Source organism: Bradyrhizobium sp. 22, assembly GCF_000482425.1.
Classification (GTDB): Bacteria; Pseudomonadota; Alphaproteobacteria; order Rhizobiales; family Xanthobacteraceae; genus Bradyrhizobium; species Bradyrhizobium japonicum_B.
The window spans coordinates 4,413,116-4,465,466 of record NZ_KI519399.1; the positions used below are offsets into that span (position 1 = coordinate 4,413,116).

The 52,351-nt window shown below is 65.0% G+C and carries 67 protein-coding genes (1 of these 67 only partly in view); 10 read left to right on the forward strand and 57 right to left on the reverse strand.

All coding sequences use genetic code 11. From position 1 onward, the window contains the following. From K410_RS0122505 to K410_RS0122535, 7 genes are all read right to left on the reverse strand, one after another. A protein-coding gene (locus K410_RS0122505) for an NUDIX hydrolase (RefSeq protein ID WP_028136974.1) crosses the window boundary here: on the reverse strand, nt 1–703 show its 5' portion. Its footprint begins 113 nt before the window's first position; only the first 703 of its 816 coding nucleotides appear in the window; its start codon is at nt 701–703; its stop codon lies beyond the left edge, outside the window. Nucleotides 704–707: 4 nt separating this feature from the next. Beyond that, nucleotides 708–1,661, reverse strand: a complete 954-nt coding sequence (locus tag K410_RS0122510) for a dihydrodipicolinate synthase family protein (RefSeq protein ID WP_028136975.1) — start codon at nt 1,659–1,661, stop codon at nt 708–710. A gap of 109 nt (nt 1,662–1,770) precedes the next feature. After that, nucleotides 1,771–2,649 carry an SDR family oxidoreductase gene (locus K410_RS0122515; protein ID WP_028136976.1) on the reverse strand — a complete coding sequence of 293 codons (879 nt, stop codon included), beginning with the start codon at nt 2,647–2,649 and terminating at the stop codon, nt 1,771–1,773. A gap of 162 nt (nt 2,650–2,811) precedes the next feature. Then, complete coding sequence (locus tag K410_RS0122520) at nt 2,812–3,672, reverse strand: MaoC family dehydratase (RefSeq protein ID WP_028136977.1); 861 nt, start codon at nt 3,670–3,672, stop codon at nt 2,812–2,814. Nucleotides 3,673–3,874: 202 nt separating this feature from the next. Beyond that, nucleotides 3,875–4,264 (reverse strand): Zn-ribbon domain-containing OB-fold protein, encoded by a 390-nt coding sequence (locus K410_RS0122525; RefSeq protein ID WP_028136978.1) that lies wholly within the window; start codon nt 4,262–4,264, stop codon nt 3,875–3,877. Beyond that, nucleotides 4,264–5,421, reverse strand: a complete 1,158-nt coding sequence (locus tag K410_RS0122530) for a thiolase family protein (protein ID WP_028136979.1) — start codon at nt 5,419–5,421, stop codon at nt 4,264–4,266. Before K410_RS0122530 ends, K410_RS0122525 begins: the two co-directional genes overlap by 1 nt. 931 nt (nt 5,422–6,352) lie before the next feature. Beyond that, nucleotides 6,353–9,844 carry an indolepyruvate ferredoxin oxidoreductase family protein gene (locus K410_RS0122535; RefSeq protein WP_028136980.1) on the reverse strand — a complete coding sequence of 1,164 codons (3,492 nt, stop codon included), beginning with the start codon at nt 9,842–9,844 and terminating at the stop codon, nt 6,353–6,355. Nucleotides 9,845–10,126: 282 nt separating this feature from the next. On the opposite strand from K410_RS0122535, the gene K410_RS0122540 reads away from it, so the two are divergent. Continuing rightward, complete coding sequence (locus K410_RS0122540) at nt 10,127–11,362, forward strand: c-type cytochrome (protein WP_028136981.1); 1,236 nt, start codon at nt 10,127–10,129, stop codon at nt 11,360–11,362. 48 nt (nt 11,363–11,410) lie between these two features. On the opposite strand, the gene K410_RS0122545 is transcribed toward K410_RS0122540, so the two are convergent. Next, nucleotides 11,411–12,055 carry a trimeric intracellular cation channel family protein gene (locus K410_RS0122545; protein ID WP_028136982.1) on the reverse strand — a complete coding sequence of 215 codons (645 nt, stop codon included), beginning with the start codon at nt 12,053–12,055 and terminating at the stop codon, nt 11,411–11,413. Nucleotides 12,056–12,222: 167 nt separating this feature from the next. Here K410_RS0122545 and K410_RS0122550 point away from each other — a divergent pair, with 167 nt between their 5' ends. Beyond that, nucleotides 12,223–12,615 (forward strand): hypothetical protein, encoded by a 393-nt coding sequence (locus K410_RS0122550; protein WP_028136983.1) that lies wholly within the window; start codon nt 12,223–12,225, stop codon nt 12,613–12,615. A gap of 57 nt (nt 12,616–12,672) precedes the next feature. Here the strand turns inward: K410_RS0122550 and K410_RS0122555 are convergent, their stop codons facing one another. From K410_RS0122555 to K410_RS0122565, 3 genes are read right to left on the reverse strand one after another with little or no spacing between them, the layout of a single operon-like run. Continuing rightward, nucleotides 12,673–13,482: an isocitrate lyase/PEP mutase family protein gene (locus K410_RS0122555; protein WP_028136984.1), complete on the reverse strand. Its 810-nt coding sequence runs from the start codon at nt 13,480–13,482 to the stop codon at nt 12,673–12,675. Nucleotides 13,483–13,533: 51 nt separating this feature from the next. Then, nucleotides 13,534–13,884: an antibiotic biosynthesis monooxygenase family protein gene (locus K410_RS0122560; RefSeq protein ID WP_028136985.1), complete on the reverse strand. Its 351-nt coding sequence runs from the start codon at nt 13,882–13,884 to the stop codon at nt 13,534–13,536. Nucleotides 13,885–13,907: 23 nt separating this feature from the next. Next, nucleotides 13,908–14,216 (reverse strand): NIPSNAP family protein, encoded by a 309-nt coding sequence (locus K410_RS0122565; protein ID WP_028136986.1) that lies wholly within the window; start codon nt 14,214–14,216, stop codon nt 13,908–13,910. A gap of 71 nt (nt 14,217–14,287) precedes the next feature. On the opposite strand from K410_RS0122565, the gene K410_RS0122570 reads away from it, so the two are divergent. Beyond that, nucleotides 14,288–14,986: a winged helix-turn-helix domain-containing protein gene (locus K410_RS0122570; protein ID WP_028136987.1), complete on the forward strand. Its 699-nt coding sequence runs from the start codon at nt 14,288–14,290 to the stop codon at nt 14,984–14,986. A 256-nt stretch (nt 14,987–15,242) separates the two neighbouring features. After that, the gene (locus K410_RS0122575) at nt 15,243–15,491 is read left to right on the forward strand and encodes a GCG_CRPN prefix-to-repeats domain-containing protein (RefSeq protein ID WP_028136988.1); all 249 of its coding nucleotides are present in this window, start codon (nt 15,243–15,245) and stop codon (nt 15,489–15,491) included. A gap of 155 nt (nt 15,492–15,646) precedes the next feature. Here the strand turns inward: K410_RS0122575 and K410_RS0122580 are convergent, their stop codons facing one another. After that, a complete protein-coding gene (locus tag K410_RS0122580) occupies nt 15,647–15,934 on the reverse strand; it encodes a twin-arginine translocation signal domain-containing protein (protein ID WP_028136989.1) in 288 nt (95 codons plus the stop codon). Between the two features lie 200 nt (nt 15,935–16,134). After that, the gene (locus tag K410_RS0122585; RefSeq protein ID WP_028136990.1) at nt 16,135–16,449 is read right to left on the reverse strand and encodes a hypothetical protein; all 315 of its coding nucleotides are present in this window, start codon (nt 16,447–16,449) and stop codon (nt 16,135–16,137) included. A gap of 132 nt (nt 16,450–16,581) precedes the next feature. Between K410_RS0122585 and K410_RS0122590 the strand changes: the two genes are divergently transcribed. Both K410_RS0122590 and K410_RS40505 read left to right on the forward strand, forming a co-directional pair. Continuing rightward, a complete protein-coding gene (locus K410_RS0122590; protein ID WP_028136991.1) occupies nt 16,582–17,235 on the forward strand; it encodes a glutathione S-transferase family protein in 654 nt (217 codons plus the stop codon). A gap of 75 nt (nt 17,236–17,310) precedes the next feature. Continuing rightward, nucleotides 17,311–17,463 carry a hypothetical protein gene (locus tag K410_RS40505; RefSeq protein WP_196236034.1) on the forward strand — a complete coding sequence of 51 codons (153 nt, stop codon included), beginning with the start codon at nt 17,311–17,313 and terminating at the stop codon, nt 17,461–17,463. Nucleotides 17,464–17,572: 109 nt separating this feature from the next. Here the strand turns inward: K410_RS40505 and K410_RS0122600 are convergent, their stop codons facing one another. From K410_RS0122600 to K410_RS0122610, 3 genes are all read right to left on the reverse strand, one after another. Beyond that, nucleotides 17,573–17,920, reverse strand: coding sequence for a hypothetical protein (locus tag K410_RS0122600; protein WP_028136992.1), 348 nt, complete (start codon nt 17,918–17,920; stop codon nt 17,573–17,575). Between the two features lie 14 nt (nt 17,921–17,934). Then, a complete protein-coding gene (locus K410_RS0122605) occupies nt 17,935–18,357 on the reverse strand; it encodes a hypothetical protein (RefSeq protein WP_155253547.1) in 423 nt (140 codons plus the stop codon). 138 nt (nt 18,358–18,495) lie between these two features. Next, a complete protein-coding gene (locus tag K410_RS0122610; protein ID WP_028136994.1) occupies nt 18,496–20,028 on the reverse strand; it encodes an acyl-CoA carboxylase subunit beta in 1,533 nt (510 codons plus the stop codon). A gap of 372 nt (nt 20,029–20,400) precedes the next feature. Here K410_RS0122610 and K410_RS0122615 point away from each other — a divergent pair, with 372 nt between their 5' ends. After that, on the forward strand, nt 20,401–20,994 hold the full coding sequence (locus tag K410_RS0122615; RefSeq protein WP_028136995.1) for a hypothetical protein: 594 nt from the start codon (nt 20,401–20,403) through the stop codon (nt 20,992–20,994). A gap of 306 nt (nt 20,995–21,300) precedes the next feature. On the opposite strand, the gene blaOXA is transcribed toward K410_RS0122615, so the two are convergent. From blaOXA to K410_RS0122670, 11 genes are all read right to left on the reverse strand, one after another. Then, nucleotides 21,301–22,119, reverse strand: a complete 819-nt coding sequence (gene blaOXA, locus K410_RS0122620) for a class D beta-lactamase (protein ID WP_080672237.1) — start codon at nt 22,117–22,119, stop codon at nt 21,301–21,303. A 67-nt stretch (nt 22,120–22,186) separates the two neighbouring features. After that, on the reverse strand, nt 22,187–22,450 hold the full coding sequence (locus tag K410_RS0122625) for an EscU/YscU/HrcU family type III secretion system export apparatus switch protein (RefSeq protein WP_028136997.1): 264 nt from the start codon (nt 22,448–22,450) through the stop codon (nt 22,187–22,189). Beyond that, a complete protein-coding gene (gene fliK, locus K410_RS0122630; protein ID WP_028136998.1) occupies nt 22,447–24,030 on the reverse strand; it encodes a flagellar hook-length control protein FliK in 1,584 nt (527 codons plus the stop codon). The genes K410_RS0122625 and fliK overlap by 4 nt, the downstream gene beginning before the upstream one ends. A gap of 68 nt (nt 24,031–24,098) precedes the next feature. Beyond that, nucleotides 24,099–24,893 carry an ATP12 family chaperone protein gene (locus tag K410_RS0122635; RefSeq protein ID WP_028136999.1) on the reverse strand — a complete coding sequence of 265 codons (795 nt, stop codon included), beginning with the start codon at nt 24,891–24,893 and terminating at the stop codon, nt 24,099–24,101. 73 nt (nt 24,894–24,966) lie between these two features. After that, nucleotides 24,967–25,275 (reverse strand): hypothetical protein, encoded by a 309-nt coding sequence (locus tag K410_RS0122640; RefSeq protein ID WP_349509803.1) that lies wholly within the window; start codon nt 25,273–25,275, stop codon nt 24,967–24,969. A gap of 31 nt (nt 25,276–25,306) precedes the next feature. Beyond that, nucleotides 25,307–26,545: an RluA family pseudouridine synthase gene (locus tag K410_RS0122645; RefSeq protein ID WP_028137001.1), complete on the reverse strand. Its 1,239-nt coding sequence runs from the start codon at nt 26,543–26,545 to the stop codon at nt 25,307–25,309. Continuing rightward, nucleotides 26,542–26,766, reverse strand: coding sequence for a hypothetical protein (locus tag K410_RS38585; RefSeq protein WP_080672193.1), 225 nt, complete (start codon nt 26,764–26,766; stop codon nt 26,542–26,544). The genes K410_RS0122645 and K410_RS38585 overlap by 4 nt, the downstream gene beginning before the upstream one ends. After that, complete coding sequence (locus tag K410_RS0122655; RefSeq protein ID WP_028137002.1) at nt 26,763–27,053, reverse strand: helix-turn-helix domain-containing protein; 291 nt, start codon at nt 27,051–27,053, stop codon at nt 26,763–26,765. The genes K410_RS38585 and K410_RS0122655 overlap by 4 nt, the downstream gene beginning before the upstream one ends. After that, on the reverse strand, nt 27,053–27,421 hold the full coding sequence (locus K410_RS37125; RefSeq protein WP_349509808.1) for a type II toxin-antitoxin system RelE/ParE family toxin: 369 nt from the start codon (nt 27,419–27,421) through the stop codon (nt 27,053–27,055). Before K410_RS37125 ends, K410_RS0122655 begins: the two co-directional genes overlap by 1 nt. Before the next feature lie 41 nt (nt 27,422–27,462). After that, nucleotides 27,463–28,797, reverse strand: a complete 1,335-nt coding sequence (locus K410_RS0122665) for a replication-associated recombination protein A (RefSeq protein WP_028137003.1) — start codon at nt 28,795–28,797, stop codon at nt 27,463–27,465. Beyond that, nucleotides 28,794–30,200 carry a DegQ family serine endoprotease gene (locus K410_RS0122670; RefSeq protein WP_028137004.1) on the reverse strand — a complete coding sequence of 469 codons (1,407 nt, stop codon included), beginning with the start codon at nt 30,198–30,200 and terminating at the stop codon, nt 28,794–28,796. Before K410_RS0122670 ends, K410_RS0122665 begins: the two co-directional genes overlap by 4 nt. Before the next feature lie 306 nt (nt 30,201–30,506). Here K410_RS0122670 and K410_RS0122680 point away from each other — a divergent pair, with 306 nt between their 5' ends. Next, the gene (locus K410_RS0122680) at nt 30,507–32,120 is read left to right on the forward strand and encodes an OprO/OprP family phosphate-selective porin (RefSeq protein WP_028137005.1); all 1,614 of its coding nucleotides are present in this window, start codon (nt 30,507–30,509) and stop codon (nt 32,118–32,120) included. Nucleotides 32,121–32,219: 99 nt separating this feature from the next. Here the strand turns inward: K410_RS0122680 and K410_RS0122685 are convergent, their stop codons facing one another. Continuing rightward, on the reverse strand, nt 32,220–32,597 hold the full coding sequence (locus K410_RS0122685) for a winged helix-turn-helix transcriptional regulator (RefSeq protein WP_028137006.1): 378 nt from the start codon (nt 32,595–32,597) through the stop codon (nt 32,220–32,222). 120 nt (nt 32,598–32,717) lie between these two features. Here K410_RS0122685 and K410_RS0122690 point away from each other — a divergent pair, with 120 nt between their 5' ends. Next, the gene (locus K410_RS0122690) at nt 32,718–33,731 is read left to right on the forward strand and encodes a zinc-binding alcohol dehydrogenase family protein (protein WP_028137007.1); all 1,014 of its coding nucleotides are present in this window, start codon (nt 32,718–32,720) and stop codon (nt 33,729–33,731) included. Between the two features lie 36 nt (nt 33,732–33,767). On the opposite strand, the gene K410_RS0122695 is transcribed toward K410_RS0122690, so the two are convergent. Both K410_RS0122695 and K410_RS0122700 read right to left on the reverse strand, forming a co-directional pair. Continuing rightward, the gene (locus K410_RS0122695) at nt 33,768–35,069 is read right to left on the reverse strand and encodes a chloride channel protein (RefSeq protein WP_028137008.1); all 1,302 of its coding nucleotides are present in this window, start codon (nt 35,067–35,069) and stop codon (nt 33,768–33,770) included. Between the two features lie 68 nt (nt 35,070–35,137). After that, nucleotides 35,138–35,926 carry an SDR family NAD(P)-dependent oxidoreductase gene (locus tag K410_RS0122700; protein WP_028137009.1) on the reverse strand — a complete coding sequence of 263 codons (789 nt, stop codon included), beginning with the start codon at nt 35,924–35,926 and terminating at the stop codon, nt 35,138–35,140. Nucleotides 35,927–36,127: 201 nt separating this feature from the next. On the opposite strand from K410_RS0122700, the gene K410_RS0122705 reads away from it, so the two are divergent. Beyond that, the gene (locus K410_RS0122705) at nt 36,128–37,105 is read left to right on the forward strand and encodes a Bug family tripartite tricarboxylate transporter substrate binding protein (RefSeq protein ID WP_028137010.1); all 978 of its coding nucleotides are present in this window, start codon (nt 36,128–36,130) and stop codon (nt 37,103–37,105) included. Between the two features lie 82 nt (nt 37,106–37,187). Here K410_RS0122705 and rplQ read toward each other — a convergent pair whose 3' ends face one another. The 27 genes from rplQ to rpsJ all read right to left on the reverse strand — a co-directional run bounded on the left by rplQ (nt 37,188) and on the right by rpsJ (nt 52,279). After that, nucleotides 37,188–37,604, reverse strand: a complete 417-nt coding sequence (gene rplQ / locus K410_RS0122710; RefSeq protein WP_025036979.1) for a 50S ribosomal protein L17 — start codon at nt 37,602–37,604, stop codon at nt 37,188–37,190. 143 nt (nt 37,605–37,747) lie between these two features. After that, nucleotides 37,748–38,779: a DNA-directed RNA polymerase subunit alpha gene (locus K410_RS0122715; protein WP_049820165.1), complete on the reverse strand. Its 1,032-nt coding sequence runs from the start codon at nt 38,777–38,779 to the stop codon at nt 37,748–37,750. Nucleotides 38,780–38,892: 113 nt separating this feature from the next. Beyond that, nucleotides 38,893–39,282, reverse strand: coding sequence for a 30S ribosomal protein S11 (rpsK, locus tag K410_RS0122720; protein WP_007603045.1), 390 nt, complete (start codon nt 39,280–39,282; stop codon nt 38,893–38,895). A 122-nt stretch (nt 39,283–39,404) separates the two neighbouring features. Next, entirely contained in the window at nt 39,405–39,773 is a 369-nt protein-coding gene (gene rpsM, locus K410_RS0122725) for a 30S ribosomal protein S13 (RefSeq protein ID WP_028137012.1), read from the reverse strand. Nucleotides 39,774–39,958: 185 nt separating this feature from the next. Then, a complete protein-coding gene (locus K410_RS0122730; RefSeq protein ID WP_028137013.1) occupies nt 39,959–40,861 on the reverse strand; it encodes an adenylate kinase in 903 nt (300 codons plus the stop codon). A 266-nt stretch (nt 40,862–41,127) separates the two neighbouring features. Next, a complete protein-coding gene (gene secY, locus K410_RS0122735) occupies nt 41,128–42,459 on the reverse strand; it encodes a preprotein translocase subunit SecY (RefSeq protein WP_028137014.1) in 1,332 nt (443 codons plus the stop codon). 152 nt (nt 42,460–42,611) lie between these two features. Continuing rightward, entirely contained in the window at nt 42,612–43,097 is a 486-nt protein-coding gene (gene rplO / locus K410_RS0122740) for a 50S ribosomal protein L15 (protein ID WP_028137015.1), read from the reverse strand. A gap of 76 nt (nt 43,098–43,173) precedes the next feature. After that, nucleotides 43,174–43,368, reverse strand: coding sequence for a 50S ribosomal protein L30 (gene rpmD / locus K410_RS0122745; protein ID WP_011088137.1), 195 nt, complete (start codon nt 43,366–43,368; stop codon nt 43,174–43,176). Between the two features lie 25 nt (nt 43,369–43,393). Continuing rightward, a complete protein-coding gene (gene rpsE, locus K410_RS0122750) occupies nt 43,394–43,990 on the reverse strand; it encodes a 30S ribosomal protein S5 (RefSeq protein WP_014494507.1) in 597 nt (198 codons plus the stop codon). A gap of 47 nt (nt 43,991–44,037) precedes the next feature. Further along, nucleotides 44,038–44,400 (reverse strand): 50S ribosomal protein L18, encoded by a 363-nt coding sequence (gene rplR / locus K410_RS0122755; RefSeq protein ID WP_007603036.1) that lies wholly within the window; start codon nt 44,398–44,400, stop codon nt 44,038–44,040. 11 nt (nt 44,401–44,411) lie between these two features. After that, nucleotides 44,412–44,945: a 50S ribosomal protein L6 gene (gene rplF, locus K410_RS0122760; RefSeq protein WP_028137016.1), complete on the reverse strand. Its 534-nt coding sequence runs from the start codon at nt 44,943–44,945 to the stop codon at nt 44,412–44,414. 16 nt (nt 44,946–44,961) lie between these two features. Further along, nucleotides 44,962–45,360 (reverse strand): 30S ribosomal protein S8, encoded by a 399-nt coding sequence (rpsH, locus tag K410_RS0122765; RefSeq protein WP_028137017.1) that lies wholly within the window; start codon nt 45,358–45,360, stop codon nt 44,962–44,964. A gap of 14 nt (nt 45,361–45,374) precedes the next feature. Further along, entirely contained in the window at nt 45,375–45,680 is a 306-nt protein-coding gene (gene rpsN / locus K410_RS0122770) for a 30S ribosomal protein S14 (RefSeq protein WP_028137018.1), read from the reverse strand. 46 nt (nt 45,681–45,726) lie between these two features. Next, a complete protein-coding gene (rplE, locus tag K410_RS0122775; protein WP_028137019.1) occupies nt 45,727–46,284 on the reverse strand; it encodes a 50S ribosomal protein L5 in 558 nt (185 codons plus the stop codon). Beyond that, nucleotides 46,277–46,591, reverse strand: coding sequence for a 50S ribosomal protein L24 (gene rplX, locus K410_RS0122780; protein WP_007603031.1), 315 nt, complete (start codon nt 46,589–46,591; stop codon nt 46,277–46,279). The genes rplE and rplX overlap by 8 nt, the downstream gene beginning before the upstream one ends. Continuing rightward, nucleotides 46,591–46,959 carry a 50S ribosomal protein L14 gene (gene rplN, locus K410_RS0122785; protein WP_007603030.1) on the reverse strand — a complete coding sequence of 123 codons (369 nt, stop codon included), beginning with the start codon at nt 46,957–46,959 and terminating at the stop codon, nt 46,591–46,593. Before rplN ends, rplX begins: the two co-directional genes overlap by 1 nt. Before the next feature lie 83 nt (nt 46,960–47,042). After that, on the reverse strand, nt 47,043–47,291 hold the full coding sequence (gene rpsQ / locus K410_RS0122790; protein WP_007603028.1) for a 30S ribosomal protein S17: 249 nt from the start codon (nt 47,289–47,291) through the stop codon (nt 47,043–47,045). A gap of 13 nt (nt 47,292–47,304) precedes the next feature. Then, nucleotides 47,305–47,511 carry a 50S ribosomal protein L29 gene (rpmC, locus tag K410_RS0122795; RefSeq protein WP_011088144.1) on the reverse strand — a complete coding sequence of 69 codons (207 nt, stop codon included), beginning with the start codon at nt 47,509–47,511 and terminating at the stop codon, nt 47,305–47,307. A 5-nt stretch (nt 47,512–47,516) separates the two neighbouring features. Next, the gene (gene rplP, locus K410_RS0122800; protein ID WP_008136349.1) at nt 47,517–47,930 is read right to left on the reverse strand and encodes a 50S ribosomal protein L16; all 414 of its coding nucleotides are present in this window, start codon (nt 47,928–47,930) and stop codon (nt 47,517–47,519) included. A gap of 30 nt (nt 47,931–47,960) precedes the next feature. Beyond that, a complete protein-coding gene (rpsC, locus tag K410_RS0122805) occupies nt 47,961–48,686 on the reverse strand; it encodes a 30S ribosomal protein S3 (protein WP_018647246.1) in 726 nt (241 codons plus the stop codon). Nucleotides 48,687–48,703: 17 nt separating this feature from the next. After that, complete coding sequence (gene rplV, locus K410_RS0122810; RefSeq protein ID WP_028137020.1) at nt 48,704–49,090, reverse strand: 50S ribosomal protein L22; 387 nt, start codon at nt 49,088–49,090, stop codon at nt 48,704–48,706. 10 nt (nt 49,091–49,100) lie between these two features. After that, entirely contained in the window at nt 49,101–49,379 is a 279-nt protein-coding gene (rpsS, locus tag K410_RS0122815) for a 30S ribosomal protein S19 (protein WP_008136357.1), read from the reverse strand. Between the two features lie 12 nt (nt 49,380–49,391). Then, on the reverse strand, nt 49,392–50,225 hold the full coding sequence (gene rplB / locus K410_RS0122820) for a 50S ribosomal protein L2 (protein WP_028137021.1): 834 nt from the start codon (nt 50,223–50,225) through the stop codon (nt 49,392–49,394). A gap of 12 nt (nt 50,226–50,237) precedes the next feature. Continuing rightward, a complete protein-coding gene (locus tag K410_RS0122825) occupies nt 50,238–50,540 on the reverse strand; it encodes a 50S ribosomal protein L23 (protein ID WP_028137022.1) in 303 nt (100 codons plus the stop codon). After that, nucleotides 50,537–51,157 carry a 50S ribosomal protein L4 gene (gene rplD, locus K410_RS0122830; protein WP_028137023.1) on the reverse strand — a complete coding sequence of 207 codons (621 nt, stop codon included), beginning with the start codon at nt 51,155–51,157 and terminating at the stop codon, nt 50,537–50,539. Before rplD ends, K410_RS0122825 begins: the two co-directional genes overlap by 4 nt. Before the next feature lies 1 nt (nt 51,158). Then, nucleotides 51,159–51,872: a 50S ribosomal protein L3 gene (gene rplC / locus K410_RS0122835; RefSeq protein WP_028137024.1), complete on the reverse strand. Its 714-nt coding sequence runs from the start codon at nt 51,870–51,872 to the stop codon at nt 51,159–51,161. A gap of 98 nt (nt 51,873–51,970) precedes the next feature. Then, the gene (gene rpsJ / locus K410_RS0122840) at nt 51,971–52,279 is read right to left on the reverse strand and encodes a 30S ribosomal protein S10 (protein WP_002712302.1); all 309 of its coding nucleotides are present in this window, start codon (nt 52,277–52,279) and stop codon (nt 51,971–51,973) included. Nucleotides 52,280–52,351: the final 72 nt, after the last annotated feature.

Genomic DNA, 52,351 nt, shown 5'->3' on the forward strand with positions numbered 1-52,351 from the left:
ACAGGCTGCGAGCGTGCTCCATCGCGGCCTGCACCGTCGGCTGCTTCGCCAGCCGGATCAGGTTGCGCGTGGTCGGGAACGGCAGCTTGAAGCGGCCGCTCTCGCCGCCCTCTACCGCCTCGCGCGGCGAGACCCAGATCGAATCCGTCGATTCCCGGCCGTCATGGGCGCCGAGCTGGTCCTGCGGTGCGGCTGCCAGGAAGAACCACGTGTCGAAACGCTTCGGCATGCCCTCCGGCGTGATCCAGTGCGCGTAAGGCACCAGCGTGTCGAGCGCGAGCTGAAGATTGTTGTCGGCGAGAATGTTCAGGAAGCTGATCTTGTGCTCGTTGAGCGGGATGCGGTGCGCGTCCGCGATCTCGCCGGCACGGCTGGCATCGACAGGGGCGCCCGTCTCCCTGCATCGCGCCAGCAGGATGCCGCTCTCCTCAAATGTCTCGCGGATCGCGGCAATACGGAAACCCCGGTCCGCCTCGCTCAGGCCTTCGCCGCCGGAATAGAGGTCCGCGCGGGCAACGATCTCCTTGTCGCCGGCATCGACGCTGCCGCCGGGAAACACCAGCGCGCCCGAGTTGAACTCGATCTGATGATGGCGAACCATCATGAAGACCTCGATCTCGCCGCGGCTGTTGCCGCCGGCCTCTGCGCCGTCGCGCAGCAGGAGGATCGTCGAGGCCGGGCGTGATGCTGATGTCTCGGCCATGCAACTAGCCTGCGGCGCTGGATTGCGGGCCGAGATTGGCGCGCTTGTCGAAACGGGCGACGCGCGACAAGAGGTAATCGACCTCGGCCTTCGCCGTCGCCGTGATCGTCGCGCCGGGCTTGCGCTGCGCGCTGGAGGCGATGATGCCGCGCTTCTGCAGCACGTATTTGCGCACGGTCAGGCCGACGCCGGGCTGCTGCTCGTAGCGGATCAGCGGCAGGTGCGCGTCGAACAGATCATGCGCGGCGTCGCGCTTGCCGGACTTCGAGAGATTGACGACGTCGATCAGAAGCTCCGGGAAGGCGTAGCCGGTCATGGCGCCGTCGGCGCCCCGCTCCATCTCGAAGTCCAGGAACGTGCCGCCATTGCCGCACAGGATCGACAGCGGCCGCAGCGAGCCGTCCTTCTGGAAGCCGCGTAGCGTCGTGATCTTCTCCAGGCCCGGCCAGTCCTCGTGCTTGAGCATCACGCAGTTCGGATTGTCCATGACGATCTTGCGGATCACGGACGGTGTGAACACCACCTGCAAGGTGAGCGGATAGTCCTGGAGCACCCAGGGCACGTCGGGGCCGATCGCCTCGGCCGCCTGCTTGAAATAACCGATGATCTGCTCGTCGGTGCGCAAGCTCGGCGGCGGCGCGATCATCACGCCGGCGGCGCCTGCGTCCATCGAGGCCTTGGCCAGCGAGCGCATGGTGGCAAAGCCCGGCGCGGAGACGCCGACGATCACCTGCATCTTCTTCGCGCGCTTGACGTAGCGCACCGCCACCTGCTCGGCCTCGGTGGCATCGAGCTTGGGAGCCTCGCCGAGGATGCCCAGCACCGTGACGCCGTCGCAGCCGACCTCCTCGTAGAAGTCGGTCAAGCGGTCGATCGAGCGCTCGTCGATGCGGCCGTCGTCGTGGAACGGCGTCGGCGCGATTGCGAAAGTGCCCTTGGCGTCGGCGGTGAGTTTCATCAGTCCTTGCATCCTCTTGTTCGTCATTCCGGGGCGATGCGTCAGCATCGAACCCGGAATCTCGAGGTCCCGGGTTCACGCTTCGCGTGCCCCGGGACGACAACAAAAGCTAAAACCGCCGCGCCCCCATCTTGATCTGCTCCTCGGAGAAGAAGATCTCCTTGGCGTGATCGACGATGTCCTGGGCATTCCAGCCCGAATGAGGCGGTTTCCAGCCTTCCATCTCCATCATCCGCATCTCGCGCACGCCGCGGGGCCCGGACACGCCCAGCACCTTGCCGGTCTGGTCGCCCGACAAATCGCTGACCATGTATAGCACGGCCGGCGCGATGCCGTCCGGCCCCAGCGCCGCCCCCGGGTTCTCCTTATAGCGGGGCAGGTCTGCGGTCATGCGGGTCAGGGCGCCCGGCGCCAGGGTCCAGATCCGGATGTTGTACTTGCGGCCCTCGATCGCCAGCACGTTGGAGAGCCCCCAGATGCCGCCCTTGGCCGCACCGTAATTGGTCTGGCCGAAATTGCCGATCAGCCCGGATGTCGAGGAGGTGTTGACGATGACGCCACCGCCATTTTCCCGCATCCAGCGAAACACCGGCAGGGTGCAACAAAAGGTGCCCTTCAGATGAACCTTGATGACCTTGTCCCAGTCGGCCTCGCTGGCCTTGTGAAAGGTCTGGTCGCGCAGGATGCCGGCATTGTTGACGAGGATGTCGGCCCGCCCGAAATGCTTGATGGCGTCGTCGAACACGGACTGGCCGCCCTCCATGGTGGAGATGTCGGCGCCGTTGGCGACCGCCTTGCCGCCCTCGGCCTTGATCGCGTCCACGACCTGCTGCGCCATGGACTTGTCGGCGCCGGAACCGTCACGGGGTCCGCCGAGATCGTTGACGATCACCGAGGCCCCTTCGCGTGCGAACAGTCTTGCGTAGGCCTCGCCGAGCCCCCCGCCCGCGCCGGTGATCAGCGCAACCTTGCCGTCGAGCAGTCCCATGGTGGCTTCTCCCTGTTTGTTCTTTCGTGTCCCGGACGCGATGCAGCGTGAAACGCTGCGTCGCAGAGCCGGGACCCAGTTCTTTCTTCGCCTGGGCTTTCTGGGCCCCGGCTCTGCAGCGCACCGCTACGCGCTGCGCTGCGTCCGGGGCACGAGATCGAGCTAACCCAGCACCGTCTTGCCGTTCTTGATCACGGTGACCCCGCGCGACTTCACCCTGGCTTCGAACGAGATCGTGTTGCCGTCCTTCCAGAGGTCCATGGTCACGGTCTCGCCGGGATAGACCGGGGAAGAGAACCGCGCGACGTGCTGGCGGAACGCGCTGGCGTCGTAGTCGGCATAGGTCTGGAGCACGCCGCGGCAGGTGATGCCGTAGGTGCACATGCCGTGCAGGATCGGTCGCGGGAAGCCGGCCTTCTTGGCGAATTCGGGATCGGAGTGCAGCGGGTTGCGATCGCCGCAGAGACGATAGACCAGCGCCTGGTCCGGGCGCGTCGTGATGTCGATGGTCTTGTCGGGCGCACGGGAGGGGATCTTGTGCGGATCGGGCTGCGTCAGGTTCGGCCCGCCGAAGCCGCCGTCACCGCGGGCAAAGCGTGAAGCGACCAGCGTCGCCAGCTTCTCGCCCTTTTCGTTCTTGAGCACGGTCTGGTGAACGATGACGACGCCCTTGTCCTTGCCCTTGTCGTAGACCTCGAGCACGGAGGAATCGGCAGTGATGTTGGCGGCAACCGGCAGCGGCTGGTGGAAGGTGATGTCGCGCTCGCCATCCACCACCATGACGCGGTTGAGATTCATCTCGCCCGGCCCCGAACCCCAGGCCGCGACGGAGGCGAAGGTCGGCACCACCTTGAGCGGCCGCGGCGTCAGCGTGCCCTCGTTGACGAAAGCGAGCTCGTTCTCGTCCATGGGATCGGCGCCGAGGCCGATGCCGTAGGCGTAGAGCATCACTTCGCGGTCGGTGTAGGCGTATTTCTGGCCGAGGTTTTTGAGGGCTTTGAGCTCTTCGTATCTGGCGGACATTTTTCGTTTCCTCTCCGGATTCTTATGCGCCGCTGCCAGTCGAAGTGCCCTCTCCCCTTGTGGGAGAGGGCTGCGAGAGCCGTGCGGCAAACTCGTTTGGGTGAGGGGTTGCTTCCGCATCGAACACTCTCTCCGCGGAGCGATACCCCTCATCCGGCGCTTCGCGCCACCTTCTCCCACAAGGGGAGAAGGAAGAAAGCAATCAGGCCGGCGTGAAGAACGGCAGCGGCGCGCCGTCGGTGGGCTTGAACACCACCTTCACCTTCTGGCCGATCTTCAGCTTCTCCAGATCGCAGTCGACGAAATTGGTCTGCACCGACGGCCCCTCCTTCAGCGTGACGTAGCCGATGGCGTAGGGACCGGTCGGCGACTTCCGCATCAGGCTCCAGGTGTAGATGGTGCCCTCGCCCGACGCCTGCTCCCACACCGTCTTGTCGGAGTAGCAGAACGGGCAGATCGAGCGCGGGAAGTAATGCGCTTCGCCGCAGGCGGTGCAGCGCTTGATCATGAACTTGCCCTCTTTCGCCGCCTCCCAGAACGCTGATGTCTCGGGGTTCGTGACCGGGGCCGGATACTTTTTCACTTCGCTCATCACACGCGCTCCAGAATGGCCGTCGAGGCGGCGTGGCGGACGCCCAGAAGGCCGCCGGTGCCGTGGGCGATTGCGAGATCGCAATTCTTGACCTGCACCTTCGGATGCGCCTCGCCGCGCAGCTGCCGCACGGCCTCGAGGATCTTGGTCATGCCGCCGCGGTTGACCGGATGGTTGCTGCAGAGGCCGCCGCCGTCGGTGTTGAACGGCAGCTTGCCGACGCCCGAGATCAGGTTGCCGTCGGCGACGAACTTGCCGCCCTCGCCCTTCTTGCAGAAACCGAGGTCTTCGAGCTGCATCAGCACCGTGATGGTGAAGCTGTCGTAGATCGAGGCGTATTTGATGTCCTTCGGCGTGATGCCGGCTTCCTCGAACGCACGCGGGCCGGACCAGATGCCGGCCGAATACGTGAGGTCGAGGTCCTTGCCGCCGCGCGGGCCCTTCATCGCTTCGCCATGGCCGATCAGGCGCACCAGCGGCTTCTTCAGGCTCCTGGCGATCTCGGGCGTCGTCACGATCATCGCGCCGCCGCCGTCGGAGACGACGCAGCAATCCATGCGATGCAGGGGATCGGAGATCATCGGCGAGTTCAGGACATCCTCGACCGTGACAACGTCTTTGAGCATCGCATGCGGATTGTACTGCGCGTGGTGCGAGGCCGCGACCTTGATCCAGGCAAGCTGCTCGGAGGTGGTGCCATAGTCGTGCATGTGGCGCATGGCACACATGCCATAGGCATTGTGGGTGGTGGCACCGTAAGCGGTCTCAAAATCGACCTCGGCGCCGGCGGCGCGCGGCGGCATCGCACCGGTGCGCGGCTTGCCGGCCAGCGTCACAAGCGCGATCGAGCACTTGCCCGCGGCAATCGCCTCGGCGGCATGGCCGAGATGGATGATGTAGGAGCAGCCGCCGGTCTCGGTGGAATCGATATGGCGGAGCTTCCTGGTGTTCAGTCCGAGATAATCGACCATCGGCCAGGCGCCGCCGGGCGCATCGCCCGCGCAGAAATAGCCGTCGATGTCGTCCTTGCTGATCCCCGCATCCTCGATCGCCCCCTTGGCGACCTCGGCGTGGAGCTGGGCGGTGGATTTGTCCGGCGCATGCCGGGTCGGGTGTTCGTAGATCCCGGCAATGTAGGCCTTGCCCTTGATGGTCAAACTCAGGTCTCCGCTCGCGTTTCTTCTTGCCCCGTTTTTCTGAACCGCGAGGGGCGGATTGGCAAGCGCGGAAATATTCCGCCCCGCGAGAGGGTAGCGAGTTGGGGCAAATGGGGGATGTTCTCGTGTCCCGGACGCGCTGCAACGCTTCAGCGTTGCTGCGCAGAGCCGGGACCCAGTGGCACGGCAGATACTGCGAGATGGGCCCCGGCTCTGCAGCGCATCACTACGTGCTGCGCAGCGTCCGGGGCACGAGGCCTACGTTGCAGGCACGCTCCCGCATTCTCGCGGCGCACCTCGCCCGAGTTTTGCGTCCGTCTCGCTCCCTCCGGAAACAGAGGGCGCAGGGAAGACCGGGTGCCAGCTTGGCACCCACGGTCCGCTGTGCGCGAATTGCGCGAAGAACAGATGCACAGCGGCATACAGGTGCGGCCAAACATCCGGCCTTCCCTGCGCAGTGGCTTTACGGCTTATGTCGCGCTCTCCCCGGGGAGCGTTGCACTATTGCCCCCGTCGCCTTGCGATTGCTCGCAAGACTTGACGCCAGCCTGCGGGCGTCAGGACCACACGATTTTGCCGTACGCGAGATCGCGCCCGTCGTGCACGAGACAATGCCTCGCGCGACGCAGCCCGCGTCCACCGCCGCTCACCCCGCGTTTCGTGACGATCGCGATACGCCCCTCCGAGGGGGATGAGGTAGCGGACAGATACGTCAATTCCGAATTTCGGTAAAGCGGAATGTTTTTGCGTCGGCGGATTGACCTGCCTATTGGTGTTTTGGCCGACGGGCAGCGCAACGGATGGTGTCGTAGGGTGGGTTAGCCGAAGGCGTAACCCACCGCGTTGCTCTGAGCGGAGGCAGAAGCGGTGGGTTACGCCTTGCGAACCGCGCTTCGCGCATTCGCAAGGCTAACCCACCCTACAGCACCGGCTACTCCGCCGCGATCTGCCTTGGCGCGGGCGGCGGGCTCGCCAGATCCGCGGCGAGCTGGGCGTAGCGCGCCTTGGCGTCGGCCACCGCCTTCTCCTTGACCGGGCCGTAGCCGCGGATGCGGTCGGGCAGCGAGAGCAGCTCGACCGCGGTGTCGATCGTGATCGGCGACAGCAGACCGAGCACGGTCGTGACGTCCTTCTCGTAGCCGGCGATCAGGTCGCGCTCGAGCTTGCGGTCGGCGCTGCGGCCGAAGATGTCGAACGGGGTGCCGCGCAGAAATTTGAACTTCGCCAGGATGCGGAAGACGTTCAGCATCCACGGGCCGAAGGCGCGCTTCTTCGGGCGGCCGAGCGCATCGACGCCGCTCGCCAGGATCGGCGGCGCGAGGTTGAAGCTGAACTTGAAATCGCCCTCGAACTGGTCGCGGAGCTGCTGCTCGAAGGCGCCATCGGTATAGAGGCGCGCGACTTCGTATTCGTCCTTGTAGGCGAGCAGCTTGGCATAGTTCACCGCGACCGCGCGCGTCAGCGCATCGCCGTAGCCACCCTGCTTGGCAGCATCGCGGACCTGGTCGACCAGCTTGCGATAACGTCTTGCCAGCCGGCCATTCTGGTAGGCGGTCAGGTGCTTGACGCGATGCTCGATCACCTCGTCGAGCGTCATCGCGTCCAGCGCCTTGGGCGCGACGACCTCATCCGTGCCCTTCAGCATGTCGGCCAGGCGCTTGGGATCGGCGACCGCAAGGCGGCCGAGGCGGAAGGCTTCCTTGTTCATCTTGATCGAGACGCCGTTGACCTCGATCGCCTGCTCGATCGCTTCCGCCGACAGTGGGAACAGGCCCTTCTGATAGGCATAGCCCATCATCATCATGTTGGTGGCGATGGCATCGCCGAGCAGCTGCTCGGCCGGCCTGGTGAAGTCGAAGAACACGGAGTCCTTGTGCAGCGCTGTCTCCAGCACCGCGTTCAGCTTGCGAGTCTGGAAGTTGAAGTCGCGGTTGAGGACGAAATCGGCGGTGGGAATGACGTGGCTGTTGATGATGCCGCGGGTGCGGCTGGAGTCGCACAACGAGATGGTGTCCTTGGCGACTGCGACCACTTCATCCGCCGCAAGCACCAGATCGGCCGTACCGGTGACGATGCGCGAGCAGGTCACCTCGGCCGGATGATCCGACAGGCGGACGTGGCTGAGCACCGCCCCGCCCTTCTGCGCAAGGCCCGACATGTCGAGGATCATCGAGGCCTTGCCCTCGATATGGGCGGCCATGCCGAGCAGCGCGCCGATGGTGAGCACGCCGGTGCCGCCGACGCCGCCGACCGCGATATTGTAGGGCTTGTCGAGCGTCGGGCGCGAGGCCGGCTCGGGCAATTCACCGATGTCGGCCAGCTCCGCCGGCGCGCGGTGGCGCGGCTTGCCGCCATCGACCGTGACGAAGGACGGGCAGAAGCCCTTCAGGCAGGAATAATCCTTGTTGCAGGACGACTGGTTGATGGCGCGTTTGCGGCCGAACTCGGTCTCCAGCGGCTCGACCGAGATGCAGTTCGACTGCACCGAGCAATCGCCGCAGCCTTCGCAGACGGCCGGGTTGATCATGACGCGGCGCGCCGGATCCTCCATCAGGCCGCGCTTGCGGCGGCGGCGCTTCTCGGCCGCGCAGGTCTGCACGAACACGATCGCCGAGGTGCCCTTGAACTCGCGGCACATCTTCATGACGCGGTCGAGCTCATCGCGGTGATATTTCTTCACGCCGGGTGCGATGGTGTCGGCCGGATAGGAATCCGGCGCCTCCGAGACCAGATAGATCTCGCGGATGCCCTCGGCATGGAGCTGGTGGGTGATCTGCTGCGGCGAGAGATCGCCGTCATGACGCTGGCCGCCGGTCATGGCGACGGCGTCGTTGTAGAGGATCTTGTAGGTGATGTTGGCCTTGGAGGCGACCGCTTGGCGGATCGCCAGAATGCCGGAGTGGAAGTAGGTGCCGTCGCCGAGATTGGCGAAGATGTGGTTCTCGTTGGTGAACGGCGCGATGCCGACCCAGGGCACGCCCTCCCCGCCCATATGCGTAAACGTCTCGGTCGAGCGGTCCATCCACAGCGCCATGAAGTGACAGCCGATGCCGGCCAGCGCGCGGCTGCCTTCGGGGACCTTCGTCGATGTGTTGTGGGGACAGCCGGAGCAGAAGTAAGGCGTGCGGGAGACGGGTGCGACCGCCTGCATCTGGGTCGCCTGGCGGCCGTTGAACCAGTCGGCCTTGACGCGGAGCATCTCCGCAATTTCCGGATTGAGGTTAAGTCGGAGCAGCCGCTCGGTAAGCGAGGTCGCAAGCGAGGCTACGCTGAGCTCGGCGGCGAAGGTCAGGAAGCGCTTGTCGTGCTCGTCCATCTTGCCGACGATGCGCGGGCGGACGTCGTCGCGCCAGTTGAACAGCTCCTGCTTGACCTGGTTTTCGACGATCTCGCGGCGCTCCTCGATGATGAAGATCTCTTCGAGCCCGACCGCAAACTGCCGCACGCCTTCCGGCTCCAGCGGCCAGGGCATGCCGATCTTGTAGAGACGGAGGCCGATCTTGGCAGCGACCTCCTCGGTGATCCCGAGCTCGCGCAGCGCCTGGCGGACGTCCTCATAGCTCTTGCCCGACGCCATGATGCCGAACCGGGCATTCGGCGAATCCATGGTGACGCGGTTGACCTTGTTGGCGCGCGCGAAGGCGATGGCGGCAAAGCCCTTGTAATCCTGCAGCCGGCGATCCTGCTCGAAGCGGTCGTCGGGCCAGCGCAGGTTGAGGCCGCCGGGCGGCAGCTCGAAATCGCTGGGGATGATGAACGGCTTCATCTCGTCGGTGAGATCGATCTCGGCGGTGGTCTCCACCGTCTCCGTGATCACCTTCATGCCGACCCAACAGCCCGAATAGCGCGACATCGCGATGCCGAGCAGGCCCATCTCGATCATCTCGTGGATGCTCGAGGGATAGAGATACGGCATCAGCGCCGACATGAAGGCGTGGTCTGACTGATGCGGGACGGTCGAGGATTTGGCGCCGTGGTCGTCACCGGCAAGGCAGAGCACGCCGCCGTTCTTGGCCGAGCCTGCGGCATTGCCATGACGGAACACGTCGCCGCAGCGATCGACGCCGGGGCCCTTGCCGTACCAGATGCCGACTACGCCGTCATACTTGGCGCCGGGCGAGAGGTTGAGCTGCTGCGAGCCCCAGACGGCGGTGGCCGCCAGATCCTCGTTCACGCCAGGCTGGAACTTGATGTTGTACTGTTCGAGATGCTTGCGCGCGGCGAAGAGCTGCTGGTCGTAGCCGCCGAGCGGCGAGCCGCGATAACCGGAGATGAAGCCCGCGGTATTGAGACCGTTGGCGCGGTCGCGCCGGATCTGCGCCATCGGTAAGCGCACCAGGGCCTGGATCCCCGTGGTGAAGACGTGCCCGGTCTCCTGGGTATATTTTTGATCGAGACTGATCGGACCCTGGTTGATGCCCATGCTGTCCTCTTTTGCCGCCCTGTTCAGGTCTTGCTCACTTAAGCCGTTGCCTTCCCGTTGTTTTCAGCTAGGGCGCGCCGACCAATTCCGCCACTCTATGTCGGATATTTCACGATCCGCACCACAAATCTGGACCAAAGCCAGCGCCGGGTAAAAATCGCAATTTCGTGGCCTGAAACATGCGTGCCGTTTTCAATTTGTGTCACCATACCCCCGGCGTCGTGAAACGAATGGACGCTCCCTCGTGCCGGATGCGGGCGTTTGGTCGCAGGAGTGGCTTCGATGCGGACGATTCTGACTGGCTCGGTTGTCGTCGGCCTGGCGTTGTGCAGTGCAGTTGGAGGCGCAGCCTACGCCGCCGGGCCGTCGCCGGAGCTGATCGCCTATGGCAAGACGCTGGTCGAGGCCGGCGGCTGCGCGGGCTGCCACACTGCCGATCCCGCAAGACCGTTCGCGGGCGGCAAGCGCATCGACACCCCCTTCGGCGCGATCTATGCCCCGAACCTGACCCCTGACCGCGACACCGGGATCGGCGCCTGGCAAGATGCCGATTTCACCCGCGCCCTGCGCTATGGCATCGCCCCTGACGGCTCGAACTATTACCCGGCCTTTCCCTATCCTTATTTCACGAAGATGACGAAGGACGACACGCTGGCGATCCGCGCCTATCTCGGCACGCTCGCGCCTGTCGTGAGCCGCAACAAGCCGCCGGAGCTGCGCTGGCCATTCGGCTATCGCGGCCTGATGCGGGTCTGGAACGCCATGTATTTTAGGCCCGGCCTGTTCGAGCCGGACCAGAGCAAGAGCGCGGCGTGGAACCGAGGCGGCTATCTCGTCACCGGGCTCGGCCATTGCGGCGCCTGCCATACACCGAAGACTTATTTTGGTGCGGACAGGGACGCGCAGGCGCTGGCCGGCAATGAGGTTGCGGGCTGGTTCGCTCCCCGGCTCGATGGCGCAGCGCGCACGGGATTGAAATCGTGGAGCGAGGCGGACATCGTGGAGTATCTGCAGAGCGGACGCAACGCCAGGAGCCATGCCGGCGGACCGATGGCGGACGTCGTCGTCAACTCGACCTCCAAGATGAGCGATGCCGATGTGCGCGCGATCGCGCTGTATCTGAAGAGCCTGCCGCCGGCGCGGCGCGAGACCATCGCGACGCCGCCGGGCGATGCCGAGATGAAAGCCGGCGAGGCGGTCTACGCCAAACTCTGCGTCGCCTGCCACGAAGCCGACGGCATGGGCGCCCCGCGCATCTATCCGCCGCTGCCGGGCAATGCGCTGCTGCAATCCAACAACCCCTCCTCCACCTTGCGCATCATCCTCGATGGCGCCCGCACCGTGACCACGCCGCGCGCGCCGAACAGCGGCGAGATGCCGGGCTATGCCGGGCAATTGTCCAACGAGGAGATCGCGGCCGTGACGAACTACATCCGCAATTCCTGGGGCAATGCGGGGTTGCTGGTGACGCCGGCGCGGGTGGCGAAGGCGAGGCAGCAGGGGGCGAATGGGGAGTAGCGAATAGCGAGTTGCCTAGATCCATTCGCTATTCGCGCGTGATCGCGCCTACTTCTTCTCATCCTCGGTGAACACGAATTTCGGCATCTCCCATCTGTAGCGCACCGCCAGCAGGCGGAAGCTGATGCCGAGCACGAAAGTCAGGATGGTCGAGAGCTCGGCGTTGAGCTTAAGGCCGAACGCGGTGGCGTAGACCAGGCCGGTCACCACCGACACGCTGGCGTAGAGCTCGGAGCGAAACAGCAGCGGCACGTCGTTGCAGAGCACGTCGCGCAACACGCCGCCGGCGCAGCCGGTCACCATGCCCGAGACGATGACGATCGGCAGCGAAGCGTCCATCTGCCAGGCGACGTCGCAGCCGGCCATGGTGAAGACGACGAGCCCGATGGCATCGAGCACGATGAAGGCGACCTTCAGCCGGTGCACGAGGCGCGCGAACAAGATGGTGAGGAACGCCGCCCCGCCGGCCAGCGCGAGATAGATCGGGTTCTGCACCCAGACCAGCGGATAATGTCCAAGGAAAAGATCGCGCAAGGTACCACCGCCGAGCGCGGTGATGCAGCCGAGGAAGCAGACGCCCAGCCAGTCCATGCTGCGGCGCCCGGCCGCAAGTGCAGCCGTCATCCCCTGGGCCGCGATGGCAACCAGCGAGAGGAAATGCAGCACGCTATCGGTCGGCGGCAGGCTCCACATCAGCTTGTTCCCTCGTCGCGGCCATGGAACTTGCAGTTCAGGTGCCGGGACTTAACAGGTTCCCGATTCCCGGAACGAGGGCAACATGCGACGAAAGCATAAGAAGCGCGGAACAGAATCTCGCATCCACGGGTTGTCCGGACGTCATAACCGAGGAGACCCAATCGATGGCTGACGACCGTTTTCCCAACGATCCGTACCGCCCGAACCTCGCCGACGATGAGTATCTTCGCACGGCGCGCCGGGATGCCGACCTTCAGGCCGATCCCCAGCTTGGCGAAGGCCCCGCCTCCAGCGGCAAGGTGGCCTTGTTCGCCGTGGCGATCGCACTGGTGCTGGGCGCCGTGTTCTACGGCTTGAACAATAGCAGCACGACCAATCAGGCCAGCAACCCGCCGGCCTCGCAGACGGCACAGACGCAGCCGGCCAATCCGGCCGCGCCTCCCGGCATGCGCGACGTGACGCCGCGCACCAACACCGAGCCAGGCGTGACCACGGGCGCGGCGCCGACCAGGCCGGCGCCGGATGCGCAGACGCCGCCGGCTGAGGGCGCGAAGTAACTTAGCAATAGCGCGAGAGAGCGGCGGGACGCATAAAGTCCCGCCGCTTTCGTTTGCTCAGCTGAACATCTTGTTGAGCTCGCCGCCGGGATAGCCGCTGCCGAGCTCGGTAAACGTCCCCTTCTCCGCCATCTCCTTCGCCGCGCGCATGAAGCCGCCCCAGGCGGCGCGGGCCAGCGAGCCGCCGACGCTGATCCGGCGCACGCCGAGATCCTCGGCCTCCTTCAGCGACAGGCCGGACGCGCCGATCAGGAGATTGAACGGCTTCGGTGCGACGGCCTTCACCACGGCGCTGATGTCCTGGCGGGTCTTCAGGCCCGGCGCATAAAGGCAGTCGGCGCCGGCGTCGGCATAGGCGGTCAGCCTGTCGATGACCAGCTTGAGATCGGTCACACCCCACAAATAGGCTTCGCAGCGGCCGACCAGCAGCGTGCCGCTGTCACCGATCGCCTTGCGCGAGGCCTTGATGCGTTCAACGGCGAGGGTGCGCTCATAGAGCGGCTTGGCTTGGTCGCCGGTGGAATCCTCGATCGACAGTCCGGCAACGCCGGTGCGCACGCAGCGTTCGACATTGTCTGCGACCCTGTCCGGCTCGACCGCGAAGCCGCCCTCGAAATCCGCGTTGACGGGAATGTCGACGGCTGAGCTCAATGCTGCCAGATGCTGACAGACATCCTCGACCGTGACGTGATTGTCGGCCTTGCCGATGGTCCAGGCGAAGCCCGCGCTCGACGAGGCGATGGCCTTGAAACCGAGATGCTGCAGTGCCTTGGCGCTGCCGACGTCGACCGGATTGGGCAGGATGAAGCAGCCGCTCTCGTGCATCTTCTTGAAGGCCGCGCGCTTGTCAGCAGTTGTCACATGCATGTTTCTCTCCCCTGTTTGCCGCGATGACATAAGCGCGCATTCACGCCGGCGCTAGTGCGCGTCGTGCACGGCGCGACTATCCTTCGGCGCCTGCTCGCGGTCGCTCATGCTGTAGTCCCGGATCACGCTGGCGATGCGCAGATGATAATCTGCGAAGATTTTTGCGCGGCCCTTGGCCTGGGTGCGGCGGTGCTCCATCGTGTTGCGCCATGCGGCGACGGCCGCCTCGTCGCGCCAGAACGATACCGACAGGATCTTGCCCTTCTCGGTCAGGCTCTCGAAACGCTCGACCGAGATGAAGCCGTCGATGGTTTGCAGCAGCGGCTTCAGGTCGGCTGCGAGGTCGAAATAATCCTGGCGGTGTTCCGGCTTGGGCCAGACCTCGAAAATCACGGCGATCATGGGCATCTCCTGCTGTTGGCAGGCTACAATACCACCTTGCGCAGGAAGGTGCGCTCTTCCGCGAGGATGAATTTCTCGGCCTCCGCGAAGTTGAAATTTGCGGTGCCGTCGACATCGGCGCGCAGCCGTTTGCGATAGGATTCGTACGCTGCAAGGCTCTCGAACGAAATCAGGGCGAACGCGATATTGTTGGTGCCCTCGTGCGGCATGAAGTAGCCGATCAACTCGCCGCCACATCTCGGGATGATGGTGAGCCAGCGCTTCGAATATTCGTCGAACTGCGCGCGCTTGAACGGATCGAGCTGGTAGCGGATGAAGACGGTGACGGGCATGATGGGTTCCTGTGCTTGAAGCAACACGCTATGCGCTTGCCCGGCCGCGATGCTTCGGCTACCATCGAAGCATGAAATCAGGCCCCGACATCGCGATGGTCGCCTCCCTTGTCGGCGATCCCGCCCGCGCCAACATGCTCACCGCATTGATGAATGGCCGCGCGCTGACCGCGAGCGAGCTGGCGCAGGAGGCCGGCATCACGCCGCAGACTGCGAGCTCGCATCTGGCCAAGCTCGAGGCCGGTGGTCTCATCGAGCCGGAGAAGCAGGGCCGCCACCGCTACTATCGCCTCACCGACGACGACGTCGCCGGCGTGCTCGAAGGCCTCGCCGGACTTGCGGCGCGGACCGGCCATATGCGGGTGCGCACCGGGCCAAAGGATCCGGCGCTGCGGCGCGCGCGGATCTGCTACGACCATCTCGCCGGCGATCTCGGCGTGCAGATGCTCGATTCCTTGCGCGAGCGGAATCTGGTCAGGCAGAAGAAGCAGGACATCGAGCTGACCGCCGAGGGCGAGCGCTTCCTTGCCAAGCATCTGCAGATCTCGTCCGACATGCTTGCGCACCCGCGGCGCCCGGTGTGCAAGGCCTGCCTCGATTGGAGCGAGCGGCGGCATCATCTCGCCGGCACGCTGGGGGCCGCCATGATGCAGCGCTTCGCCGAGCTGAAATGGGCGGCGCGCGATGCGACGCCCGGCAGCCGCGTCGTGAATTTCACCCGCACCGGCGAGAAGCAGTTTGCCGCGCTGTTCGGCAACGGCAAGGACTGACCCGCGCGCTCCATTGCGGACCGGAGCGCTGCAGCCGCACGGCAGTTCGGAGCTTTCCCGGCCGGCAGCGCCGTCCCTGTCGCGTCAGGCCGCATGCGGGGAACGTTCATGCCGCATTCAGGTCATGATTGGCAGGTTTGGATCGCGCCGTGCCGATATGTTGCAAGATTCGACATGTCGAACGCGTCTGCTGATTCATTGTGCGCCACTAGCGCCGCCCCCAAAGACTTGCCCCAAGAATGAGAAGGAAGATCAAATGAAATATCTGTTCGCCGCCGCCATACTGGCCAGCGCGGTCGCCGGTTTCGGCGAGGCGGCCAGCGCCGCCGAGGGCTGCGGCCGTGGGTTCTATCGCGGTCCCTATGGCAATTGCCGTCCGATGCGCGGCGCGGTCGTGGTGCGCCCGGCCCCCGTGTATGTCGCCCCACCGGTCGTCGTCGTGCCCCGCGCCCGCGTGTGCCCCTATGGCCTGCACTGGCACGCCGGCCGCTGCCGCCCGTACTGATCTCTTCCTCGCAAGATGGCCGCGCGGCGAAAGCCTGCGCGGCCATTGTCGTTTTCCGGGTGGTGCCGACGGTTCGCCGCGAAACTGAAGCGCCTCAAAATCGAAACGGGGACCGCGGCTGCGATCCCCGTCCAATTTCACTCTGTGCCGCGGGCTCACCAGTAATGGCGACGGTGCCAGCGCCGGTGATGCCGGCGCCAATGACGACGGCGCCAGCCCCAGTGGCGATGATGGCCACGCCAGTGCACCTGCTCGGGACTCAGTTCGCCGGCTTCCTCGCTGGTGGTGACGGCAGGATGAGCGTCGGGATTACCCTGCGGCATGCGCTTGGGATCGCCGACCGGCTGCGGTGACAGCGGCGCGGCCTGCGCAGCGGTCGCGGCGAACGCAGCCGCTCCGGCCGTCAGTCCCAATGCAAGTTTCAGAAAATTCCGGCGCTCCATGGCTTCTTCCTTCTTGGATCATCGTCCTTGTGATGCAGAAGGAGTGTCGCCGTGACGGCATGAACCGATGCTGAAAAGTGCGTTCAGGTTCGCAGCCACCAAGATGAAGATTTCGTAGCCTGGATGGAGCGCGGCGCAATCCAGGTTCGTGCGTCATACAAGACCCGGATTACGCTTGCGCTCCATCCGGGCTACAGACTTTACGTCGCGAATTCCTGTGCCAGCACCAGCGTCTCGCGCGAGCGCTTCACGTCGGGCCAGTCGCGATTGAAATCGGCGACCAGCTTTTGCAGCGCGTCGCCTTTCAGCATCGCGGCGAGCTTGGCCTCGTCATCGAACTGATACATCGCCTGGTGCAGCGAGGGATCATCGAGGCTCCAGAACCGCCACGCCTTGCTGACGCCGAACGCCTTCACCGCGTCGGGCAGGTGTTCCGCCTCGTACCACCGGTCGAAGGCGGCGCGCTTTTCAGCGTCGGGGACGATGGCGCGGACGACGAAGAACGCAGCGGGCATCGGGTTTTCCTCCTGTTTGTTTCAACCGAGACTAGCCGCTTGCGGCGCCCGCGACAAAAAGAGTTGGCACAGGTGTCGGAATGGGCGCCCTTCGCCCGTCCTCTGCTTAGAACCAGGACACGGAGACAGCACATGGCCGACCTCACCCTGACCACCTTCGACTGGGTTCCCGCAGCGCCGCGCGGCTTCGTGCGCGACTTCCGCGTGCGCTGGGCGCTCGAAGAGGCCGCCCTGCCCTATCGCGTCGCCAGCGTGCCGTTCGACGGTCGCGGGCCCGCGCATTTTGCCCACCAGCCGTTCGGCCAGGTGCCGTGGCTGACCGATGGCGACCTCTCGATCTTCGAGAGCGGCGCGATCCTGCTGCATCTCGGCGGGCTCAGCGACAAGCTGATGCCGGCAGGTCCCCGCGGCCGCATCGAGACGACGGAATGGGTGTTCGCGGCGCTCAATTCGGTGGAGATGGCGAGCCTGCCCTGGGGAATGTCGAAGTTCATGGGACATCCGACCGACACGGCGGCGTGGAAATTCGTGGACGACTTCCTCAAGCTTCGGCTGAAGCATCTCGAGCCCGTGCTTGCGGGGCGCGAATGGCTGGCCGGCTCCTTCTCCGTCGCCGACATCCTGATGGCGGACGTGCTGCGGGTCGTCAATGGTTTCGGCGGCCTGGCGGACAGCCCCGCCTTGCGCGCCTACGTCGCGCGCGCCACCGGCCGCCCGGCATTCGCCAAGGCGCACGCCGACCAGATGGCGCATTTCGCTGCGGCGGATAAGGCGCGCGGAACGTGATCCGCCTCACATAATCGATCCGGTGACCGGCGTAGAATTGCCGCCATCGGAACAAAACCATTCGACAGGTGCCACATGCTCCGCATCGAATATCTCAAGCGACAGATCGCCCGCGCCGAGCGGCTGGCCAAGGCCATCCTCGACCGCCAGACCGCCGAGCGGCTGCAAGCCTTCGCCGCCGAATGCCGCACGGAATTGTCGGAACTGACAGTCAAGCAGGCCGCGTGAGGCGTGGTGGGGAGATACGTAGGGCGGATTAGCGAAGCGTAATCCGCCACTGCTCCATCTGGTGACACATAACTTGGTGGATTACGCTTCGCTAATCCACCCTACCGCATCACACCAGCTTCAGCGGCGCATCGGCGACGACGCGGAGATCAATGCTCCCGATCAACGCCGCGCGCCGCGCCTCCGCAGCGCTAATAGCCTCCTCGGTCTGCCGCAACGTCGAGACGTTCGAGCCGAGCGAGACGATCCCGCCCAGCACCAGGGCGATCGAGCCGAGCGCTGCGGTCTGGCCGAAGCCGAACACACCCAGGATCGTCACCACCAGCAGCGCGCCCCCGCCACCGATCGCGATCTTGGACGCCAGGATGTACTTGCGGCAGCGCTCGGCGATCTCGGCGAGGCGCTCGATGCGATCCTCGATGTCGGAGATTTCGTCGGTGGGATCGTTCTCAGTCATCAGCACGCCACTGCCTAGGACACCGGCACAACGCATGCTGGGATAGGCCCGAGCGACATAGCGGGCTCGCGCGAAGAATCGCCAGAACTGACAGGTGCATCAGAATCCCTTTCAAGGCCGGGTAAGACCCTGACGCGAACAGCCACCCGGTCCCGCCTTCGATCGGTGATCGCTTCGTAGCGCAGACTATCCGGCCCGCTGTAACCGGATCGTGCCAAGTAGAAGATGCTTATGCCGCGGATCCAGCGTCCGATACAGGCTCGATCCCGTCCGCTGTCGCCCGCCACCTCGAAATCCTCAATGCGATAACAGACGATCCCATGTTCCGGTGACTTTATAAGCAGCAGCCGGGGAAGCTCGACCGGCGTGCACGTATTGTCCGCGTCGGCATAGCCTTCGATAACGGCCTCCTCCGACGTCCGGGCGGTGACGGTCATCTCGCTCTCTTGTGCGAAGCAGGAGATGTCCGTCGCCAGGACTGCGGACAAAACACCCAATATCAGGCCGCACGATCCGATGGCGCGCCGCCATGATCTCGATCGACGACGCCGAATTGCCATGACGTCTCCCGTCCCTCACAACGGCAAATTGTCGTGCTTCTTCGCCGGCGCTTCCACTTTCTTGTCCTTCAGCATCGCCAGCGCCCGCGCGATGCGCTTCCTTGTCGAGTGCGGCATGATGACGTCGTCGATGTAGCCGCGCTCGGCGGCGATGAAGGGGGATAGGAAGCGGTCTTCGTATTCCTTGGTTCGCGCGGCGATCTTGTCGGGGTCGCCGATGTCAGAGCGGAAGATGATCTCGACCGCGCCCTTGGCGCCCATCACCGCGATCTGGGCGGTCGGCCAGGCGTAGTTCATGTCGGCGCCGATCTCCTTGGAGGCCATGACGTCGAAGGCGCCGCCATAGGCCTTGCGGGTGATGACGGTGACGAGCGGCACGGTGCACTGCGAATAGGCGAACAAGAGCTTGGCGCCATGCTTGATCAAGCCGCCATATTCCTGCGCGGTGCCCGGCAGGAAGCCCGGCACGTCGACGAAGGTGACGATCGGGATGTTGAAAGCGTCGCAGAAGCGGACGAAGCGCGCGGCCTTGCGCGACGCGTCAGAGTCGAGCACGCCGGCCAGCACCATCGGTTGGTTGGCGACGAAGCCGACGGTGCGGCCTGCGATGCGGCCGAAGCCGGTGACGATGTTCTTGGCGAAGGCTTCCGCGATCTCGAAGAAGTCGCCCTCGTCCACGACCTTCAGGATCAGCTCCTTCATGTCGTAGGGCTTGTTCGGATTGTCGGGGATCAGCGTGTCCAGCGACATGTCGACCCGGCCGATGTCGTCGAAGCTCGGCCATTCCGGCACGCCGTCGGTGTTGTTCGACGGCAGGAAGTCGATCAGGCGGCGCATCTGCAAGAGCGTCTCGACGTCGTTCTCGAAGGCGCCGTCCGCGATCGAGGAGCGCGTGGCGTGCACCGAGGCGCCGCCGAGCTCTTCGGCGGTGACGACCTCGTTGGTCACGGTCTTCACCACGTCGGGTCCGGTGACGAACATGTAGCTGGTGTTCTTCACCATGAAGATGAAGTCGGTCATCGCCGGCGAATAGACGTCGCCGCCGGCGCAGGGGCCCATGATGACGGAGATCTGCGGGATCACGCCCGAGGCGAGCACGTTGCGGCGGAACACGTAGGAATAGCCGGCGAGCGCGGCGACGCCTTCCTGGATGCGGGCGCCGCCCGCATCATACAGGCCGATGATGGGCGCCCTCGCCTTCATCGCCATGTCCTGCAGCTTGGTGATCTTCAGCGCGTGGGTTTCCGACAGCGAGCCGCCGAACACGGTGAAATCCTTGGCAAAGACAAACGTCTTGCGGCCGTTGACGGTGCCCCAGCCGGTGACGACGCCGTCGCCGGGTACCTTGGTCTTCTCCATCCCGAACTCGGTGGAGCGGTGCTCGACGAACATGTCGAACTCCTCGAACGATCCCTTGTCGAGCAACAGCTCGATCCGCTCGCGCGCCGTCAGCTTGCCGCGGGCGTGCTGCGCCTCGATGCGCTTCTCCCCGCCGCCGAGCTTGGCGCCGGCGCGACGATCTTCAAGGGCGTCCAGGATGTGTTTCATTTGCTCCCGCCAGTTCTTAAGCCTTAAGCGATGCCGGGGGTTCTAACACGGCATTTTGCAAGCCGGAAAGCGCCTTTCCGCGTCGCAGGGCTGCCCTGAGGCAGCGGGAAAGCGCAAGGAATTCCAGAGTTTTGCCGGGTAGCCGAGGCTGGAGGCGGGAATGACCGGACGTGCCACGGTCGGGCTTCGCCATCTCGGCCGGGCCGGCTCGCAGACGAGCGCCTGATCCGGTCCGGTGCCCGCAGATTGGTGCCCTGGCCCGGTTGACCGGGGCTGCCGATTCAGGCTTGCTTCGCGCTTGCGATCAGGCGCCGAATGTTGCGTGAGCCCAGTCGGTACGGCGACGGTCACCACGCTCCCCAGGCATCACTCATGTCCGCGACGGTCGTTCCCCTGCCGCCGAGTTCATCGTCAGAGACCATCGGCTTCCTGCGGCGCATGGCCGGCATGGTGTCGGGGCGGAATGGCGAGATGCTGCTGCGCGCCGCGAGCCTGATCGAGCAGCTCGGTCAGCGGGCGGTGTCGGCCGAGCGATTGTATCACGAGCAGCAGATCGAGAGCACGCGCAACGCCGAGCTGCGCGAGGCCGCCGAGCTGACCTCCGACGCCATGGTCGGCCAGATCGAGGTGCTGCGGGCGCAGCTGGCCGAGGTCACCGCGGCAGCCGCAGCAGAGCGTGCCGCCTTCGATGCCGAGCGCGGCAGGCTGATCGGCCTGATGCAGGATGCCGAAGGCCATATCGTCAAGCTCGCGACCGAGCTGGACAGCTTGCGCGCTTCGGTCGACAGCTTCAACGAGACCGCGGTCTCGGTGCCGATCGAGGTGCTGCGGCTGGCGCGGACACAGTTCGATTATCTCTCCAGCGGCTTTGCCCGCAAGGGCGACGTGATCTCGCAGGCGATGAGCGAAATCGGCGGCTTTGCGATCGACCAGGCGCTGACGGCGAAGAAGACGGACGAGGGCTAGGCGAGCCACGGTGCCGTAGGGTGGGCAAAGCGACGCGTGCCCACGAATTGTAGCTTACGGCATGGAGATCGTGGGCACGGCGCCATGCGCCTTTGCCCAGCCTACGGCGGCTCACCCTGAGATGCACATGCGGCCCTGCGTTCGCGCGACATTACTCCGTCATTGCGAGCGCAGCGAAGCAATCCAGACTGCCTCGACGGAGAGTCTCTGGATTGCTTCGTCGCAAGGGCTCCCTCGCAATGACGTGGTGAGAGCTGCGCCCGCACAAGGATGATGAGCCTCAGGAGCGACGACGGCGCCGCAGCGCTAGATCGCGCCGATCTCGGCAAGGCAGGCTTGCGTCAGCGACATGCGCTCGGCGACCAGGCGCGGCTCCTTGCAATCCATGTTGAGCGCAAACACCGTGTGCGCCTCGCCCTTCTCGGCCCAGCCGACCATCCAACCGAGCGACGGCTCGCCGCGCTCCGCACCGAGCAGGCCCGACTTGGCGCGGATGACGCTGTCGCCCACCTTGGTCACCGGCAGGATGTCAGCGACGAGATCCTGGCTCCGCTTCGAGATTGGCAGCGCGCGGCGGCGCAGCCGGTCGACGAAATCGATCTGCTCGACCGGATCGATGCGCAAGGCCCCCGTCAGCCAGAACTGGTCGATGCCGCCGCCGATGTCGCGGTTGCCGTAGTCGAACTCGTCGAGATATTTCTGCATGCGCTCCTGGCCGATCCGGCGCGCGATCTCCTGATAGACCGGCACCGCGCTCACGGCGATCGCACTGCGCAGCGTGTGATCCTTGTTCCAGGCTTCGATCGGACGCTTCACGCCGTCCCACGGGAAGACGTCCTTGTCGGGGTCGGCGACGACGCCGGTCTCGAGCGCGATCAGCGAGTTCGGGATCTTGAAGGTCGAAGCCGGCAGCTTGCCCTCGCCCGAGCGATCCTTGTCGCTGGCGACGACCAGATAATCCTCCACCTTGTAGCCGACGAAGGTGCCCGATGTGCCGAGGTCAGTGAAGCGCTTTGCGAGACTGTCACGGATCTCGTTGCGCGGCGGGGCGACATGAGCGAGCGCGCGCCGCGGCAGGACGGCAGAAGCGGCGAGAAGGCCGAGGGTGGAGCGGCGGGTCAGCAAGCGAGGCATCCTGAATTGAGCAACACGTCGGCACCATGGCGGCGCCACGTGGTGAAACGATGACGGGCTACCGCCCTCGGCCCGACAGGCGCAGCACGAACACCAGCACCTCGGCGACGGCCTTGTAGAGGTCGGGCGGGATCTCCTCGCCGAGCTCGACCTTGGACAGCGCGCCGGCCAGGACTTCGTTCTCCTCGATCGGGATGTCGTGGGCCTTGGCGATCTCGACGATCTTTTCGCCGATCGTGCCCTTGCCCTTGGCGACGACGACCGGCGCGCCGGAGCCCCTCTCGTAATGCAGCGCGATCGCCAGCTTGGACGGGTCGCTCATGTGGCGCGATCCAGGAAGTGGCCGGCGCGGGCCGGCGCCGGTTGCGGTGGCGTGCCGTCGCGAACCAGGATGTCGCCGGGATTGAGCTCGGCCCGCATCAAGGCCTGGTTGAGCTCGCCGATGCCGGCACGGAGCTGCTGCGCGGTTGTCGGCCGCTCCGCCCACATCCGCACGAAGGTCTTGTCGCCGCTCAGCGTGATCAGCGCGTGGACGGGACCCGCCGGCTCGACATCGAGCGTGAAGCGCGCGCGCCAGGCTTGCCTGGCCGCATCGACGGATTCGCCGGCGCCATCGCGCGAGATCTCGAACTGCGCCATCGCGGTGCCTTGCGGCGTCGCGAACGGAATCTCGAAATTCCACTGCGGCACATTCGGATCAACGCGGTGACCACCGGCGTCGGTGCGATCGGGGAGCGATGCGACCTGAAGTAGGGTCTGCCGCGCGATCGCGGCGTCAGTCTCGTCGAGCAGGCGATGCACGGTCGCAGCGAGCGGCGTATCCGGCGCGAGCGATGGCGAGGCGATGGATTGGGCCGAGGGCAGCGCCCCACGGAACGGCGGCGGTGTCGCACGCGCCGCCGCCTCGAAGATCTCGCCGTCGGGCACCGCTTTGTTGGAGCCGGGCACATTGCCGGTCAGGCGCGGCAGGTTTTGCGTGACCTCCTGCAGCAGGCTTGCGGCAAGTCCGGCGGACATGCGCGGCATTGCCATTTGCGGCGCGTCGGCCGCCAGGCCGCCCAGCACCGCCGCTGCGAGATTGGCGTTGCGCAGTTGTTGCGCACTTGCGGGAGCGAGCGACGGCGATACGGCCGGCTGAGCCGGCGCGGCGGCGGCCTGCGGTGTCGCGGTGGAGCCGACCGGGATCGCGGCGCCCTGGCTCTGCGGCGCGGCCGTCCCGATCGTGGCCAAGGTCTGGCGCAACACCAGCAGCGCCGCCTTCAAATCCGGAACGGCCCCGGAGGACGGCGCCGTGCCTGCGGCCAGTGAAGCCTCGAGGAACAGCCCTGACTTCCGGAAGGCGGATTCGATGCCGCCGCCATCGAGCGCCGGGTCGAGCGGCGTCTGCTGTGCCAGCACGTTCAGCACGGCCTGCTTCAGGCCCGCCGGCAAATCGCTGCCGGTGACGACGGCCGCCAGATTGGCGAACAGCGGCGCCTGGCTGCCCTGCTTTGCCGCAGCCTCGGCCGAGGCTGCACTGACGGCGACCTGCTCCAACGGCGTGAGCGCATTGCGCGTCGCGGACGGCGCGAGCGGCGGGCTTTCCACCAGCGAGGCAGCGCGAGGCGTCAGCGTGACCTGATCGGGAGTTGCCTCGCCTGCGCCGCTCATGATCGCAAGGCGGATAGTGCCGTCGCTCTTCGACACCGCGAGTTGCAGATTCTGCCCCGGTGTCAGCGCCACTTCCGACATCACGTCCATCGAGAGGTTGGCGATCGCGATCCGCACCAGATTGTCGGCCATCACGCTGACGACGCGTGCGTTCACGACGCTGCCGGCCTGAAGCGCGAGGTCAGGCGTCGTCGCGTCAGCTACAGGGCTGGCGGCACTGACGCGAGGGATGGAAGTGACCGGCGTCGGCATCTCAGGGAGCCCAAGGGAGCACGGGAAGGAACACCAGCCACCCTAACGCCTGCGGCGTAAACCTCTCGTTAAGGACCTCCGGCCAATGGCGCCTTGACCGCTGCCAATACCGTCACGGCGGCCTCGAAATCCCGCAGCCGCGTGGCCCGGCGGGCGGCCGCCTCCTCGTCCACGCCCCATTGCTCGGCGTTCCAGTCCTCATCGACATGGGCGGCGGCCCAGACCTGGCCGGCATCGCGCGCGCCATGGGCCAGTGCCAAGGCCAGCAGCGCCGAGCCGGTCAGGGTCGTCACCACATGGAGCGCGGCGACCGACCAGGGGTCCCCGGGCAGCGCGGCACGTGCGATCCGGAGCGCCTCATCCGGCTGCTTCACGTGCATGACGCCCTCGGACAGGATGAAATGCGCCCCCAGTGCCTCCGCCGCCCAGAACAGCACGGGGTCCCAATGCGCCGCCTCGCGGGCGACCAGCCCTTCGGGGTGGCCGGCGCGATAGAACAGCAGGTCGGACTCGAAGTATTTGGCGAGATCATCGCTGACCAGCCCGACGCGGTCGACGACGCCCTCCACGACGCTGTTGGCGATCCGCGTCAGCGGCATGCTCACCGGATCGATGCTCTCGCCCTGGGCCGCCCATTCCGCGGCCACGGCATCGGCGAGCGTCCGCGCCGGGATCACCACCTGGCGGCCGGACGGCGTGCGGATCGGTCTGCCATCGAGCGTGATGGCAAAACCGCCCTCGGCGTCAGCGACGCCGGCCTCCCTGTAGAAGCGCTTGCGCAGCGGCGTGCGCGCGGAGGCGCGCGCCGATTCCCGCGGGTCCGGCGGGGGCTGGCTTGCTGCTTCTTCGAACAATTCGCGCATCGGTCTTTCGGTCCCTGTCGTTCGTCAAGTTACCTGTGTCGCAATGGCTTCGCCAGGACGTCCATCAGTGCGGCTAGTTCGCGCAGCTTCGGGCATAGGTACCGCGATCGGCCGGGCCCAGTCCCGCGGCTGCGGCGTCGTCGAGGCATTTTGTGACGCGGTCGCTGAACGAATTGCGCGGCAGCGGCTGGTAGTTGTAGCGCGGCGGCGCGTCGAATTGCGGAACCTTGGGCACCTCGATCTTCGGCGGCGGTGGCGGCGCCGGCAGCGGTGGAGCGAGCCGTGAGGCGCCCGGCAGCACATATTGAGCGTGGGCAGGCTGCCCCGCCCCTAGCGCGGCCAACACCACAAGACAGATCGAGAGCCGTGTCATGGGAGACATGTCGTGCCTCCGCCGCCCCCATTCAACCCGGCTATTCCTCCGGCGCGTTCTCGATCGGATCAAACCGGCTGGCATCGAGCCCGAGCAGGTTCCATGACTGCTGCATGTGCGGCGGCAGCGGCGCGGTGGCGTCGATCACGCCGCCGCGCGGATGCGGAATGACGATGCGGCGCGCGAGCAGATGCAGCCGGTTCTGCAGGCCGCCCGGCAACTGCCAGTTCTCGATGTTGAAATATTTGGGATCGCCGAGGATGGGATGGCCGATATGGGCCATGTGGGCGCGGAGCTGGTGGGTGCGGCCCGTCACCGGCTTCAGCGACACCCAGGTGAGCTTGTTGCCGGCGGTCTCGACCACCGCGTAATAGGTCACCGCATGGCTGGCGCCCTCGTCGCCGTGCTGGGCGATGCGCATGATGGTGTCGTCCTCGCTCTCCTCCTTCGCGAGGAAAGTCGAGATGCGGCCCTGCTTCGGCTTCGGCAGGCCCGGCACCAGCGCCCAATAGACTTTTCGCGCCGACCGCGAGCGGAACGCGCCGGTGAGATGCGAAGCCGCAAAGCGCGTCTTGGCGACCAGGAGACAGCCCGAGGTCTCGCGATCGATGCGGTGCACGAGGCGCGGCTTCTGGCCCTTGGCATCGCGCATCACCTCGAGCATCTGGTCGATGTGCCGCGTCATGCCCGAGCCGCCCTGCACGGCAAGGCCGGCCGGCTTGTTGAGGACGAGGACGTCGTCGTCCTCGTAGATCGTCATCTCCTTCAGCGCCTTGAGCGTCTTCTGCGCAGCTTCCGAGAGCTCGCCGCCGACCTTCGGCGCGTCGAGCTTCAGCGGCGGAATGCGGACGCTCTGCCCCTCCTCAAGGCGGTCCTTGCTGTCAACGCGCTTGCCGTCGACGCGCAATTCGCCTTTGCGGACGACGCGCTGGATGTGGGAGAACGACAGGCCAGGGAAGCGCGCCTCGAGGAACCGGTCGACACGCATGTTGTTCTCGTCCGCCGTCACCTTGACGGTCTGGACCTTGGTCGGCAGCAGCGGCTCGATCGACTTCTCCTGCGCAGGCCGTTCCAGGGCCGCTTTAGGCGGCCGCCGCTCGATCCGTTCGGGCGCACGCCGCTCGGCACGCTCACCAGCGAAGCGCGGCGGCTTACCGCCGGGCTTGCCGCCCGGACGCGGCCCGGCCTTCTTCGCGCCGCGCGCCTGATGCGGACGCGACTCATCGCGCTCGTCACGCGAGCGCGGCTTTGGGTTCATTCTCTTGATACGGCGGCTCATGCGGTCTTTCCAAGCTTTCGTGTCGATGGCGCGTTGGCGCGGCGAGGCAACGACGCAACCTGCGCGCCGACCTCCTTCTCCGCCAGCCGCAGCTCATATTGCTGTTGCAGGTTCATCCAGAATTGCGGGCTGGTGCCGAGTTCGCATAGCTCTTCAACAAGCTGTTCGCCGGGATGAACGGGCGTTCCGCGCGCGATCGCTCGGGATAAAGGCAAGGTCATACCAGTTCGACTTTCAACGTCCGTCCCACAGCGCTCGCGGCGCGCTGCAAGGTATCAAGCGTCACGGAGGGCGTCGTTGGATCAAGAAGTCTGTCAAGCTGACGACGACTCGTCTTCATACGTTCCGCCATCGCCGTTTTCGTAATTCCTTGCGTCTTCATTGCTTCCGTGAGCTGCTCGGCAATGAGCTCCTTGATGGCGCGCTCCTCGCACGCCCCAAGTATACCTTGCTCAGCAAGAAATTCGTCGAACGTCTCTTCGCTTACGTGCGCTTTTCTCTTCGCCATTACGTCACCTCTCGTCTGCGCTTCAGCGCAAGGTCGAGATCCTGCTTCGGCACCTTTTGCGTCTTCTTGATGAAGCCATGAAGCAGAATCATCTGGCCGCCTTCCAGACAGAAGATCACTCGCGCAATTCGGTTTCTGTCGAGATCACTCCGGACCTCCCACAATCGATCTCCCAGCGGAGCACAATGCGGGCGCCCTATGGGCCAACCGAATTCGACTTTCTGAATGTCCTTCCCGACAGTTCGACGGTCTTCCGCAGGCAATTCCAATATCCACTCGCGAACAGGATTTCGACCTGTCGAGCTGACGTAAAATCTCGCGGGAAGCTTCTTCGTACGATCGATCATCCGGCCGCATTCATGTGTCATTTTTGACACGCAAATGCAAGCCTTCCTTTGCGTCGGAGACCCTACTTCCCGCCCCGCTCCTTGCGCAGCTTGGCCCAGTAATCCAGCCGCTTCCGGATCTCGCGCTCGAAGCCGCGCTCCGGCGGGTCGTAGAAGGTCTGGCGGCCCAGGGCTTCCGGAAAATAGTCCTGGCCGGAGAAGGCCTCCGGGGTATCGTGGTCGTATTCGTAGGCTGCGCCGTAGCCTTCCGACTTCATCAGCTTGGTCGGGGAGTTGAGGATGTGCTTTGGCGGCAGCAGCGAGCCGGCCTGTTTGGCAACCTGCATCGCCGTGCCGAAGGCGGTGTAGACCGCGTTCGATTTCGGTGCGGTGGCGAGATAGACCACGGCCTGCGCGATGGCGAGTTCGCCCTCGGGATGGCCGAGAAAGTCGAAGGCGTCCTTGGCCGCGTTGGCGATGACGAGGCCTTGCGGGTCGGCAAGCCCGATGTCCTCCACCGCCATGCGCACGACGCGGCGGGCCAGGAACAGTGGGTCCTCGCCGGCGTCCAGCATCCGCGCGAGGTAATACAGCGCCGCATCGGGATCGGAGCCGCGCACCGACTTATGCAGCGCCGAGATCAGGTTGTAATGGCCGTCGGCCGACTTGTCGTAGATCGGCGCGCGGCGTTGCAGGATCTCCTGCAATTGCGCGGCATTGAAGATCTCGTCCGCCCGCGCCGAGCGCCAGACCTCTTCGGCGAGCGTCAGCGAGGCCCGCCCATCGCCGTCGGCCATGCGCACCAGCACCGCGCGCGCTTCCGCGTCGAGCGGCAGCTTCCTGCCCTCGACCGCCTCGGCGTGCGCGAACAGCTTTTCGATCGCGGCCGCATCGAGCGAGCGGAACACCAGGACTCGCGCGCGCGACAGAAGCGCCGCATTGAGCTCGAAGGACGGGTTCTCGGTGGTGGCGCCCACCATCACCACCGTGCCGTCCTCCATCACCGGCAGAAAGGAATCCTGCTGGGCACGGTTGAATCTGTGGACCTCGTCGACGAACAACAGCGTGCCCTTGCCCATCTCGCGGCGGGCGCGCGCCGCGTCGAAGGCTTTCTTGAGGTCGGCGACGCCGGAGAACACCGCGGAAATCTGCTCGAAATGCAGGTCCGTGGCATCCGCCAGGAGCCGCGCCACCGTGGTCTTGCCGGTGCCAGGCGGTCCCCAGAATATCAGCGAGCCCAGCGTGCGCGTCTCCAGCATGCGCGTCAGCGCCCCGTCGGGGCCGAGGATATGGTCCTGGCCGACGACCTCCGACAGCAGGCGCGGGCGCAAGCGATCCGGCAGCGGATGCGGCGCATCGTGGTCGAGCCCCGCCGCGGCAAAGAGCGTTGGCGTCTCTTGTGGTCGCTTCGGACTCATCCGCCCAGCGTGACGTTGATCTGCTGGCCGCCACGCACCAGCGTGATGCGCCAGATCCGCGCCCGCTCGGCTGCGGCTTTCTCGAGGTCTCCGGTCTTGCTGATCTTCTGGTTGTTGACCGCCAGGATGATGTCGCCCTTCTGGAATCCGACATTCGCAGCCGCGCTGTCGCCGGCGAGCTCGGTGATCACGACGCCTTCGGTGTCGGCGTCCAGACGCAGCTCGTCGGCGACTGCCGGCGTGATGGTCGAAACCTTCGCGCCCTGGAAAGGCGAACGCGCGGTGACGACGAGCTCGTTGCGTCCCGTGTCGGGCGCAGTCTCCAGCGTCACCGTCAGCTTCAGCGGCTTGCCGCCGCGCTGCACGTCGATCTGCGCGGTGCCGCCGAGCAGACGGGTGGCGAAGCGATAATCGAACGCATTGGGATCGTCCACCGTCTGGCCGTCGATCCCGGTGATGAGATCGGAAGATTTCAGGCCGGCCTTTGCCGCAGGGCCACCCGACACCACGCTCGCGACCAGCGCACCGGTCGGCGAACGCAGGCCGAGGCTCTCGGCGATCTCGGGCGTCACCGCCTGCAACTTTGCACCCAACCATGGCCGCTTCACCGCCTTGCCGCCGCTCTTGGCGGAGGCGACGACGACGCGCACCATGTTGGCAGGAATTGCAAAGCCGATACCTTGCGAGCCGCCGGAGCGCGAGTAGATCGCGGTGTTGATGCCGGCGAGCCGGCCATTCATGTCGACCAGCGCACCGCCGGAATTGCCGGGATTGATCGCCGCATCGGTCTGGATGAAGAACTGGTAGTCGGTGATGCCGACCTGCGTGCGCGCAAGCGCCGAGATGATGCCGTGGGTCACGGTCTGGCCGACGCCGAAGGGATTGCCGATCGCCAGCACGACGTCGCCGACCAGCAGCTCATCCGAATTGGTGAATTCGAGCGCCGGAAACTTCTCCTTCGAATCCTTCAGGCGCAGCACCGCAAGATCGGTGCGGGAATCCTTCAGCACGATCTCGGCTTCGAATTCGCGCTTGTCCGACAGCGACACCTTCACCTGGTCGGCGCCTTCGATGACATGGACGTTGGTGACGACGAGGCCGGACGTATCGACGATGACACCGGAGCCGAGCGATCGCTGCACCTGCTCGGGCTGCTGGCCCGGCACGCCGAAGAAGCGGCGGAAGATCGGATCGTCCAGCAGCGGATTGCGGTTCTGCACCACCTTGGCAGCATACACGTTGACGACGGCCGGCTGAACCCGCTGCACGATCGGCGCATAGGACAACCGCAGCTCGGCCTGCGAGGACGGGACGCGGCGGTCCTGCGCTGAGGCCGGATTGAACTGGGCGGAAAAGGTTATGCACAGGGCCGTGACGGCGGCGGTCCAGATCGATCGAAACATTCCTACCTCTTGGAAAAGACGCCGGAATATAGGCGCGTTCGCCCCTCAATAGAAGGGCGCGGGGCGGCAATATTCGGCCTCATTCCGACGGTTCGCGCCCGAGCCAGGCATGCGAAACGGCACCTTGCCGGCAGGGCCGATTGGCATGACACGCATCATCTTGCATGCTCGCTCTCGGCGGATTCGGTTGCGACGAATTTACATCAGCGGGAACCAGCGCAACCGAGGCTTGCCGTCGCGGGGCAGTCATCGACCGCTCTTAGGCTCGCGACTTGGGGAAGTTGGTCCAACCGATGGAGTGATAACGTGAGCAGGACAAGAATTGCGGCCACGGCGATTGGTCTCGCCGGCGCGCTGGCTGCCTCGCAAGCCCAGGCCCAATCGGCAAGCAGCAGCGAGCAGGAGATCGCGCTGCTGAAGCAGCAGTTGAAGCTGCTGGAGCAGAAGCTCGACAAGCTCCAGAGTCAAACCGCCGCGAACATTGCGGCTGCGGCGAAGGCCAGGACCGAAACAAAGGCCGAAGCAAAGGCCGAGGCGCGCTCGGAGGCAAAGGCGGTCGTTGCCAACGCCAATGCGGCGCTTCCCGTCAAGGGGCCGGCCCCGGCATCCGGCGTCGTCGTGACCATGCCGAACAACCGCCCCACGATCTGCACCGCCGACCAGGCCAACTGCATCGGCATCACCAGCCGCCTGCACTGGGATGTCGGCGGCTACGACTATCGGCCCAACACGGCGGCGACCGCGCCGCAGAAGCTCGACAGCGGCCAGAATGTCCGCCGTGCGCGCATCGGCGTCACCGGCAAGTTCTTCAACGACTGGAACTTCGCGCTGGTCTACGATTTCGGCGGCTCCTCCGACGGATTTGGCGGCGCCGCGCCAGGATCGCTGCCGGGCGGCGGCCTCTCCGGCGTCGAGAATGCCTATCTCAGCTACACCGGCCTGAAACCGTTCGGCGGGCGGATGGCGATCGAGGCGGGCATCATGGACCTGCCCTACACCATGGACGAGGCCACCAGCTCCAACGACATCATGTTCATGGAGCGCGCCTCCCCCGGCGTGATCGCGACCAACATCGCCGCGGGCGACTTCCGCTCCGCAGCCGGTGCGCGCTGGTTCAACGACCAGCTCTGGATCGGCGGCTATGTCACGGGACCGTCGACCGGCGCGATCCACTCCGCCTCGAGTGTCTCGCCCCCTGGCACGAGCGAGCAATATGGCGCGGTCGCCCGCGTGGCCGGTAATCCCATCAGCGCAAAGGACTACTCGGTGCATATCGGCGCCAATGCGCAATGGCTGATTCAGCCGCCGCGCAATCTGATCGCCAACACCCAGACGGTCACGCTCAGCGATCGTCCGGAATTGCGCCTCGACCCGACCACGCTGATCTCCACCGGCGCCATCGCCAATGCCTCTGGCGCGCAGGTCTACAGCGTGGAGGCGGCGGCGACCTACGGACCCTTCATCGTCCAGGGCGAGTACTTCTGGTACAATGTCGACCGCACCGCCAACACCAGCGCGCCGCTCGTGGGAGCACCGAGCCTGAAATTCCAGGGCGGCTATGCGCAGGCCGGCTACGTGCTGACGGGCGAAGGCCGAACCTACAACGCCGCAAACGCCGCCTATCACGGCGTCAAGCCGGCGCATCCGTTCTCGCTCGACGGCGGCGGCTGGGGCGCGTGGGAAATCGCGGGACGGTTCTCGACAATCGACCTTAATGATCAGCTCGCAACCGCGACCGGCGTCGCCGGCGGCCGGCAGACCGTCTACACGCTGGCGCTCAACTGGTACGTCAACGGCAATGTCCGCTTCATGCTGGACTATCTGCACGGCACGGTGTCGCGACAGGCTTCGCCTGTTTCGACCGCCGATGTCGGCTCGAAGTTCGACGCGGTCGCGATGCGCACGCAGTTCGCGTTCTAGGCAAAGCTGTCGTCCCGGGGCGCGCGAAGCGCGAACCCGGGACCCACAACGGCGCGTTCGCAGGAAAGACACGGAGAGGTTGGCAACAGCGTCTCTAAATCATGCCGCGCGCTTCGGCTTCCCCACCACGACCGGCGGCGGCGCGCAGGACAGCCGCTCCTGATGGCTCTCGCCCCAGGTCTTCAGGGTGTCGATGACCGGCTTGAGGCTCTCGCCGAGCTCGGAGAGGCAGTACTCCACCCGCGGCGGCACCTCGGCATAGACCCTGCGGATGACGAGCTTGTCCTCCTCCAGCGCGCGCAGCTGCTTTGTCAGCATGCGCTGGGTGATGCCGGGCATCCGGCGGCGCAATTCGCCGAAGCGCTGCGTGCCGCTCTGCAGGTGGTAAAGGATCACGCCCTTCCACTTGCCGTCGATAAGGTCCAGCGTTGCCTCGACCGCGCAGCCGGGGCGACGGGCAAAATTGCGCCGTTTCATGCGTCTTTCCCAATAGTATCCAAACAGGGACTATATCCCCGAATTTACAGTACTTGCCAAATCGGAGCCAGAGCGACAGTTAGGACCGCAGGCGAGCATGCCATCTGATGGAGACAAGCCATGAAGGCCGTCGGCTACAAGAAATCGCTTCCGATCGAGGACGCGGATTCGCTGTTCGATTTCGAGACCGCAAAACCGGAGCCCAAGGGGCGCGACATCCGCGTCGCCGTGAAGGCGATCTCGGCCAATCCGGTCGATTACAAGGTGCGCAAGCGCGCAGCCCCGCCCGAGGGCGAGACCAAGATCCTGGGCTATGACGCAGCCGGCGTCGTCGATGCCGTCGGACCCGAGGTTACGTTGTTCAAGCCGGGCGACGAGGTGTTCTACGCCGGCTCGATCCTGCGCCAAGGCACCAATTCCGAATTCCACCTGGTCGACGAACGCATCGTCGGCAACAAGCCGAAGAGCCTGTCATTCGCGCAAGCAGCCGCCCTTCCCCTCACCTCCATCACCGCCTGGGAATTGCTGTTCGACCGGCTCGGCGCGGTGCCTGGCAAGAGCGTCGATCCGCGCACGCTGCTGATCACGGGCGGCGCCGGCGGCGTCGGCTCGATCCTGATCCAGCTTGCCCGCCGCCTCACCGGCCTCACTGTGCTCGCCACCGCGACGCGGCCGGAATCGCGAACATGGTGCCTCGATCTCGGCGCGCATGCCGTGATCGACCACGGCAAGCCGATGAAGGAGCAGACCGAGCAATTGAAGCTGCCGCCGGTCGCGCTGGTGGCGAGCCTCACCTTCACCGAGCAGCACTACAAGGCGATTGCGGACTTCATGGCGCCGCAGGGCAGGTTCGGCCTGATCGACGATCCGCCGGAATTCACCATGAGCACGTTCAAGGGCAAGGCGATCTCGGTGCACTGGGAATCGATGTTCACGCGCTCCTCGTTCCAGACGGCAGACATGATCGCGCAGCATCATCTGCTGAACGACGTCGCCGACCTCATCGACAAGGGCGTGCTGCGGACCACGCTCGACCAGACCTTCGGCACGATCAACGCCGCCAACCTCAAGCGCGCGCACGCGCTGCTGGAGAGCGGCAAATCCCGCGGCAAGGTCGTGCTGGAGGGGTGGTAGGCAGTAGCGCCAAGCTCAGACGTGCGGCGCGTTCACTCACGGCGAACGCGTCGCTCGCTCCACGAAGCCTTTGGCGAGCGCATGATAGATGCCCTCCTCGCAGACCAGGCGCGAGACGAGATGCGCGATCAGGGCGGCCGCCATCAATGGCACGACCATGCCGTGATTGTCGGTCATCTCGGTGACGATCACGAAAGCGGTGATCGGCGCCTGCACCACGCCCGCGAAATAGGAGACCATGCCGAGCAGCATGATCGCGCCGAGTGGCGCATCGTGGAAGAACGACGCGACGTTGCAGCCGATCCCGGCACCGACCGCGAGCGAGGGCGCGAAAATGCCGCCGGGGATGCCGCTGATCGCGGCGAACGTCGTCGCCAGCAGCTTGAGGATGCCGAAATCCCGCGGCAGCGGCGCGCCCTGCTCCAGCGCCATCTTCACCTGCTGATAGCCGGTGCCGTAAACCGTATCGCCGGAGGCGATGCCACAGAGCGCGACGGCAAGACCGCAGGCGAAAGCGAACCAAAGCGGATGGGCCTTGATCTTGCGGCCAACAGGACCTTTAATTCCGCGCGCCATGGCGATGACGATGCGGCTGAACATTCCGCCTGCGAGGCCTCCGATCACGCCGCAGACCGGCACGGCCAGCCAATCAATGCCGTGCGCCAGCGACATCGCGCTGCTGCCGAAATAGGCGTAATTGCCGGCGAGAGCGAGCGAGGTCAGGCCGGCCGCGATGACCGCAGCGATGATGAGGCCGGATGTGCGGGTCTCGAAGGCCCGGCTCATCTCCTCGATGCCGAACACGATTCCCGCCAGGGGCGTGTTGAACGCGGCAGCGACGCCGGCGGCCGCTCCGGCCAAGATCAGGCCGGGCTGACGGCGCGGCGAGACGCGGCCGAGGGCGAACATGATCGACGCGCCGACCTGGACTGTGGGACCTTCCCGGCCGACCGAGCCGCCACAGAGCAGGCCGAACAGCGTGAGGATCACCTTTCCGACGGCAATCCGGATCGAGACCAGACTTTCGCGCGCGGCCTGATCGGTCAGGTGCCGCGCGGCGATCGCCTGGGGGATGCCGCTGCCCTGGGCGTTCGGGAACAGGCGAATGGTCAGATAGGCCGACAGCAAGAAGCCGAGCGGCGTGATCGCGAGCACGATGTAGCGCGACTTGGCCAGCAGGAACGCGAAGGCCGGCTGAGCGAGATCGGCGGCCTGCGCCAGCGCCACGGCCGCAGCGCCGACCGCAATGCCGCCGAGCAGGAAGATGGCTTGCCGGCGCCAGCGCGCATAGGTCAGGCGGACGCGCCGCTTGTCACGAGTCGAGAAGGTCGGGAGCATGGAGGCGTTTTAGCCCATTGGGCCCCCAACCAAAAGCTGCACGCCGCCTCCGCTCGGCTGCCGCGCCGTCACGCAATGGTGTTGACGATGCCGCCTTCTGCGCGCAGCGCAGCGCCGTTGGTGGCGGATGCCTGCTTCGAGGCGACGTAGACCACCATGTTGGCGATCTCGTCGACGCTGGCAAAGCGCTGGAGCAGCGAGCTCGGGCGATGCTGCTTGACGAAATTGGCGGCGGCCTCGTCCACCGACTGGCCGTTCTGCCTGGCGAGATCCTTCACGAAAGTTTCGACGCCTTCCGACATGGTCGGGCCCGGCAGCACGGAGTTGACGGTGACACCCGTGCCGCGGGTAAGCTGCGCCAGGCCGCGGGCGACCGACAGCTGCGCCGTCTTGGTCATGCCGTAATGGATCATCTCGACGGGAATGTTGAGGCCGGACTCCGAGGAGATGAAGACGATGCGGCCCCAATTGCGCTGGAGCATGCCCTTCATGTAGGCCCGCGACAGCCGCACGCCGCTCATGACGTTGACCTCGAAGAAGCGGCTCCAGTCCTCATCGGGGATCTCGAAGAAATCCTTGGGCTCGAAGATGCCGGCATTGTTGACGAGAATGTCGACGTCCGGCAGCGCCGCAACGAGCGCCTTGCAGCCCGCGGCGGTCGAGACGTCGGCGGCGACGCCGCGGACCTTGCCACCCGTCCCTTCCAGCTTGCGCACGGCCGCATCGACCTTGTCCTCGCCGCGGCCGTTGATCACGACGCTGGCGCCGGAGGCCGCCAGGCCTTTGGCGATGGCTTGGCCGATGCCAGCGGTCGAGCCGGTCACCAGCGCGGTTTTTCCGGAAAGGTCGATGTTCATGTAATATCTCCATCAGATCGATGACGGGGATATCGGTCGCGGTGGACCGGCCCGCAATCGGCGCTCACCAATCAGTGAGACGCTCGGACGCCGTTCCGGCAGCAATGGGATCCCGCGCCCCGGCTCGACCGCAGGTGGAATGATTATTGCTAAATGAGAACCCGAGCATCTTCGCTCATACGAACACGGAAGGACGAAGCGATGAAGAGAACCGCCCTCACTGTTGCGCTCGGGTTGCTCGGCCTGATGGGCAGCAATTCGCTCGCGCCAGCGCAAGCGGTCTACCCGGACAAGGCCCTGCAATTGGTCGTCCCCTTCCCGCCCGGCGGCGCCTCCGACGTGGTGGCGCGCATCATCGGCGGCGAGCTGGAGACGCGGCTCGGCAAGCCCGTGATCATCATCAACCGCCCCGGCGGCGGCACCACGATTGCGGCCAAGGAAGTCGCGCGAGCGGCGCCGGACGGATACACCCTGTTCTTCAGCTCGAACTCGAGCTTCACGCTGCCGGCAGCCGTCAAGGAAAGCGTGCCCTACGACGCGGCCAAGGATTTCGAGCCGCTCGGCCAAGTCGGCAAGATCACGCTGGTGCTGGTCACCTACAAGGACAATCCGGTGAAGGACGTGGCTGCGCTCGTCGCCGAAGCCAAGGCCAGTCCCGATAAGCTCTCGCTGGCGTCCTTCGGCGTCGCGACCGTCTCGCACTTTGCCGGCGAGTTGTTCAAATCGGCGGCCGGGATCAAGATGGTCCACCTGCCCTACAAGGGTAGCGCGCCGGCGATGAACGACCTCATCGGCAAGCACATCCAGTACCACGTCGACACGGTGATCGCGGTCAAGCCGCAGATCGAGGCGGGTACCGTCAAGGTGCTCGCCGCGTTCTCGGCCAAGCGCACGCCGTTCCTGCCTGACGTGCCGACACTCGCCGAGCTCGGCTATGGCAACATCGACTTCGCCTCATGGGGCGCCGTGGTCGCTCCCAAGGGCCTGCCGTCGGCCGTTCGCGACAAGCTCTCGGCAACGCTGGAGGAGACGATCAAGAATCCATCCGTGGCCGAGCGCTTCGCCAAGGTCGGCTTCGAGCCCGGCTTCGCGCGCTACAGCGATTGGGCAGGAGCGATCGGCAAGGAGACCGCCGACATGAAGGACATCGCGCAAAAAGCGGGGATCAAGGAGGAGTAGTCAGTCCCGCGCATCTGCGCCGGTCCCAGACTCAAAAACGGCGCCCGAGGGCGCCGTTTTCAATCCATATTTGCTGAGTGGCTTACGCCGCTTCGGCTTCCTTCTCCTGCACCGGGCCGGAATCCTGGCCCTTGGCGTCGACGTCGCGATCGACGAACTCGATCACGGCCATCGCGGCGTTGTCGCCGTAGCGGAAGCCGGCCTTGATGATGCGGGTGTAGCCGCCCTGGCGGTCCTTGTAACGGGTCGCCAGCGTATCGAAGAGCTTCTTGACCATGTCGACGTCGCGCAGCTCGGAGATGGCCTGACGGCGCAGCGACAGACCGCCCTTCTTGCCGAGGGTGACGAGCTTCTCGACGATCGGACGGAGCTCCTTGGCCTTCGGCAGCGTGGTGACGATCTGCTCGTGCTTGATCAGCGCGGCCGCCATGTTGGCGAACATCGCCTTGCGGTGCTCGGCCGTGCGGTTGAGCTTCCGATGAACCTTGCCGTGACGCATGTGAGTAGTCCTTCTTCAATTGTGTCGCGGTGGTTCAGCGACTGGTTTTCAGGTGGGCTTCCTGCGTTCGCCCAAGTCAGCGAGTGGCGAATGGTGAGTAGCGAATAGTCCTCCCTATTCGCCACTCCCTACTCGCCATTCGCTCAGTAATGATCCTCGAAGCGCTTGGCGAGCTCGTCGATGTTCTCCGGCGGCCAGCCCGGCACTTCCATGCCGAGATGCAGACCCATCTGGGCCAGCACTTCCTTGATCTCGTTCAGCGACTTGCGGCCGAAGTTCGGGGTACGGAGCATTTCCGCTTCGCTCTTCTGCACGAGGTCGCCGATATAGACGATGTTGTCGTTCTTCAGGCAGTTGGCCGAACGCACCGACAGCTCGAGCTCGTCCACCTTCTTGAGGAAGGCCGGGTTGAAGGCGAGGTCCGGGATGATCTCCTGGGCGACTTCCTTGCGCGGCTCTTCGAAGTTGACGAACACGTTGAGCTGGTCCTGCAGGATGCGGGCAGCGTAAGCCACCGAGTCATCCGGCGAAATCGCGCCGTTGGTCTCGATCGTCATGGTCAGCTTGTCGTAGTCGAGGATCTGGCCCTCGCGGGTGTTCTCGACCTTGTAGGAGACCTTGCGGACCGGCGAGTACAGGCTGTCGACCGGGATCAGGCCGATCGGCGCGTCCTCGGGACGGTTGCGCTCGGCGGGCACGTAGCCCTTGCCGGTGGCGACCGTGAACTCCATGCGGATCTCGGCGCCCTCGTCGAGGGTGCAGATCTGCAGGTCCGGGTTGAGCACGACGACATCGCCGACGGTCTGGATGTCGCCGGCGGTGACGACGCCGGGGCCCTGCTTCTTCACGACCATGCGCTTGGGGCCTTCGCCCTGCATCTTGATCGAGATGTCCTTGATGTTGAGCACGATGTCGGTGACGTCCTCACGGACGCCCGCGATCGAGGAGAACTCGTGCAGCACGCCGTCGATGTGCACCGACTGCACCGCCGCGCCCTGAAGCGAGGAGAGCAGGATGCGGCGCAGCGCATTGCCGAGCGTCTGGCCGAAGCCACGCTCGAGCGGCTCGGCGACGATCGTCGCGAAACGCGAGGAATCGCTGCCGGGCGTAACCTGGAGCTTGTTCGGCCGAATCAGTTCTTGCCAATTTTTCTGGATCGTCACTGTTTCACCCATACAGGCCAGTCGAACTGCCATTGCAGACACTGGCGTTGGAGAAAGGCCGCGGGTCGCACCCGCGGCTTCTTGCAAAGTCATTGCGGGCGCCGATGCGCCCGCAACTCGTAAAATCAAACGCGACGACGCTTGCGCGGACGGCAACCGTTGTGCGGGATCGTGGTCACGTCGCGGATCGAGGTGACGGTGAAGCCGGCGGCCTGAAGCGCGCGGAGCGCCGATTCGCGGCCCGAACCGGGACCGGCGACTTCGACCTCGAGCGTGCGCATGCCGTGCTCCTGCGCCTTCTTGGACACGTCCTCGGCGGCAACCTGCGCGGCGTACGGGGTCGACTTGCGCGAACCCTTGAAGCCCATCGTGCCGGCGGAGGACCAGGCAATCGTGTTGCCCTGCGCGTCGGTGATGGTGATGGTCGTGTTGTTGAACGACGAGTTCACGTGCGCGACGCCGGAGGCGATGTTCTTGCGCTCACGACGACGAACGCGGGTGGCTTCCTTGCCCATTGAGTCCCTTTCCTGAAGATCTCAAACGCCGCCGTAATGCCAGCGGCTACACCTGTGGAACGAAAGGCGCGCGGCGAACGGGCATCCCCGGTTCGCCGCACGCCGCGACTAGATTCGAAAACTTACTTCTTCTTGCCGGCGATGGCTTTCGCCGGACCCTTGCGCGTGCGTGCATTGGTGTGGGTGCGCTGGCCGCGCACCGGCAGACCGCGACGATGACGCAGACCGCGATAGCAGCCGAGGTCCATCAGACGCTTGATGTTGATACCGACCTCGCGGCGCAGGTCGCCCTCGACGAGATAGTCGCGGTCGATCACTTCGCGGATCTGGAGCACTTCAGCGTCGCTGAGCTGATTGACGCGACGATCCACGGGGATCTTCACCTTCTCCAGGATCTCACTGGCGATCTTCTGACCGATGCCATGGATGTACTGGAGCGCGATCAGCACGCGCTTGTTGGTGGGAATGTTCACGCCGGCAATACGGGCCACGGCCTTCTCTCCTGTTGCCGATCCTCGTCAGGATCGGGCTTTAAGTGCTTGTGTTCTCGGGCAGGTGTTCACAAACGCGAACACGACGCCCTCCCCCGGTCTTCCTGGGGCCCGGCATCGTCTGAAACTATCCGACTTGGATGCGGGGCTTATTAGGGGATTCCGGGGGCTTTCGTCAACCGCTGCTAGCGCTTGGCTCGCTTTTTCGTGACCTTTTTTGCAGCCTTCCTGGCACCCTTTTTGACCGCCCTTTTGGCGGCCTTCTTTGCGGCCTTCTTCACCGTTCTCTTGACGGTCTTCCTGGCCGCCGTCTTGCGGCCCTTGACGACCTTCTTGGCCGCCTTTTTGGCGGATTTAGCCGGTTTGGCGGCCTTTTTGGCTGCTTTCACCACCTTTTTGGCCGTTTTCTTCGCCGCCTTGGCCTTCTTGGCCGGGGCGGCCTTGGCCGCGCTCCTGGTCTTTGCCTTGGTGGCTTCCTTGGCCTGCATCTTGGCGTCAGCCGCGCCCAATGCCTGGAGCTGGCGATCGATGGCGCGGGTGACCTCGTCGATGGCCATCATGCCGTCGATGGTGGAGAGCTTCCGCCGCTCGGAATAGTAGTGAATCAGCGGTTCCGTCTGGCTGCGGTAGCTGGCTAACCGCTTGGTCAGGACTTCCGGCGTGTCGTCGAGCCGGACCTCCTCGCCGCGCTCCCGCATCTGGGCGACGCGGGTCTCGACACGGTGCAGGAGCGCGCTCTCGTTGACGCGGAGCTCGATCACGGCGTCGAGCTTGAGACGCTTGTCCTTGAGCAACTGGTCCAGCGCTTCAGCCTGCGGCACGGTGCGCGGGAAGCCGTCGAGGATGAAGCCGTTCTTGGCGTCCGGCTGGTCGATGCGATCGGAGATGATTCCGACCACGACCTCGTCGGGCACGAGGCCGCCGCTGGCCATGATCTCCTTGGCCTTCAGCCCGACCGGCGTTCCGGCCGCCACTGCGGCTCGCAGCATGTCGCCGGTCGAGAGCTGGACGATGCCGTAGCGCTGCACCAGTAGCTGCGCCTGCGTCCCCTTGCCCGACCCCGGCGGTCCCAGAAGTATAATTCTCATCGGCGTACGCCCCCCGGATTGGTGAGCGATACGTCGCGCACCCGTGTTTGAAAAATCGAGAACAGTGCAAACCACAATCGGCGCTGCACCGCTACCCTACCATAGGGCAGCAGATGGGTGGACGCCAAGAAGGGCTTTGAAATCAGTGATTGCAGAGCAATGAGAGCATCTCTGCCGAAGCGACCGAGCGGTCGCCTCAGGGGCCGCGCGCTGCTTGTGCGGCGAATCGGCGGCGCGGTTCGCGCCGCCTTCAGACCACGCAGCCTTTAGCGGCGGCGGCCGCGCAGCTTCGACTTGCGGATCAGGCCTTCATACTGGTGCGCCAGCAGATAGCCCTGCACCTGCGCCACCGTATCCATGGTGACGCTGACGACGATCAGCAGCGAGGTGCCGCCGAAGTAGAACGGCACCGAGGCGTACGAGATCAGGATCTCCGGGATCAAGCAGACGATGGCCAGATAGATCGCGCCGAGCACGGTGATGCGCGAGAGCACATAGTCGATATATTCGGCGGTACGCTCGCCGGGCCGGATGCCCGGAATGAAGCCGCCGTGCTTCTTCAGATTGTCCGCGGTCTCGGTCGGGTTGAACACGATCGCGGTGTAGAAGAAGGCGAAGAAGACGATCAGCGCCAGATACATGAACAGGAACAGCGGACGGCCGTGGCCGAGCTGGGTGGTGATCCACTGGAACCATTCCGGCCCGCTGCCCGCGTTGAAATTCGCGACCGTCGTCGGCAGCAGCAGCAGCGAGGACGCGAAGATCGGCGGGATCACGCCGGAGGTGTTGAGCTTGAGCGGCAGATGCGAGGACTGGCCCTCGAACATCTTGTTGCCGACCTGGCGCTTTGGATACTGGATCAGGAGGCGGCGCTGCGCGCGCTCCATGAACACGATGAAGGCGATCACGGCGACGGCCATGATGATGACGACCAGGATCAGGCCGGTCGACATCGCGCCCTGACGGCCGAGCTCGAGCATGTTGGCGAGCGCGGAGGGCAGCTCGGCGACGATGCCGGCGAGAATGATCAGCGAGATGCCGTTGCCGATACCGCGCGAGGTGATCTGCTCGCCCAGCCACATCAGGAACATGGTGCCGCCGGTCAGTGTGATCGCGGTCGAGAGGCGGAAGAACATGCCGGGCTCGCTGACGACGTTGCCGGCACCTTCGAGGCCGACCGCGATGCCGTAAGACTGGAACGCGGCCAGGATCACGGTGAGATAGCGGGTGTACTGGTTCAGCAGCTTGCGGCCGGACTCGCCCTCCTTCTTCAGCGCCTCGAGCTGCGGCGAGACGGTGGTGAGGAGCTGGATGATGATCGAGGCCGAGATATACGGCATGATGTTCAGCGCGAAGATCGCCATGCGGTGGATGCCGCCGCCGGCGAACATGTTGAACATGCCGAGGATGCCGCCCGCCTGGGAGCGGAATACCTGCTCCCAGACATTGGGATCGATGCCCGGAAGCGGGATATAGGTCCCGAGCCGATAAACGAGCAGCGCACCCAGGGTGAACCAGATGCGCTTCTTCAGTTCGTCAGCCTTGGCGAACGCACTGAAATTGAGATTGGCTGCCAGTTGTTCCGCTGCAGAGGCCATCTTGGACTTTCTCCCGCCGCCTATCGCGCCGTCATGCCCGCGGCCGGGCTACATTATACCGGACACCGGACATTATCTGGGGCTCGGCTTTCGATAAGTCCATCGTCCCACATGCGTAAAGGCCCGCGCGCCGCGGGCCGATGACGCAGTTGTTACGCCGCCTCGCCTTCTTCCTTGGCAGGGGCGAGAATCTTCACCGAGCCGCCGGCCTTCTCGACCGCTTCGATCGCGGTCTTGCTGGCGCCGTGGACTTCGATGTTGAGCTTGGACTTGAGCTCGCCACGGCCGAGCAGCCGAAGGCCGCCCTTGGCGCGGCGCAGCACGCCGCCCTTCACCAGGGCCTCGACGTTCACGACGCTGCCGGCGTCGATCTTCTTGGCATCGACCGCTTCCTGGAGCCGATCGAGATTGATCTCGGCGAACTCGACGCGGAAGATGTTGTTGAAGCCGCGCTTGGGCAGACGGCGATGCATCGGCATCTGGCCGCCTTCGAAGCCCTTGATGCGCACGCCGGAACGCGCGGTCTGGCCCTTGCCGCCGCGGCCGGACTGCTTGCCCTTGCCCGAACCGATGCCGCGGCCGACGCGCATACGCTTCTTGCGCGAGCCGGCGTTGTCGGCGATATCGCTGAGCTTCATCGCCCTTCTCCTTGTGTCTTGCGCCTGATCTTCGCCGAAAACGGGTAGCCCGCCGTTCGGGATCCTGCGCCTTTGCTTACTTCTCGTCGACGATGCGGACGAGATGGTGAACCTTCTCGATCATGCCACGGACCGCCGGGGTATCGGGCAGTTCGCTGGTGCGGCCGATCTTGTTGAGCTTGAGCCCGATCAGCGTCGAGCGCTGCGAGTGATGGCGGCGGATCGCGCTGCCGGTCTGCTCGAGCTTGATCGTCTTTGCGGCCTTGGCCATGGGAGTCTACTCCGAAAAGCTTCCGTTAGTCGGCAGCCGCCTCGGCGTCGCCACCGATACGGCGGGACTGGAGGGTGGACACCTTGATATTGCGGCGGGCAGCGACCGAGCGCGGCGAGTCCTGGTGCTTCAGCGCATCGAAGGTCGCACGAACCATGTTATAGGGGTTCGAAGAGCCGATCGACTTCGCCACCACGTCCTGGACGCCGAGCGTCTCGAACACGGCGCGCATCGGACCGCCGGCGATGATGCCGGTACCGGCCGGCGCCGCACGCAGGTAGACGCGGCCCGCACCATGACGGCCGGCGATGTCGTGATGCAGCGTGCGGCCCTCGCGCAGCGACACGCGGGTCAGGTTGCGCTTGGCGGACTCGGTGGCCTTGCGGATCGCCTCGGGCACTTCGCGCGCCTTGCCGTGACCGAAGCCGGCGCGGCCCTTCTGGTCGCCGATCACGACCAGCGCTGCGAAACCGAAGCGCTTGCCGCCCTTGACGACCTTGGCCACGCGATTGATGTGGACGAGCTTGTCGACGAACTCGCTGTCGCGCTCCTCGCGCTCCCTGCGTTCACGTCCGCCGCCGCGTTGATCGCGTCCACCACGTTGTTCGCGTTCAGCTGCCATGGTTTTTCCAATCCTTCAGAGGCTTACGCCTCAATCCTCAAATTCCGTTAGAAGCTCAGCCCACTCTCACGCGCAGCGTCGGCGAGAGCCTTGACGCGCCCGTGATAGAGGTAGCTGCCGCGATCGAACACGACTTCCTTGACACCCTTCTCGGCGGCGCGCTCGGCCAGCAGCTTGCCGACCGCCTTCGCCGCATCGATGTCGGCGCCGGTCTTGCCGCCGTCGCGCATCGACTTCTCGAGCGAGGAGGCAGAGGCCAGCGTCTCGCCCTTCAGGTCGTCGATGACCTGGGCGTAGATGTGCTTGGACGAGCGGAACACCGACAGACGCGGACGACCACCACCGGAGCGGCGCAGCTTCAGCCGCACACTCCGCTTGCGCCGGGCATTGGTAACCTTGGCTTTGGACATGACCGGCTCCGTTACTTCTTCTTGCCTTCCTTGCGGAAGATGAATTCGCCAACATACTTCACGCCCTTGCCCTTGTAGGGCTCCGGCGGGCGATAGCTGCGGATCTCGGCCGCGACCTGGCCGACGCGCTGGACGTCGCTGCCCGACACCGTGATCTCGGTCGGCTTCGGCACCGTGATCGTGATCCCTTCCGGGATCGCGTAGACCACGTCGTGGCTGTAACCGAGCGCGAGCTGCAGGTTCTTGCCCTGCATCGCGGCGCGGTAACCGACGCCGGTGATCTCCAGCTTCTTCTCGAAGCCCTTGGTGACGCCTTCGACCAGATTCGCGACCTGGGCGCGAGCGGTCCCGTACAGGGCGCGCGCGCGATTGGTCTCGAAGCGCGGCTGAACCTTGATCTGGCCGCTCTCGAGCTTCACCTCGACGTCGTCATGGACGACGAACTGAAGCTGGCCCTTCGGCCCCTTCATCTTGACGGTCTGCCCATCGACGGTCGCGGTAACACCCGACGGCACCGCCACAGGCCTTTTGCCAACACGTGACATGGATGAAAAATCCTTCTCAGAACACCGTGAAGAGGACTTCACCGCCCACATTCGCGTCGCGCGCGCTGTGGTCGGCCATGATCCCCTTCGGCGTCGACAACACCGAAATGCCGAGCCCGTTGTTGACCCGCGGCAGGTTCTTCACCGAGGCGTAGACGCGGCGCCCGGGCTTGGAGACACGTTCGATCTCGCGGATGACGGGCTCGCCGTCGAAATACTTCAGCTCGATCTCGATCTCGCTGCGGCCCGAGGAATGCTCGAGCGTGGCGTAGCCGCGGATGTAGCCCTCGGTCTTGAGGACCTCGAGCACGTTCTCGCGCATCTTCGAGCCGGGCGTGGAGACCTTGCTCTTCGAGCGCATCTGCGCATTGCGGATACGGGTGATCAGATCGCTGATTGGATCGTGCGTGGACATCTAAACGACCCTCCTTACCAGCTGGACTTCACGAGGCCCGGGACCATGCCCTTGGAGCCAAGTTCGCGCAGCGCGATACGGGACAGCTTGTTCTTGCGGTAGTTCGAGCGCGGACGGCCCGACAGCTCGCAACGCAGGCGGATGCGGGTCGCCGACGAGTTGCGCGGCATTTCCGCCAGCTTCAGAGTCGCGGCGAACCGCTCCTCCATCGGCAGCGTCTTGTCGGCGATGATCGCCTTCAACCGCTCGCGCTTGGCGGCGGCGTTCTTCACCATCCGCTTGCGCCGGTTGTTCTTCTCGACTGAACTCTTCTTTGCCATGCTTGGCTCCTGGGTATCCGCGTTTGAGAGGCTTTAGGTCAGCGTCTCACTGCCGGAACGGGAAATTGAAAGCGGTCAACAAGGCCCTCGCCTCTTCGTCGGTCTTGGCCGTGGTGCAGACGGTGATGTCCATGCCGCGGGCTTCCGTGACCTTGTCGAAGTCGATCTCAGGGAAAATGATGTGCTCCTTGATGCCGAGCGAATAATTGCCGCGGCCGTCGAAGCTCTTCGGGTTTAGGCCGCGGAAGTCGCGGACGCGCGGCAGCGCGACCGTCACCAGGCGATCGATGAACTCGTACATGCGGGCCTTGCGCAGCGTGACCTTGCAGCCGATTGGCTGGTTCTCGCGCAGCTTGAAGGTCGCGATCGCGATCCGCGAATAGGTGACGATTGCCTTCTGGCCGGCGATCTGGGTCAGCTCGGCAGCGGCGGTCTCGGCCTTCTTGCGGTCGTTGACGCTGTCGCCGACGCCCATGTTCAGCACGACCTTGTCCAGGCGCGGAACCTGCATGACGTTCTCATAACCGAACTTCTCGGTCAGAGCCGTGCGGATATTGGCGTCGTATTCCGCGCGCAGGCGCGGGGTGTAAGCGGCCTCAGCCATCGATCTCAGCTCCCGAGCTCTTGGCGATGCGGACCTTCTTGCCGTCCGCCAGAATCTTGAATCCGACGCGGGTCGGCTTTCCGTCCTTGCCGACATACGCGATGTTGGACAGTTGGATCGGCGACTCCTTGGAGATGATGCCGCCCTCCTGGGCCTGCGTCTGCTTCTGGTGACGCTTGACCATGTTGATGCCGCGCACCAGCGCCGTGCCGGCGTCGGGACGCACTTCGAACACTTCGCCGGTCCGGCCCTTGTCGCGACCGGTCAGCACGACGACCTTGTCGCCCTTGCGGATCTTCGCAGCCATCACAGCACCTCCGGCGCGAGCGAGATGATCTTCATGTGGTTCTTGGCGCGCAGCTCGCGCGGCACGGGCCCGAAGATACGGGTGCCGACCGGCTCGGACTGATTGTTGATCAGAACGGCGGCGTTGCGGTCGAAGCGGATGACCGAACCGTCGGCGCGGCGGATGTCCTTGCGGACGCGCACCACGACGGCCTTCATCACGTCGCCCTTCTTCACCTTGCCACGCGGAATCGCTTCCTTGATCGAGACGACGATGATGTCGCCGATCGTGGCGTAGCGGCGCTTGGAGCCTCCGAGCACCTTGATACACATGACACGGCGTGCGCCAGAATTGTCGGCCACGTCGAGGTTGGTCTGCATCTGAATCATTGATGCACCTCGTCCTCTTCTCTTTGCGCCAGCCCAGCCGGCGCTCAACATTTCCCTGAAGTCAGTCGGCTAAAGCCAACAGATCAGGCGCTTTTCTTGTGCTCGCCCCGGATCACGACCCAGCGCTTCAATTTCGAAATCGGCTTCGATTCCTCGATCCACACCATGTCGCCCGGCTTGAACTCGTTGCTCTCGTCGTGCGCGTGGTAGTTCTTCGAACGGCGGATCGTCTTCTTGTAGATCGGGTGCGTGAAGCGGCGGTCGACGCGCACCACGATGGTCTTGGCCTGCTTGTCGCTGACGACCACGCCCTGCAAAGTACGTTTCGGCATCTTCGTAAGCCTCTTACTTCTTCTTGGCGCGCGTCTGCGCGGCGACGGTCTTGATCCGGGCGATGTCACGGCGGGCCTCGCGCAGGCGCGAGGTGTTCTCGAGCTGCCCGGTGGCGCGCTGGAAGCGTAGGTTGAAGCGCTCCTTCTTCAGATTCAGGATGGCGTCATCCTGCTGGTCGGGGCTCATCGCGCGGATGTCTTCGATCTTCATCTGGGCCATGGCCATTACTCCGCAATGCGCTCGACGAAGCGCGTCTTGATCGGCAACTTGGCGGCGGCCAGGGTCAGCGCCTCACGCGCCGTCTGGGTGTTGACGCCGTCGATCTCGAACAGCACCCGGCCCGGCTTGACGCGCGCGACCCACAATTCCGGCGAACCCTTGCCGGAGCCCATGCGGACTTCGGCCGGCTTCTTCGACACCGGAACGTCCGGGAACACGCGGATCCAGACGCGGCCGGCGCGCTTCATGTGGCGGGTCAGCGCGCGGCGAGCGGCTTCGATCTGGCGCGCGGTGACGCGCTCAGGCTCGGTCGCCTTCAGGCCGAACTGGCCGAACGCCAACGTCGCGCCCGAAGACGCAACGCCGTGGATGCGGCCCTTATGCGCCTTCCGGAACTTCGTTTTCTTAGGTTGCATCATGGCTTTAAGCCCTCAAATTCCTGTGCGGCTTTAGGCTGCAGCCGTGTCGCGGCGCTGACGGCCACCACGATCACCACTACCGCCCGTCTCGCCTTCGGCCATTCTCTTGTCCTGGGCCATCGGATCGTGCTCGAGGATCTCGCCCTTGAAGATCCAGACCTTGACGCCGCAGGTGCCGAAGGTCGTGAACGCGGTCGCAACGCCGTAGTCGATGTCGGCGCGCAGCGTGTGCAGCGGCACGCGACCTTCGCGGTACCATTCCATGCGCGCGATTTCCGCACCGCCCAGACGACCCGAGCAGTTGATGCGGATGCCTTCCGCGCCGAGACGCATCGCCGACTGCACGGCGCGCTTCATGGCCCGGCGGAACGCCACGCGGCGCTCCAGCTGCTGGGCGATCGATTCGGCCACCAGCGTCGCATCGAGCTCCGGCTTGCGGATCTCGACGATGTTGATGACGACGTCGGACGAGGTGATGTCCGCGACCCGCTTGCGCAGCTTGTCGATGTCGGCGCCCTTCTTGCCGATCACCACGCCCGGACGGGCCGAGTGGATGGTGACGCGGCACTTCTTGTGCGGACGCTCGATCACGATGCGGGCGACGGCCGCCTGCTTGAGCTCCTTGTGCAGGATCTCACGGATCTTGACGTCCTCGTGCAGCAGCTTGCCGTATTCCTGCTTGCCGGCGAACCAGCGGGAATCCCAGGTACGGTTGATGCCGAGGCGCAGACCGATCGGATTGATCTTTTGACCCATCGTGTTCTCCTGCGCCCTTAAGCGGCGGCTTCAGCTTCGACCTGACGAACGATGATCGTCAGCTGCGAAAATGGTTTGTAGACCCGGCCCGAGCGACCCCGGCCGCGAGCGGCGAAGCGCTTCATCACGAGACCGTTGCCGACGAAGGCCTGCGCCACGACGAGATCGTCGACGTCGAGGTCGTGGTTGTTCTCGGCGTTGGCGATGGCCGATTCCAGGCACTTCTTGACGTCGACCGCGATCCGCTTGCGCGAAAACTGCAGATCGGCGAGCGCAGCAGCAGCCTTCCGGCCGCGAATGAGCTGGGCGACCAGGTTGAGCTTCTGCGGGCTCACCCGCAGCATCCGGGCGACCGCCTTGGCCTCGTTGTCGGCGAGGCTCCGTTCGCGCTTAGGTTTGCTCATCGTTTAATCCTCAAGCCTTCTTGGCTTTCTTGTCGCCGGAGTGGCCATGGAAGGTCCGGGTCGGCGAGAACTCGCCGAACTTGTGACCAACCATTTCCTCGTTGACGGCCACCGGCACGTGCTTCTGACCGTTGTAGACGCCGAAGGTCAGGCCGACGAACTGCGGCAGGATCGTCGAACGACGGCTCCAGATCTTGATGACGTCGTGACGGCCGGACGCGCGCGCGGCATCTGCCTTCTTGAGCAGAGAACCCTCGACGAACGGGCCTTTCCAGACTGAACGAACCATGTCCGGCGTTCCTTACTTCTTCCGCTTGTGGCGGCTTAGGAGAATGAATTTGTTGGTCGACTTGTTGGTGCGGGTCTTCTTGCCCTTGGTCGGCTTGCCCCACGGCGTGACCGGGTGGCGGCCGCCCGAGGTACGACCTTCACCACCGCCGTGCGGATGGTCGATCGGGTTCATCGCGACACCACGGTTGTGCGGGCGACGGCCCATCCAACGCTTGCGACCGGCCTTGCCGATCGAGGTGTTCATGTGATCCGGGTTCGACACCGCACCGATCGTGCCGCGGCAACGGCCGTGCACCAGGCGCTGCTCGCCCGAATTCAGGCGGATGATGACGTAGTCCTGGTCACGGCCGACGAGCTGGGCGTAGGTGCCGGCAGAACGGGCGAGCTGGCCGCCCTTCCCGATCTTGACCTCGATGTTGTGGATGATCGTGCCGACCGGCATGTTGCCGAGCGGCATGACGTTGCCCGGCTTCACGTCGACGTAGTTGCCGGCGATGATGGTGTCACCCACGGCCAGGCGCTGCGGCGCCAGGATGTAGGCCTGCTCGCCGTCCTGATACTTGATCAGCGCGATGAAGCCGGTGCGGTTCGGATCATACTCGAGCCGCTCGACGGTCGCGGGGACGTCGATCTTCTCGCGCTTGAAATCGACGGTGCGCAGCGTCTTCTTGTGACCGCCGCCACGGAAGCGCACGGTGATGCGGCCGGTGTTGTTGCGGCCGCCCGAGGAATGCTTGCCCTCGGTGAGCGCCTTGACCGGCTTGCCCTTGTAGAGGGCCGAACGATCGACCATGACCAGCTGGCGCTGGCCCGGCGTCGTGGGGTTGAATTTCTTCAGTGCCATCGTCGTACGACCTTACAGACCGGTGGTGACGTCGATCCGGTGGCCCTCTTCGAGGGTCACGATCGCGCGCTTGGTGTTCGACTGCGAGCCGAGGTTGCCGCGGAAGACCTTGGTCTTGCCCTTGCGGACCAGCGTGTTGACGCTCTTGACCTTGACGTCGAACAGCTTCTCGATCGCTTCCTTGATCTGCGGCTTGGTCGCCTTCGCGGCGACCTTGAACAGCACCTTGTTGTGCTCGGAGGCGATCGTCGCCTTTTCGGTCACGACCGGCGCAACGATCACGTCGTAGTGGCGAGCCTCGATGTTCTTCGTCATTTGAAGCGCGCCTCCAGCGCATCGATGGCGGCCTTGGTCAGAACGAGCTTCTGACGGCGCAGGATGTCGTAGACGTTGATGCCCTGGATCGGCAGCACGTCCATGTTCGGGATGTTGCGGGCTGCAGCGGCAAAACCGTTGTTGAGCTCGGCACCGTCGATGATCAGCGCGTTGGTCAAGCCCAGACCCGAGAAGTGACCGAGCAGCGCCTTGGTCTTGGCGGCTTCCAGCGAGGCCTTGTCGATCACGACGAGATCGCCGTCCTTGGCCTTGGCCGAGAGCGCATGCTTCAGAGCGAGCGCGCGGACCTTCTTCGGCAGGTCGGTGGCGTGCGAACGCACCACCGGACCGAAGGCACGACCGCCGCCGCGGAACTGCGGCACGCGAGCCGAGCCGTGTCGAGCACCGCCGGTGCCCTTCTGCTTGTACATCTTCTTGCCGGTGCGCCAGATCTCGGCGCGGCCCTTGGCCTTATGCGTACCGGCCTGGCGCTTGTTGAGCTGCCACTGCACGCAACGTGCAATGATGTCCTGGCGCGGCTCGAGGCCGAAAATGGTGTCGGAGAGCTGGACCGAGCCGGCTTCCTTACCTTCGAGGGTGGTGACCTTCAATTCCATCTCACGCCTCCTGCGCAGCCGGAGCGGCTTCCGCGTCGCCAGCAACCTTGAACTTGCCGGGCTTCGGAGCTTCCTTCGGCAACGGCTTCTTGACGGCGTCGCGCACGCGGATCCAGCCGCCCTTGGAGCCGGGAACGGCACCTTCGACGAGGATCAGGCCGCGCTCGACATCGGTCTGGACGACGCGAAGGTTGAGCGTGGTGATGCGGTCGACACCCATGTGGCCGGGCATCTTCTTGTTCTTCCAGGTCTTGCCGGGGTCCTGACGGCCGCCGGTCGAACCGATCGAACGGTGCGAGACCGACACGCCGTGGGTGGCGCGCAGACCGCCGAAGTTCCAGCGCTTCATGCCGCCGGCAAACCCCTTACCGACCGAGGTGCCGGTGACGTCGACGAACTGACCGACGACGAAGTGATCCGCAAGGATCTCGGCGCCAACCGGGATCATCGCGTCCTGCGAGACGCGGAATTCCTCGACCCGCCGCTTCGGCTCGACCTTGGCGACCGCGAACTGGCCGCGCTCCGCCTTGGGCATGTAAACGGTCTTGCGGCTGCCAGAACCGAGCTGGAGCGCGACGTAACCGTTCTTCTCTTCGGTGCGGTGGCCTACGACCTGGCAATTGCCGAGCTTCAGCACGGTCACGGGGATATGTTCGCCGGCCTCCGTAAAGACCCGCGTCATCCCGACCTTTTGTGCGATCACTCCGGAGCGCATCGGCTTGCTTCCTGTTCTTTCTGTCCTTGCGGACTAGCTAATCTTCGTAAGTGAGCATGACCCGATCCGAAAACCGGTGCCCACTTCTCGGGGCATGCTCAGAGCTTGATCTCGACGTCGACACCGGCGGCCAGGTCGAGCTTCATCAAAGCATCGACGGTCTGCGGGGTCGGATCGACGATGTCGAGCAGGCGCTTGTGAGTGCGCATCTCGAACTGCTCGCGGCTCTTCTTGTCGACGTGGGGCGAACGGTTGACGGTGAACTTCTCGATGCGGGTGGGCAGCGGAATGGGTCCGCGGACCTGCGCGCCGGTGCGCTTCGCCGTGTTCACGATCTCGCGGGTCGACGTATCGAGGATACGATGGTCGAACGCCTTGAGACGGATACGAATGTTTTGGCCGTTCATTGCCGTGCTTTCTTTGAGTAGAGTGGCGAGTAGCGAGTAGCGAATAGAAATCCCTATCCGCCACTCACCATT

Excerpts from the sequence above, each read along its gene's own strand:
- K410_RS0122510 (WP_028136975.1), bottom strand. The coding sequence starts at position 1,661 with ATGAAACTCACCGCCGACGCCAAGGGCACTTTCGCAATCGCGCCGACG.
- K410_RS0122515 (WP_028136976.1), bottom strand. The coding sequence starts at position 2,649 with ATGGGACTGCTCGACGGCAAGGTTGCGCTGATCACCGGCGCGGGCGGG.
- K410_RS0122520 (WP_028136977.1), bottom strand. The coding sequence starts at position 3,672 with ATGTCCGCCAGATACGAAGAGCTCAAAGCCCTCAAAAACCTCGGCCAG.
- K410_RS0122525 (WP_028136978.1), bottom strand. The coding sequence starts at position 4,264 with ATGAGCGAAGTGAAAAAGTATCCGGCCCCGGTCACGAACCCCGAGACA.
- K410_RS0122535 (WP_028136980.1), bottom strand. The coding sequence starts at position 9,844 with ATGGGCATCAACCAGGGTCCGATCAGTCTCGATCAAAAATATACCCAG.
- K410_RS0122540 (WP_028136981.1), top strand. The coding sequence starts at position 10,127 with ATGCGGACGATTCTGACTGGCTCGGTTGTCGTCGGCCTGGCGTTGTGC.
- K410_RS0122545 (WP_028136982.1), bottom strand. The coding sequence starts at position 12,055 with ATGTGGAGCCTGCCGCCGACCGATAGCGTGCTGCATTTCCTCTCGCTG.
- K410_RS0122550 (WP_028136983.1), top strand. The coding sequence starts at position 12,223 with ATGGCTGACGACCGTTTTCCCAACGATCCGTACCGCCCGAACCTCGCC.
- K410_RS0122555 (WP_028136984.1), bottom strand. The coding sequence starts at position 13,482 with ATGCATGTGACAACTGCTGACAAGCGCGCGGCCTTCAAGAAGATGCAC.
- K410_RS0122560 (WP_028136985.1), bottom strand. The coding sequence starts at position 13,884 with ATGATCGCCGTGATTTTCGAGGTCTGGCCCAAGCCGGAACACCGCCAG.
- K410_RS0122565 (WP_028136986.1), bottom strand. The coding sequence starts at position 14,216 with ATGCCCGTCACCGTCTTCATCCGCTACCAGCTCGATCCGTTCAAGCGC.
- K410_RS0122570 (WP_028136987.1), top strand. The coding sequence starts at position 14,288 with ATGAAATCAGGCCCCGACATCGCGATGGTCGCCTCCCTTGTCGGCGAT.
- K410_RS0122575 (WP_028136988.1), top strand. The coding sequence starts at position 15,243 with ATGAAATATCTGTTCGCCGCCGCCATACTGGCCAGCGCGGTCGCCGGT.
- K410_RS0122580 (WP_028136989.1), bottom strand. The coding sequence starts at position 15,934 with ATGGAGCGCCGGAATTTTCTGAAACTTGCATTGGGACTGACGGCCGGA.
- K410_RS0122585 (WP_028136990.1), bottom strand. The coding sequence starts at position 16,449 with ATGCCCGCTGCGTTCTTCGTCGTCCGCGCCATCGTCCCCGACGCTGAA.
- K410_RS0122590 (WP_028136991.1), top strand. The coding sequence starts at position 16,582 with ATGGCCGACCTCACCCTGACCACCTTCGACTGGGTTCCCGCAGCGCCG.
- K410_RS40505 (WP_196236034.1), top strand. The coding sequence starts at position 17,311 with ATGCTCCGCATCGAATATCTCAAGCGACAGATCGCCCGCGCCGAGCGG.
- K410_RS0122600 (WP_028136992.1), bottom strand. The coding sequence starts at position 17,920 with ATGACTGAGAACGATCCCACCGACGAAATCTCCGACATCGAGGATCGC.
- K410_RS0122605 (WP_155253547.1), bottom strand. The coding sequence starts at position 18,357 with ATGACCGTCACCGCCCGGACGTCGGAGGAGGCCGTTATCGAAGGCTAT.
- K410_RS0122610 (WP_028136994.1), bottom strand. The coding sequence starts at position 20,028 with ATGAAACACATCCTGGACGCCCTTGAAGATCGTCGCGCCGGCGCCAAG.
- K410_RS0122615 (WP_028136995.1), top strand. The coding sequence starts at position 20,401 with ATGTCCGCGACGGTCGTTCCCCTGCCGCCGAGTTCATCGTCAGAGACC.
- K410_RS0122625 (WP_028136997.1), bottom strand. The coding sequence starts at position 22,450 with ATGAGCGACCCGTCCAAGCTGGCGATCGCGCTGCATTACGAGAGGGGC.
- fliK (WP_028136998.1), bottom strand. The coding sequence starts at position 24,030 with ATGCCGACGCCGGTCACTTCCATCCCTCGCGTCAGTGCCGCCAGCCCT.
- K410_RS0122635 (WP_028136999.1), bottom strand. The coding sequence starts at position 24,893 with ATGCGCGAATTGTTCGAAGAAGCAGCAAGCCAGCCCCCGCCGGACCCG.
- K410_RS0122640 (WP_349509803.1), bottom strand. The coding sequence starts at position 25,275 with ATGTCTCCCATGACACGGCTCTCGATCTGTCTTGTGGTGTTGGCCGCG.
- K410_RS0122645 (WP_028137001.1), bottom strand. The coding sequence starts at position 26,545 with ATGAGCCGCCGTATCAAGAGAATGAACCCAAAGCCGCGCTCGCGTGAC.
- K410_RS38585 (WP_080672193.1), bottom strand. The coding sequence starts at position 26,766 with ATGACCTTGCCTTTATCCCGAGCGATCGCGCGCGGAACGCCCGTTCAT.
- K410_RS0122655 (WP_028137002.1), bottom strand. The coding sequence starts at position 27,053 with ATGGCGAAGAGAAAAGCGCACGTAAGCGAAGAGACGTTCGACGAATTT.
- K410_RS37125 (WP_349509808.1), bottom strand. The coding sequence starts at position 27,421 with ATGACACATGAATGCGGCCGGATGATCGATCGTACGAAGAAGCTTCCC.
- K410_RS0122665 (WP_028137003.1), bottom strand. The coding sequence starts at position 28,797 with ATGAGTCCGAAGCGACCACAAGAGACGCCAACGCTCTTTGCCGCGGCG.
- K410_RS0122670 (WP_028137004.1), bottom strand. The coding sequence starts at position 30,200 with ATGTTTCGATCGATCTGGACCGCCGCCGTCACGGCCCTGTGCATAACC.
- K410_RS0122685 (WP_028137006.1), bottom strand. The coding sequence starts at position 32,597 with ATGAAACGGCGCAATTTTGCCCGTCGCCCCGGCTGCGCGGTCGAGGCA.
- K410_RS0122690 (WP_028137007.1), top strand. The coding sequence starts at position 32,718 with ATGAAGGCCGTCGGCTACAAGAAATCGCTTCCGATCGAGGACGCGGAT.
- K410_RS0122695 (WP_028137008.1), bottom strand. The coding sequence starts at position 35,069 with ATGCTCCCGACCTTCTCGACTCGTGACAAGCGGCGCGTCCGCCTGACC.
- K410_RS0122700 (WP_028137009.1), bottom strand. The coding sequence starts at position 35,926 with ATGAACATCGACCTTTCCGGAAAAACCGCGCTGGTGACCGGCTCGACC.
- K410_RS0122705 (WP_028137010.1), top strand. The coding sequence starts at position 36,128 with ATGAAGAGAACCGCCCTCACTGTTGCGCTCGGGTTGCTCGGCCTGATG.
- rplQ (WP_025036979.1), bottom strand. The coding sequence starts at position 37,604 with ATGCGTCACGGCAAGGTTCATCGGAAGCTCAACCGCACGGCCGAGCAC.
- K410_RS0122715 (WP_049820165.1), bottom strand. The coding sequence starts at position 38,779 with ATGGGTGAAACAGTGACGATCCAGAAAAATTGGCAAGAACTGATTCGG.
- rpsK (WP_007603045.1), bottom strand. The coding sequence starts at position 39,282 with ATGGGCAAGGAAGCCACCCGCGTTCGTCGTCGTGAGCGCAAGAACATC.
- K410_RS0122730 (WP_028137013.1), bottom strand. The coding sequence starts at position 40,861 with ATGAGAATTATACTTCTGGGACCGCCGGGGTCGGGCAAGGGGACGCAG.
- secY (WP_028137014.1), bottom strand. The coding sequence starts at position 42,459 with ATGGCCTCTGCAGCGGAACAACTGGCAGCCAATCTCAATTTCAGTGCG.
- rplO (WP_028137015.1), bottom strand. The coding sequence starts at position 43,097 with ATGAAGCTCAGCGATATCGCCGACAACGCCGGCTCGCGCAAGAAGCGT.
- rpmD (WP_011088137.1), bottom strand. The coding sequence starts at position 43,368 with ATGGCCAAGGCCGCAAAGACGATCAAGCTCGAGCAGACCGGCAGCGCG.
- rpsE (WP_014494507.1), bottom strand. The coding sequence starts at position 43,990 with ATGGCAGCTGAACGCGAACAACGTGGTGGACGCGATCAACGCGGCGGC.
- rplR (WP_007603036.1), bottom strand. The coding sequence starts at position 44,400 with ATGTCCAAAGCCAAGGTTACCAATGCCCGGCGCAAGCGGAGTGTGCGG.
- rplF (WP_028137016.1), bottom strand. The coding sequence starts at position 44,945 with ATGTCACGTGTTGGCAAAAGGCCTGTGGCGGTGCCGTCGGGTGTTACC.
- rpsH (WP_028137017.1), bottom strand. The coding sequence starts at position 45,360 with ATGTCCACGCACGATCCAATCAGCGATCTGATCACCCGTATCCGCAAT.
- rpsN (WP_028137018.1), bottom strand. The coding sequence starts at position 45,680 with ATGGCAAAGAAGAGTTCAGTCGAGAAGAACAACCGGCGCAAGCGGATG.
- rplE (WP_028137019.1), bottom strand. The coding sequence starts at position 46,284 with ATGGCTGAGGCCGCTTACACCCCGCGCCTGCGCGCGGAATACGACGCC.
- rplX (WP_007603031.1), bottom strand. The coding sequence starts at position 46,591 with ATGGCTGCGAAGATCCGCAAGGGCGACAAGGTCGTCGTGCTGACCGGT.
- rplN (WP_007603030.1), bottom strand. The coding sequence starts at position 46,959 with ATGATTCAGATGCAGACCAACCTCGACGTGGCCGACAATTCTGGCGCA.
- rpsQ (WP_007603028.1), bottom strand. The coding sequence starts at position 47,291 with ATGCCGAAACGTACTTTGCAGGGCGTGGTCGTCAGCGACAAGCAGGCC.
- rpmC (WP_011088144.1), bottom strand. The coding sequence starts at position 47,511 with ATGGCCCAGATGAAGATCGAAGACATCCGCGCGATGAGCCCCGACCAG.
- rplP (WP_008136349.1), bottom strand. The coding sequence starts at position 47,930 with ATGATGCAACCTAAGAAAACGAAGTTCCGGAAGGCGCATAAGGGCCGC.
- rpsC (WP_018647246.1), bottom strand. The coding sequence starts at position 48,686 with ATGGGTCAAAAGATCAATCCGATCGGTCTGCGCCTCGGCATCAACCGT.
- rplV (WP_028137020.1), bottom strand. The coding sequence starts at position 49,090 with ATGAGCAAACCTAAGCGCGAACGGAGCCTCGCCGACAACGAGGCCAAG.
- rpsS (WP_008136357.1), bottom strand. The coding sequence starts at position 49,379 with ATGGTTCGTTCAGTCTGGAAAGGCCCGTTCGTCGAGGGTTCTCTGCTC.
- rplB (WP_028137021.1), bottom strand. The coding sequence starts at position 50,225 with ATGGCACTGAAGAAATTCAACCCCACGACGCCGGGCCAGCGCCAGCTG.
- K410_RS0122825 (WP_028137022.1), bottom strand. The coding sequence starts at position 50,540 with ATGACGAAGAACATCGAGGCTCGCCACTACGACGTGATCGTTGCGCCG.
- rplD (WP_028137023.1), bottom strand. The coding sequence starts at position 51,157 with ATGGAATTGAAGGTCACCACCCTCGAAGGTAAGGAAGCCGGCTCGGTC.
- rplC (WP_028137024.1), bottom strand. The coding sequence starts at position 51,872 with ATGCGCTCCGGAGTGATCGCACAAAAGGTCGGGATGACGCGGGTCTTT.
- rpsJ (WP_002712302.1), bottom strand. The coding sequence starts at position 52,279 with ATGAACGGCCAAAACATTCGTATCCGTCTCAAGGCGTTCGACCATCGT.